This window comes from Rhodococcus sp. A14, from assembly GCF_011603105.1.
GTDB lineage: Bacteria > Actinomycetota > Actinomycetes > Mycobacteriales > Mycobacteriaceae > Rhodococcus_F > Rhodococcus_F opacus.
Map to the genome: position 1 here is coordinate 1 of NZ_JAAOQS010000035.1, position 57671 is coordinate 57671.

50 protein-coding genes and 2 pseudogenes (1 of these 52 running past the window's edge) are annotated in these 57671 nt (G+C 63.4%); 19 read left to right on the forward strand and 33 right to left on the reverse strand.

Annotated elements, in window-relative coordinates; all coding sequences use genetic code 11:
• Positions 1-36: 36 nt before the first annotated feature.
• A complete protein-coding gene (locus G9373_RS19590) occupies positions 37-498 on the forward strand; it encodes a nuclear transport factor 2 family protein (RefSeq protein ID WP_167116296.1) in 462 nt (153 codons plus the stop codon).
• A gap of 13 nt (positions 499-511) precedes the next feature.
• Entirely contained in the window at positions 512-1333 is an 822-nt protein-coding gene (locus G9373_RS19595) for a mycofactocin-coupled SDR family oxidoreductase (protein ID WP_277346595.1), read from the forward strand.
• A 356-nt stretch (positions 1334-1689) separates the two neighbouring features.
• Here the strand turns inward: G9373_RS19595 and G9373_RS19600 are convergent, their stop codons facing one another.
• Positions 1690-2955, reverse strand: coding sequence for an aromatic acid/H+ symport family MFS transporter (locus tag G9373_RS19600; RefSeq protein WP_063819629.1), 1266 nt, complete (start codon positions 2953-2955; stop codon positions 1690-1692).
• 112 nt (positions 2956-3067) lie between these two features.
• On the opposite strand from G9373_RS19600, the gene G9373_RS19605 reads away from it, so the two are divergent.
• From G9373_RS19605 to G9373_RS19615, 3 genes are read left to right on the forward strand one after another with little or no spacing between them, the layout of a single operon-like run.
• The gene (locus G9373_RS19605) at positions 3068-4789 is read left to right on the forward strand and encodes an AMP-binding protein (protein WP_206032389.1); all 1722 of its coding nucleotides are present in this window, start codon (positions 3068-3070) and stop codon (positions 4787-4789) included.
• 13 nt (positions 4790-4802) lie between these two features.
• Positions 4803-6344: an FAD-dependent monooxygenase gene (locus tag G9373_RS19610; protein ID WP_167116302.1), complete on the forward strand. Its 1542-nt coding sequence runs from the start codon at positions 4803-4805 to the stop codon at positions 6342-6344.
• Between the two features lie 56 nt (positions 6345-6400).
• Entirely contained in the window at positions 6401-7141 is a 741-nt protein-coding gene (locus G9373_RS19615) for a TetR/AcrR family transcriptional regulator (RefSeq protein WP_167116305.1), read from the forward strand.
• 145 nt (positions 7142-7286) lie between these two features.
• Here the strand turns inward: G9373_RS19615 and G9373_RS19620 are convergent, their stop codons facing one another.
• The gene (locus G9373_RS19620) at positions 7287-7850 is read right to left on the reverse strand and encodes a hypothetical protein (RefSeq protein ID WP_167116308.1); all 564 of its coding nucleotides are present in this window, start codon (positions 7848-7850) and stop codon (positions 7287-7289) included.
• Between the two features lie 172 nt (positions 7851-8022).
• Between G9373_RS19620 and G9373_RS19625 the strand changes: the two genes are divergently transcribed.
• Entirely contained in the window at positions 8023-8622 is a 600-nt protein-coding gene (locus G9373_RS19625) for a TetR/AcrR family transcriptional regulator (protein ID WP_082764718.1), read from the forward strand.
• Here G9373_RS19625 and G9373_RS48215 read toward each other — a convergent pair.
• The 4 genes from G9373_RS48215 to G9373_RS19645 form a co-directional block, all read right to left on the reverse strand.
• Positions 8516-9826, reverse strand: a complete 1311-nt coding sequence (locus G9373_RS48215) for an FAD-dependent oxidoreductase (protein ID WP_167116310.1) — start codon at positions 9824-9826, stop codon at positions 8516-8518. The two genes, G9373_RS19625 and G9373_RS48215, sit on opposite strands and share 107 nt — an antisense overlap.
• Positions 9819-10019 carry a ferredoxin gene (locus G9373_RS19635; protein WP_061043752.1) on the reverse strand — a complete coding sequence of 67 codons (201 nt, stop codon included), beginning with the start codon at positions 10017-10019 and terminating at the stop codon, positions 9819-9821. The genes G9373_RS48215 and G9373_RS19635 overlap by 8 nt, the downstream gene beginning before the upstream one ends.
• Positions 10020-10051: 32 nt before the next feature.
• Entirely contained in the window at positions 10052-11287 is a 1236-nt protein-coding gene (locus tag G9373_RS19640) for a cytochrome P450 (RefSeq protein ID WP_167116313.1), read from the reverse strand.
• Positions 11288-11414: 127 nt separating this feature from the next.
• Positions 11415-12251 (reverse strand): IclR family transcriptional regulator, encoded by an 837-nt coding sequence (locus G9373_RS19645; protein ID WP_167116316.1) that lies wholly within the window; start codon positions 12249-12251, stop codon positions 11415-11417.
• Positions 12252-12729: 478 nt separating this feature from the next.
• Between G9373_RS19645 and G9373_RS19650 the strand changes: the two genes are divergently transcribed.
• The 6 genes from G9373_RS19650 to G9373_RS19670 are packed head-to-tail and all read left to right on the forward strand — an operon-like array spanning position 12730 to position 20086.
• Entirely contained in the window at positions 12730-14208 is a 1479-nt protein-coding gene (locus G9373_RS19650) for an aldehyde dehydrogenase family protein (RefSeq protein WP_167116319.1), read from the forward strand.
• Positions 14209-14254: 46 nt separating this feature from the next.
• The gene (locus G9373_RS19655; protein ID WP_167116321.1) at positions 14255-16366 is read left to right on the forward strand and encodes a hydantoinase/oxoprolinase family protein; all 2112 of its coding nucleotides are present in this window, start codon (positions 14255-14257) and stop codon (positions 16364-16366) included.
• Between the two features lie 2 nt (positions 16367-16368).
• Positions 16369-18351: a hydantoinase B/oxoprolinase family protein gene (locus G9373_RS19660; protein WP_061043757.1), complete on the forward strand. Its 1983-nt coding sequence runs from the start codon at positions 16369-16371 to the stop codon at positions 18349-18351.
• Between the two features lie 7 nt (positions 18352-18358).
• Positions 18359-18643 (forward strand): hypothetical protein, encoded by a 285-nt coding sequence (locus G9373_RS46560; RefSeq protein WP_240960630.1) that lies wholly within the window; start codon positions 18359-18361, stop codon positions 18641-18643.
• Positions 18640-19383, forward strand: a complete 744-nt coding sequence (locus G9373_RS19665; protein ID WP_167116324.1) for an SDR family oxidoreductase — start codon at positions 18640-18642, stop codon at positions 19381-19383. Before G9373_RS46560 ends, G9373_RS19665 begins: the two co-directional genes overlap by 4 nt.
• Positions 19384-19393: 10 nt before the next feature.
• The gene (locus G9373_RS19670) at positions 19394-20086 is read left to right on the forward strand and encodes a class II aldolase/adducin family protein (RefSeq protein ID WP_167116327.1); all 693 of its coding nucleotides are present in this window, start codon (positions 19394-19396) and stop codon (positions 20084-20086) included.
• Between the two features lie 321 nt (positions 20087-20407).
• On the opposite strand, the gene G9373_RS19675 is transcribed toward G9373_RS19670, so the two are convergent.
• From G9373_RS19675 to G9373_RS19700, 6 genes are all read right to left on the reverse strand, one after another.
• On the reverse strand, positions 20408-21151 hold the full coding sequence (locus G9373_RS19675) for an SDR family oxidoreductase (RefSeq protein ID WP_167116330.1): 744 nt from the start codon (positions 21149-21151) through the stop codon (positions 20408-20410).
• Between the two features lie 70 nt (positions 21152-21221).
• On the reverse strand, positions 21222-22478 hold the full coding sequence (locus G9373_RS19680; RefSeq protein ID WP_167116333.1) for an alpha/beta hydrolase: 1257 nt from the start codon (positions 22476-22478) through the stop codon (positions 21222-21224).
• Positions 22475-22723: a hypothetical protein gene (locus G9373_RS19685; RefSeq protein WP_061043763.1), complete on the reverse strand. Its 249-nt coding sequence runs from the start codon at positions 22721-22723 to the stop codon at positions 22475-22477. Before G9373_RS19685 ends, G9373_RS19680 begins: the two co-directional genes overlap by 4 nt.
• On the reverse strand, positions 22720-23388 hold the full coding sequence (locus G9373_RS19690; protein WP_061043764.1) for a VOC family protein: 669 nt from the start codon (positions 23386-23388) through the stop codon (positions 22720-22722). Before G9373_RS19690 ends, G9373_RS19685 begins: the two co-directional genes overlap by 4 nt.
• Before the next feature lie 33 nt (positions 23389-23421).
• A complete protein-coding gene (locus tag G9373_RS19695; RefSeq protein ID WP_061043765.1) occupies positions 23422-24174 on the reverse strand; it encodes a maleate cis-trans isomerase in 753 nt (250 codons plus the stop codon).
• 81 nt (positions 24175-24255) lie between these two features.
• A complete protein-coding gene (locus tag G9373_RS19700; protein WP_167116336.1) occupies positions 24256-25935 on the reverse strand; it encodes an AMP-binding protein in 1680 nt (559 codons plus the stop codon).
• Between the two features lie 163 nt (positions 25936-26098).
• On the opposite strand from G9373_RS19700, the gene G9373_RS19705 reads away from it, so the two are divergent.
• A complete protein-coding gene (locus G9373_RS19705; RefSeq protein ID WP_061043766.1) occupies positions 26099-26773 on the forward strand; it encodes a TetR/AcrR family transcriptional regulator in 675 nt (224 codons plus the stop codon).
• A gap of 304 nt (positions 26774-27077) precedes the next feature.
• Here G9373_RS19705 and G9373_RS19710 read toward each other — a convergent pair whose 3' ends face one another.
• Complete coding sequence (locus G9373_RS19710) at positions 27078-29138, reverse strand: FAD-dependent oxidoreductase (RefSeq protein WP_167116338.1); 2061 nt, start codon at positions 29136-29138, stop codon at positions 27078-27080.
• A gap of 257 nt (positions 29139-29395) precedes the next feature.
• On the opposite strand from G9373_RS19710, the gene G9373_RS19715 reads away from it, so the two are divergent.
• On the forward strand, positions 29396-29836 hold the full coding sequence (locus G9373_RS19715; RefSeq protein WP_206032390.1) for a nuclear transport factor 2 family protein: 441 nt from the start codon (positions 29396-29398) through the stop codon (positions 29834-29836).
• A gap of 87 nt (positions 29837-29923) precedes the next feature.
• Here G9373_RS19715 and G9373_RS19720 read toward each other — a convergent pair whose 3' ends face one another.
• The 10 genes from G9373_RS19720 to G9373_RS19765 all read right to left on the reverse strand — a co-directional run bounded on the left by G9373_RS19720 (position 29924) and on the right by G9373_RS19765 (position 41381).
• The gene (locus tag G9373_RS19720; RefSeq protein WP_167116341.1) at positions 29924-30772 is read right to left on the reverse strand and encodes a mycofactocin-coupled SDR family oxidoreductase; all 849 of its coding nucleotides are present in this window, start codon (positions 30770-30772) and stop codon (positions 29924-29926) included.
• 168 nt (positions 30773-30940) lie between these two features.
• Positions 30941-32023 (reverse strand): ABC transporter permease, encoded by a 1083-nt coding sequence (locus tag G9373_RS19725; RefSeq protein WP_167116344.1) that lies wholly within the window; start codon positions 32021-32023, stop codon positions 30941-30943.
• Entirely contained in the window at positions 32013-33542 is a 1530-nt protein-coding gene (locus tag G9373_RS19730; protein WP_061043771.1) for a sugar ABC transporter ATP-binding protein, read from the reverse strand. Before G9373_RS19730 ends, G9373_RS19725 begins: the two co-directional genes overlap by 11 nt.
• Complete coding sequence (locus tag G9373_RS19735) at positions 33539-34606, reverse strand: sugar ABC transporter substrate-binding protein (RefSeq protein ID WP_167116347.1); 1068 nt, start codon at positions 34604-34606, stop codon at positions 33539-33541. Before G9373_RS19735 ends, G9373_RS19730 begins: the two co-directional genes overlap by 4 nt.
• A 134-nt stretch (positions 34607-34740) precedes the next feature.
• Positions 34741-35595 carry a mycofactocin-coupled SDR family oxidoreductase gene (locus G9373_RS19740; RefSeq protein ID WP_061043773.1) on the reverse strand — a complete coding sequence of 285 codons (855 nt, stop codon included), beginning with the start codon at positions 35593-35595 and terminating at the stop codon, positions 34741-34743.
• Positions 35596-35694: 99 nt separating this feature from the next.
• Positions 35695-36174, reverse strand: a complete 480-nt coding sequence (locus tag G9373_RS19745; RefSeq protein WP_061043774.1) for a nuclear transport factor 2 family protein — start codon at positions 36172-36174, stop codon at positions 35695-35697.
• 49 nt (positions 36175-36223) lie between these two features.
• Positions 36224-37117: a mycofactocin-coupled SDR family oxidoreductase gene (locus G9373_RS19750; RefSeq protein ID WP_063819632.1), complete on the reverse strand. Its 894-nt coding sequence runs from the start codon at positions 37115-37117 to the stop codon at positions 36224-36226.
• A gap of 273 nt (positions 37118-37390) precedes the next feature.
• Positions 37391-38131 (reverse strand): SDR family oxidoreductase, encoded by a 741-nt coding sequence (locus G9373_RS19755; protein WP_061043775.1) that lies wholly within the window; start codon positions 38129-38131, stop codon positions 37391-37393.
• Positions 38132-38192: 61 nt separating this feature from the next.
• Entirely contained in the window at positions 38193-39872 is a 1680-nt protein-coding gene (locus tag G9373_RS19760) for an FAD-dependent oxidoreductase (protein ID WP_167116353.1), read from the reverse strand.
• Between the two features lie 39 nt (positions 39873-39911).
• Positions 39912-41381, reverse strand: a complete 1470-nt coding sequence (locus G9373_RS19765; RefSeq protein WP_061043777.1) for a benzaldehyde dehydrogenase — start codon at positions 41379-41381, stop codon at positions 39912-39914.
• Between the two features lie 321 nt (positions 41382-41702).
• Here G9373_RS19765 and G9373_RS19770 point away from each other — a divergent pair, with 321 nt between their 5' ends.
• Entirely contained in the window at positions 41703-41960 is a 258-nt protein-coding gene (locus G9373_RS19770) for a hypothetical protein (protein WP_167116358.1), read from the forward strand.
• Between the two features lie 592 nt (positions 41961-42552).
• On the opposite strand, the gene G9373_RS19775 is transcribed toward G9373_RS19770, so the two are convergent.
• Together G9373_RS19775 and G9373_RS19780 are read right to left on the reverse strand one after the other, a co-directional pair.
• Positions 42553-42858, reverse strand: a complete 306-nt coding sequence (locus G9373_RS19775) for a hypothetical protein (protein ID WP_061043779.1) — start codon at positions 42856-42858, stop codon at positions 42553-42555.
• 191 nt (positions 42859-43049) lie between these two features.
• On the reverse strand, positions 43050-43664 hold the full coding sequence (locus G9373_RS19780) for a hypothetical protein (protein WP_167116365.1): 615 nt from the start codon (positions 43662-43664) through the stop codon (positions 43050-43052).
• A gap of 666 nt (positions 43665-44330) precedes the next feature.
• On the opposite strand from G9373_RS19780, the gene G9373_RS19785 reads away from it, so the two are divergent.
• On the forward strand, positions 44331-45857 hold the full coding sequence (locus G9373_RS19785) for a GMC family oxidoreductase N-terminal domain-containing protein (protein WP_167116368.1): 1527 nt from the start codon (positions 44331-44333) through the stop codon (positions 45855-45857).
• A gap of 97 nt (positions 45858-45954) precedes the next feature.
• On the opposite strand, the gene G9373_RS19790 is transcribed toward G9373_RS19785, so the two are convergent.
• Positions 45955-46848 carry a helix-turn-helix transcriptional regulator gene (locus G9373_RS19790; RefSeq protein WP_240960631.1) on the reverse strand — a complete coding sequence of 298 codons (894 nt, stop codon included), beginning with the start codon at positions 46846-46848 and terminating at the stop codon, positions 45955-45957.
• 596 nt (positions 46849-47444) lie between these two features.
• Between G9373_RS19790 and G9373_RS19795 the strand changes: the two genes are divergently transcribed.
• Complete coding sequence (locus tag G9373_RS19795) at positions 47445-50792, forward strand: protein kinase (RefSeq protein WP_167116376.1); 3348 nt, start codon at positions 47445-47447, stop codon at positions 50790-50792.
• Between the two features lie 39 nt (positions 50793-50831).
• Here G9373_RS19795 and G9373_RS19800 read toward each other — a convergent pair whose 3' ends face one another.
• Both G9373_RS19800 and G9373_RS19805 read right to left on the reverse strand, forming a co-directional pair.
• The gene (locus G9373_RS19800) at positions 50832-51689 is read right to left on the reverse strand and encodes a DUF6884 domain-containing protein (protein WP_240960632.1); all 858 of its coding nucleotides are present in this window, start codon (positions 51687-51689) and stop codon (positions 50832-50834) included.
• Positions 51690-51790: 101 nt separating this feature from the next.
• Positions 51791-52999: a hypothetical protein gene (locus tag G9373_RS19805; protein WP_346842839.1), complete on the reverse strand. Its 1209-nt coding sequence runs from the start codon at positions 52997-52999 to the stop codon at positions 51791-51793.
• 701 nt (positions 53000-53700) lie between these two features.
• Between G9373_RS19805 and G9373_RS46565 the strand changes: the two are divergent.
• Positions 53701-54105: pseudogene (locus tag G9373_RS46565) on the forward strand (phosphatidylserine/phosphatidylglycerophosphate/cardiolipin synthase family protein); the annotation flags it as partial.
• A 37-nt stretch (positions 54106-54142) separates the two neighbouring features.
• On the forward strand, positions 54143-54508 hold the full coding sequence (locus G9373_RS19815) for a hypothetical protein (RefSeq protein WP_167116382.1): 366 nt from the start codon (positions 54143-54145) through the stop codon (positions 54506-54508).
• 181 nt (positions 54509-54689) lie between these two features.
• On the opposite strand, the pseudogene G9373_RS19820 reads toward G9373_RS19815, so the two are convergent.
• From G9373_RS19820 to G9373_RS19840, 5 genes and pseudogenes are all read right to left on the reverse strand, one after another.
• A pseudogene (locus tag G9373_RS19820) lies at positions 54690-55091 on the reverse strand (phosphatidylserine/phosphatidylglycerophosphate/cardiolipin synthase family protein); the annotation flags it as partial.
• Positions 55092-55169: 78 nt separating this feature from the next.
• A complete protein-coding gene (locus tag G9373_RS19825) occupies positions 55170-55865 on the reverse strand; it encodes a class I SAM-dependent methyltransferase (protein WP_167116385.1) in 696 nt (231 codons plus the stop codon).
• 227 nt (positions 55866-56092) lie between these two features.
• Entirely contained in the window at positions 56093-56338 is a 246-nt protein-coding gene (locus G9373_RS19830; RefSeq protein WP_167116388.1) for a transcriptional regulator, read from the reverse strand.
• Between the two features lie 187 nt (positions 56339-56525).
• Positions 56526-56873, reverse strand: a complete 348-nt coding sequence (locus G9373_RS19835; RefSeq protein ID WP_167116431.1) for a hypothetical protein — start codon at positions 56871-56873, stop codon at positions 56526-56528.
• A gap of 327 nt (positions 56874-57200) precedes the next feature.
• A protein-coding gene (locus G9373_RS19840) for a lipase family protein (protein WP_167116436.1) crosses the window boundary here: on the reverse strand, positions 57201-57671 show its 3' portion. It continues 663 nt past the right edge of the window; the window shows 471 of its 1134 coding nt (coding positions 664-1134); its start codon lies beyond the right edge, outside the window; it ends in the stop codon at positions 57201-57203.

The following is a 57671-nucleotide window of genomic DNA, read 5'->3' on the forward strand; positions in this document are numbered from 1 at the left end:
CCATCCCACCCTGCACTATCGACCCTGGGAGACCTGATGACCATCGCCACCGCCACTATGACCCGCGAACAACGCAAATCCGTTGCCCTCGAATATTTCACGAGGTTCGATACCGGCGGCAATGTTCTCGAATTGATGGCCGACGACGCCGTCGTCTACTTCCCCAAATGGGGCCTGGCGCGCGGCAAAGACGAGATCGGCCGAATGTTCGGCGACGTCTCCACCCTGTTCACCGACATCTGCCACTACCCCGAATACCTCAAGTTCATCATCGAGGACGACATGGTTGTGGTCGAAGGAATAACCTCCGGCACCGCCGCCGACGGCACCCCTTGGCGGCCGGGGTTCAGCCACGCCGGCCGGTTCACCGACGTCTTCGAAATTCGCGACCACAAGATCCACCGCTGCTTCATCTACCTCGACCCCGACTACGCCGGCGACGACACCCAGCGCTACCCCTGGCTGGCATCTACCGAAACACCGATCCTCAACCACTGAAACGGAGTCCATGATGACCTCATCACTTCAGGGAGAAGTAGCCTTCATCACCGGAGCAGCCCGCGGCCAAGGGCGCGAACACGCCGTCACCCTCGCCCGGCACGGTGCGAACATCATCGCCCTCGACATCTGCAAACCGGTCAGCACGATCCCCTACGATATGTCCACCAGCGACGACCTCGCCGAGACCGTCGCCCAGGTCGAGGCGACCGGGCAGAAGATCTACGCCGCGGAAGCCGACGTCCGCGACTTCGACGCCGTCCAACAAGTCGTCGACAACGGACTCGAACAGTTCGGGCAAATCGACATCGTCCTGGCCAACGCCGGTGTGTACTCCTTCGGGCCTCTCGACAGCGTCGACATCGAGCTCCAACGCTGGCGCGACATCATCGACATCAACCTCACTGGCACCTTCCACACACTCAAAGCCACCATCCCCTCCATGATCGCGGGTGGCGCCGGCGGCTCGATCGTGCTGACCAGCTCCACCGCCGGTATCAAAGGCCTCCGCTCGATGGCCGATTACACCGCCACCAAACACGGCGTCGTCGGACTGATGCGCACCTTCGCCAACGAACTCGCACCCCACAAGATCCGCGTCAACACCGTTCACCCCACCGGAGTCAACACTCACATGGTGACCAACCCCCAGCTGGTCCAGTGGTACAGCGACCACCCCGACATGGCGAACAATGTCTCCGCCAACCTCCTTCCCGTCGAGCTCGTCGACCCCCACGACATCAGCGAAGCGATCCTCTACCTCGCATCCGACGCAGCCCGCTACGTCACCGGACTCGAGCTGAAGATCGATGCCGGCTTCACGGAGCGTGCCTAGCCACACCGCTTCCGTTCCACCGAGGACGGCGGCGGGGTTTGATCGCGGCTCCAGGGTTCGGCGCCACGGACCTCAGCTCGACGGCACAACGACGAGTCCACGCCCCGACAAATCCTTTGCCACGAAATCCCGTTCGACGACAGAGGCGACCAGCGCTGCGATCGCAATTGTCGTTATCTCATTCGTTACTGAACTGTGAACGGGTCGAGGTGTCGCGGCGGGGCCGTCCACGGCGCCGCCACGACACCTCGAGCGCTTGTCCGACGGAAGGTTGCGTGCGGGTCGGTTCTCGTGTCGACACCGGTGCTGCTGCGGTCTCTGCCATTGGATGTTTCGGGAGGTGCACCCGAAATGAGTTACCTGTGCGTCGCGACGTCCGCTGGTTCGCTCTGCGGCGCGGTCGGGAGATCGATGTCGCTACGCGGGACGAGCAGGCAGGTGATTGCGCCGACGAGCGCTACGGCACCGAATACTGTGAAAACCCAACCGAATGGGACGGAGGCGGACAGGAGCACGCCACCGAGTAGAGGGCCGGTGACAGCACCGAGCCGTCCGATTCCTGTGGTGATCCCGAGGGCAGAGGCTCGAACTCGCGCGGGATAGTGCGTGGCTACATAACCGAATAGCACGATCTGTGTACCAATTGATCCTGCGCCGGCAAGGAGGACGACGACATACATCACCCCTGTGGGAGGGGAGATCGCCATCCATCCGATTGCGACCGCGGCGATGAGGAAAGTCGCAGCTGCCACCGGTCGGCTGCCGTAACGGTCTGCAAGTGACGACCCGCTGATGCCGCCGATGATCGCGCCGGCGTTGAGCAGTACCTGGAAGGTGAGGGCGGAGCCGAGGCTGTAACCCGCCTCGCGCATCAGCTCGGGAAGCCAGGTGTTGAGACCAAACACAAGCAAGAAGCCGACGAAGTTCGCCGCGGCAAAGAGCACCAGGGTGATAAGGGCACGTCCGGAAACCAGTTCGCGTAGCGGTGTTGTGGAGACAATCAACTTCTGCCGATCGGATTTTGATGGGGGTGTCGTTTCCGGGATGACTCGCCACGCGATCGGCAGGACTACTACGAGGGCGAGAGCACCCATTGCCCACAGACCACGGAAACCGAGGGAGCCTTGCAGGCTCAGCGCCATGAGCGCCGCGAGCACACCACCCACTGGCAGTCCGGCCAGCATGAGGGCGTTGAGACGATTTCGTTCGCCTTCACGGGCAACTTCCACGACGAGGGCGATCGCCACGGGGGCAATTCCCCCGAAGCCGAGACCGGCGATGAAGCGGAACAAACCCAGCAATTCGGGCGTGGGCGCTGTGGCCACCGCAACCATTGCTGCGGAGTACCAAATCAGGCATCCCAAGAACAGACGCCGACGTCCGAACCTGTCGGTGAGCGTGCCCGCCGCGATGGCCCCGAAGAACATCCCGAGTAATGCGTAGCTACCGATGGCTCCGACTTCGCCGCGTGAGAGCGACCAGGGTTCATAGGCCAAGAGTGCGGGAATGGTGGATCCGTAGATGATGAGGTCGTAACCGTCGAAAATGATCGCGGCAAAACATACAGCCACGACGGCGTATCGACCGCCGCGCGACGGCAAAACTGTTGTGGCAGAGGCCATGGGGACTCCCTGGAGTGAAGTGGATTACCTCATTGTCCACGATGCGACACTTATGTCAATACTTCGACGGTTCCATTGACAACCAGACGCTACTGTTGATATTTTGACACTCATGTTGGATAGTAACCACGTCACCGAACCGGCGGCTACACCGGCCGATCCAGGGTTAACGCCGTTTCCACAGCACGCGATTGATCAATATCGGCGTCTCGGGCTCTGGGGCGGCCGGTCCTTGCCCAGCGAACTGTTCGCTGCGGCGCGTGTGCATGGGGACCGAGTCGCATTGGTGACCCCCGAGGTGCGTTGGACTTACCGAGAACTCTTCGAGCGGGCAGCAGATTTCGGCGCCGGATTGCTCGCAGTCACCACCTTGCGCGCCGGCGATGCCGTGTTGTTTCAGATGGGCAACGTAGCCGAAACCGTGGTGGCATACCTCGGCTGCCTGGCAGCCGGAGTTAGGCCGGTGTGCACGTTGCCTCAGCACGGTGAACGGGAAGTCAGCCTTCTCGCCGCCCACGTGGGCGCTAGGGGTTTGCTCATTCAAGCGGACTTCGGAAAGGGCGAACCGCTGACCAACGCGCAATCGCTCCTTGAGCGGGAATTGATCGACGTCGTGATAGTCGCCCGCGGTGAACCGATGGCGGGAGCGGTGTCTTTTCAAACGATCCTCAGCGGCGGGTCCATGTTGCCGGCACCCGACGACGTGAATCCGGACGAGATCGTGGTCTTCCAGCTATCCGGCGGGACGACGGGGCTACCCAAGGTCGCGCCGCGCCTACATGAGGAGTACGTCTACAACTCCAGAGCATGGGCCGAGGCATTGAGGTGGTCACCGGCCACGAAAGTACTTTATCCGCTCCCGCTTCTGCACAACGCTGGCATCGCGCTTGCCCTGCAGCCCGCCCTGCTGTCCGGTGCGTCGATCGTCCTGGCGCCAAGTGCCCGAATCGACGTCCTACTCGACCTCATCGAGGCTGAGCGTCCGACGACACTTCCGCTGGTTCCCCCCGCTCTGGCTATCCGTCTGCTCGAGGACCCGCGTAGCCGCACCCTGGACCTGTCCTGTATCGAGGACTACATCGTCGGCGGTCAGCGACTGCCGGTGGAGATCGCCGAACGGTTGCGCGACGAGCTCGGCATCTCTGTGCGGCAGATGTTCGGCATGGCCGAAGGGATGTTCCTGGTCACTCCCGCGGATTCCAGCGAGGAACTCCGGTTTCACACTGTCGGGCAACCTATCTCGACGGCCGACGAGGTACGTATCCTCGAGATCGACGGAACCGCTGAGGTACCGTTCGGGGAGATCGGTGAATTCTGCGTCCGAGGGCCGTACACGATCCGCGGCTACTACCGCGCCGCCGAACACAACGCGGACACCTTCACCGATGACGGTTTCTACCGCACCGGCGACCTCGCACGCGCGCACCACCTCGACGACACGACCGTGTACTCCATCGAGGGCCGGATCAAGGACGTCATCAACCGGGGTGTCGAGAAAATCCACGCCGAAGAGGTCGAGGAACTGATCCTGCGTCACCCCGACGTGACCAACGCCGCCCTAGTCGCCATGCCCGACGAGGTGCTCGGAGAGCGCGCCTGCGTCTACCTGATCCTCGAGGAAAACGCCCCACACCTGGCCGTGTCCACGCTCGGGGAATTCCTCCTCGGGCAGGGCCTGGCGAAGTACAAGCTGCCCGAGCGGGTCGAGATCGTGGACCAGTTCCCGCTCTCCAACGTCGGCAAGGTATCCAAGAAGACACTGCGAGAAACGATTACGAATGTGCTCCTGGCCGAGCGCGAACACCACGATTCGCCCGCAACCGGCGCACGCTAGAGGGAGGCACACCATGGCCCATCGCACCATCGACGTCATCGGAGGCGGACCGGCCGGCCTGGCCGCCGCCCGCTTGATCAAGCTCGCCGACCCCTCGGCCCGCGTGACCGTGCACGAGCGATCCGACTCGAGCACCTCGACGTTCGGATTCGGCGTGAGCCTGACCGAGTCGACGATGCGCAATCTCGCGGCGGTCGACCCCCGAACCGCTGAACAGATCCGCCAAGTCAGCTACGCCGGTCATTCGCTGACCCTGCGCGCCACGGATCGGGACGTGCAGCTACACGGCGCACGAAACCTCGCGATCGGCCGGGCCGCGCTGCTGCAGGTGCTCACCGATGCCGCCACCGCCGTCGGCGTCGACATCCGCATGGGATCACGCGTCGATATCTCCGACACCGACGCCGACGTGGTGGTCGCCGCCGATGGTGCCCGCAGCGCCGTACGGGACAAGCTCTCCGCCGAATTGGGCGTCCACATCTCCCACGGCAGCCTGCACTACATGTGGTGCGGGGCCGACTTCGCCGTCGACACCGCCTACTTCGCGGCGCGATCGCTCGACGACTCCTTGTTCGTCACCCACGCCTACCCGTACGCGCAGGACCGCAGCACGTTTCTCATCGAGGCCGACGAGCAGACCTGGGCCTCGGCGGGCCTGGCACACAACGAAGACGGGCTGGCACCCGGAGAGACCGACGAAGCCAGCGTGCGGTTGCTCGAGCAGGCCTTCGCCGTAGACCTCCGCGGCCGGAAACTGCTGACCAACCGGACGCGGTGGGCACGGTTCCCCACTGTCAGCCTGGACCGATGGTCGTACCGCAATGTCGTCGTGCTCGGCGACGCCGCACACACCGCCCACTACACCATCGGCTCCGGGACCAAACTCGCCCTCGAAGACGCGATCGCCCTGTCCGCCGCCCTCGCCGAGACCCCTGATGTAACCGACGCATTCACACGATACGAGGCCGCCCGACGACCGGGAGTGGACAGGTTCAAACACCTCGCGGCTCGCAGCCAGGGTTGGTGGTCAAGCTACCGTTCCCGCCACGTGCAGGCACCCGAACTGGTCGCGCTGTCCTACATGACCCGCGCCGGCAACCTCACGGTCGCTGACTACGCCGTCGATCATCCCGACGTCGTCCGGTCCGCCCTGCTTCACCTCGGTGATGCACCGGTGTCCGAGCCCGATTCGCTCGACGACTGGATCTTGTCCCGCCCCCTTGCGCATGCTTCCCTCGCCCGCCCGGGCCGGGAACTCGCGTCCGCAGACATTCCCGTCGGCGTGGGCGTGCGTCACCTCACCTGGGGCGGCGACGAAGTATGGGGCGAACAAGCGGACGAGCTGGTGGGCCGCCTCCAAGCCGATCCCGCCACGGCGGTCGTGGTGCTGGAAGGACCAGACGATGCAGTGGCCGTCGGCGCTCGAATCGATCTGGCGGAACGGTTCGGATGGCACACCGCATGCGCAGTCCTGGTCGCACTCCCAGTCACTGCCCGCCCCTCGGGCGCAGCAGCAGTGGCCTCGAACCGCTGCCATGCGATTGTCCTCCGATGAGTAAGAATGCAGCTCGCCCCGAGCCGGCAACCGGTGCGCGTCGATACACTTCAGACGTGTCGTCGAAGCAGAGAACCACCAGAGCACAAAGCACAAGACGCCGCGAGTTGCTCGTCGGTGAGTTGCTCGATCGAGCGACCGAATTGTTTGCCGTCAAAGGCTACGAGGCGACGAGCCTGCAGGATATCGCCGATGCCATGGGAATCTCACGGCCGGCACTGTACCACTACCTGCGCAGCAAGGAAGACCTACTCGAAATGCTGGTCGAACAAGTCTCGCGCAGCATGGCGGAAGTCCTCGAAGAACTCCGAACCCGACCGGATCTCACTCCCCTTGCAAAAGTCCGAACGCTGACCGAGTTACTGGTTCGCCAACGCGCTGAGCATCCCAGTCAGTTCCGTATCCTGGACCGTTCGGAAACGGTATTACCAGAACCTGCTGGCACCGAACATCTCGAAGCGAAGCGTCGTATCGTTCGCGAATTGGTCAACATCATCGATGAAGGAGTGAACACAGGCCAGTTTCGGTCGATTGATTCACGTACGGCGGCGTTGAGTCTGCTCGGGATGTGCAACTGGGTTGCATGGTGGTTCCGACCGCAGGATCAGCCCAACATCGAGTCGATAGTGGCGACGATTACCCAATTCGCCGAAGACATGCTGGGCGGACCGAGGCAGGACACCGCCGCCGGGCCGAAAGGACTGATCCACGAGATTCGCGGCCTGCTGGAGAGACTCGAGCCGCAAGTCCTACCGAAGCCCGCGTCGGACTCACGCCGTTCTGAGCCGACTCGATAGACCGCATCGGGCGCGGACACCTGCGGCCGACGGGCGTCCCCTTGCCCCCGACACCTGGGTTGCAGGACTAGCCGGTCGGCGAGATTCGTAAGACTTGGCCCTGCCCACCACGTGACAACGGACGCAAACCACCATTTTCAGGTACCTATTCCGGTAGCGATCTGAAATGGACAACGACGAAGCCTCTCACTCCCGGCCATTCGCGCATCGGATATCCAGGCTCGGCCACGTACAGCTCCTCCGTTCCCGGCTCCAGGACAACTCGGGTCTCCGTCGGATCCAGGCCAACGAGCTCGTGAGCCTGGACAATCTCCACCGATGCCTCCACCGAATTTCGTCGTGAAACCACGACCAGCGCCTTCGATTTGTCCTGGCAATGGGCCGTCGGCCCCCATTCGCCGGGAAAGGCAACCGTTCCCCAGCCGGGTGCGGTCCGACATTCATGCCGGATCCGGCCAATCCGGCGCCTTCTCTGCGCGCGAATTTCGACGGGAACGCAAGGTCCCGAAAATTCAACCGAGGTCTGCCCGAGTGGAGTGACACTGACGTCGTAACCCGGCAGCGTCGGAAGGTGGGTCTCGTCTGTCAGCGTCGTAATAGCAATTTGCCAAGCACTTGACTCGGCGATCTTCCGATCGCATCCAAAGCTCGTGGGCTGGTGACCTGCTGGTGTCGAGACTGCGTTCAACTCACTAATTCCTGAGGTCATGCACCCTCCTCAATTCTTAGGTTGCCACGCTCGCGGCGAGCTGCATGGCCGGTGGAAGTCACCTCCGCGCGAACGGTGCGAGACTTGCACGCGGAGTTACGGTTCCGAGAACCATGTGGGGTTCTTCGAGAGCGCGATCACGATCGTCGCTCCTTCGCGATAGTGTTAGTGCATGGGCACACGGAACGGTGGCGGGGTACGGATGAAAATTGGCCAGCCCACCGAGCGGGTACGCCGGGCGGTCTTCGACAGCGCCCGCGAGATCATCGACACCAAAGGGTTTTCCGCCTTCACGATCGACGAACTCGTCGCGCGGTCCGGGGTGAGCAAGACGACGATTTACCGCTGGTGGAACAACAGGGCTGATGTGACGATGGATCTGCTGCTCGACGCCGCAGGACCGAACGAGCCGATCATTCATCCGGGTTCCGCCCTCGATAATTTGCGCTCGCACATCCGGATCGCGGGCGAATTCATCGGAGGTCCGTCCGGGCACCTGTTGGCCGGCATCGTCGCCGACGCTCAACACGACAGTGCGCTGTCCGAGGCCTTCCGGCAGCGTTATCTCGCCCGCCGCCGCAAGATGACCATCGAGCTACTGACAATGGCGATCGACGAGGGAAGCTTACGACCTGACCTCGACCCGGAACTTGTGGTCGACGTGCTCATCGGGCCGCTCTATTATCGGCTGCTGCTCCAGCACCTGCCCCCAGGGCCGGAAGCTGCGCAGGCGGTGTTGGAGATGGTCCTGACCGGCCTCGCGGCTGGGTAGTCAGCACTCGACGCCAATCGCGGAGCACGTCGGCTCCATCTTCCGAGCGAAGTAGCGCCTTGCGTAGCTGCAACATCTGCGTGGGACAGTTCATTGTGGTTGCGCCGGTCACCAGTCCGTCTTTCATGCTCACGAATAGGTGCTTGTCGCGGCCAAGTTCCTCGTGCACCACCTCCTCCCCCACCATTCCCACGTGCTGGATACGCATGTCGTATTGATCCGACCAGATGTAGGGGACCGCTGAATACGCCTTGAGACGCGCCGCCGCGCCAACCGTGAGGTTCCACGCGACAGCGGAGGCCTGTTCTCGGGCACTGGTCCAGTGCTGCATCCGCATCCGGCGGGCGTACCTGCCGTTGAACCAGCTCGCGATGTCACCCACCGCCCACACCAGCGGGCTTCGCGTTCGCAGAAACTGGTCGCATACGATGCCGTCCTCCAGATCGAGTCCGGAACCGGTCAGCCAGTCGGTGTTGGGATAGGTACCGACCCCGACGACGACCAGATCGGCGGGGACGAAGGTACCGTCCGCGAGGTTCACACCGTTGACTCTCCCGTCCAGCGACGATGCCGACATGATCTGAACGTTGTTGAGAATCTTCACCCCATGTCGTTCATGGAGCTGCGCGACTTCCGTGGCGGCGGCGGTCGGTAGTACACGGTCGAGAATAGCGGGGGCTGCGTCCAGAATCGTCACCTCGAGTCCCAGAGTCTTCGCTGTCGCGGCCACCTCGGTACCGATGAATCCACCTCCGACTACCAAAAGCCGCCGTCCTGGTGCCAGTTCCGTACGCAGTACGCGGGAGTCGGTCAGCGTGCGCAGGTAGTGGACACCCCGTAAGCCGTCAAGGCACGATATGGTCCGACTCTTGCAGCCCGTCGCAATGACGAGGTGTTCGAACCTTACAGTGCTGCCAGTGTCCAAGTGGACTTCGCGGGCGGTGACATCGAGTGCGGTTGCGCTCGTGGAGGTATGCAATGAGATCTCGGCGTCGCGCAGCGTTCGGGAGGTGTCGAGAATGACGGCGTCATCAGATTCGCTTGCAGTCAGGTAACCCTTCGACAACGCCGGTTTGTCGTGCGGTGCATCGGCTCCGGCCTCGAGCACCGCAATAGGTCCGGTCCACCCGCGTTCGCGTGCACCGCGGGCAACACGAATTCCGGCAACGGACGCGCCGACGACGACGAGCTGGCCGTCAGTCACGGTCGTCTACCACCGTCAGTGCGCGCACAGGGCAGTCTGCGGCCGCCTCGATGAGGGCGGCACGGTCACTGTCCGTCACTGCTCGTACTAATTCGACGATATTGGTTTCCGGGTTCAGGTCGAGGACGTCAGGCGCGGCGAATACGCAGTTTCCGTATCCGTTGCACCCGTCCCGGTCGATTCGAAGCTCCATGTCGTTTGTCCTACCTAACATGATCGATTTGATTATTCGAAGGCGAGCGGTAAGTAGTTCGGCCCGAAGTGAATACCACCCGCGAGAGATCCGAATTCCGCGTTGCCGGCCAGTGTGAATGGCGGCAGGTCACTGAGCGTCTGCAAGAGGATGAGCAGTTCGGAACGCGCCAGCGCTGATCCGAGGCATTGGTGCACGCCCCATCCGAATGCCAGGTGGCCAACTCGTCCCCGGTCGGGGTCGAATCGTTGGGGATCCGCGAACTGTCGAGCATCCCGGTTGGCGGCTCCGTAGGCGAGGAGCACGTGTTCTCCCCGCGGAATTGACACACCAGCCAGTTCGATCTCCGTCGTGGTGGTCCGGCCGAACATCTGCGCCGGGGCCCGGTGCCGCAAGATTTCCTCCACGAACGCCGCCGCTTGGGATACGTCCGACCGGAGTGTCTGCTGCAAGCCGGGGTCTGTTGCGAGTGTGTATATAAGATTGCTGGACGCGTTGGCTGTGGTCTCGTGACCTGCGATGGCGAGGGTGAGCAAGATGCGAGCGATCTCGTCGTCCGCCAAATTCCGATCGTCGACCTCGGCGCCGAGCAGCCAGGTCAGATAGTCGTCGGGCCTGTCGACGCGATGCCGGGCGATTTCCTCGTCCATCAGCGCCCGCAGGTCCCGACGTGCCTCGTCGAGAGAGACGTCGGAGATGACCTTCCATTGTTGCTCGGTCAACACGTGCAGCCTGTCGACGGTCTCTGCGGAGAACCCCACTACCTGGGTCAACACACGCAGTGGGAGTGGTAGCGCAACCTCGGCAACGAAGTCACCGCCGCCGGCGGCGACCATCCGACCGAGTAGGTCCGCGATGAGCTCACGCAGGTACGGTTGCATTTCTCGCACCTTTTGCGGGGTGATCGCCCGCGTCATCACTTGGCGATACATGGCGTGGAGAGGTCCATCGAAGTCGATCGGTATCGATCGACCCTCCCCCACTGTCGGTACCCTGATTCCGGCGGCAGAGGAGAAGGTCTCGGGGTCTCGCAACGCGGTCCGCACTTCGTCGAAGCCTGTTATGACCCAGTAACCGCCGTGCGCGTTCGTGTGGCTGACCGGACATCCGGAACTCATCTCGGCGTACCGGTCCCAGATCGCGGGCTCGGTCAGTTCCGGTGAGTGATGGTCGAAGTCGGCGCCGGCGGTCTGATCGCGAACGGGGGCCCGGTCATCGTCGGAGATTCCCGTATTGCCTGTCGATCCGCGGAAGTCGGGTGACGCCATCTGTGTGTTCCTCACCTAGTGCGTTCGAACTATGTGATCCACAGCATAGGGACTACAGTACGTATCGTACAGTTTGTTCCTCATGGCAGAACGGCGCAGTTCAGGCAGGTGACCGAGAGTGGATCCGCTACGCGCTGCCAGGCAGCTCATCCGGCTCGCCGGCGCGGGACAGCGGCTCGAGCACCCCCGTCGCCTCGTTGACGCGATGGGTCCGCGCGATGGCGCAGAGTTCGATCCCGATGCGCTCCGCGTTTCGGCGACCGAGTCGCGCCGTCGGAGCGGCGACCGACAATGCGGCGACCGGAACCTCGCGGACATTACGCAGGACGACGCCGACTGCGGTGAGGCCGACTTCGGACTCCCCGACGTTCAGTGCGAACCCGCGGCGACGAATTGTCCCGAGCGACTGCATCATTGCGTCCCATTTGTCCTGTGGCAGATCATGTTCAGAGTCGAGGCTTGCACCGCCCGATTCATCTTTGACGTGGTAGAGGCGGGACAACTGTTCGTCCGACAGCTCCGCGAGAAGGGCCTTGCCACCGGAGGTGGTGCGGGCCGGCATTGTCGTGCCCCGACGATCCCCGACTCGCAGGTATTGGTCGCACTCGACGCTGGCAATGAACCTGACCCACCGACCGTTGCGAACTACGAGATGAACGGTCTCCTTGAAACGGTCCCGCAGGCTCGTCATGAGCGGCCGCAACAGCATATTGAGCTCACCCGTGCCCTGATGGCCGACAGCGGACATCACGAGCGAAGGGCCCGGGCGATACTCCCGGGCGTCGTCCTGAACTGCGAAGTCTCGATAGACGAGCATTGCGAGCAGCCGGTGGGCCGTCGAGCGGCCGATTCCGAGCAGTTCGGCCGCTTCACTGACGGTCAGGCGGCCCTGGTCCCGCAGAATGTGGAGCAGGAGCAGGGCGTTGTCGACAGAACTCAGTGGATATGGTGGAGGATTCTTCATATCAGAACTATAGGTCGATATGATTCAAGTCACGCTATGTTCATCTGCGTTCCCAGATCACAGAACGTGGAGGCCCACCACGAAACTCTCACACCACATCTTCCGTTAGCGTTCCTTCCTGGAACGACTGCAGCACAGCCTCTTTCACCCGACGGCCGAGCCGGACGCCAAGCTCCCCAGCTTTCCGCTCAGTGTGGCCCGCGGCCTTCCCGGCCACGGCAACGTGCCTCCACAGCCGCCGTCCAGTCCCAGAAGCTACGGCTCACCGGACCTAGAACTTTCCGACCGCCGAGTCTGCTGAGGTCCCCTCCCCCGACGGGAACACCCCAGTCACGCAGCAGATCCAACCGGTTACTGCCCACAAGGGATACGCGACCCTCACAGGCCGCCGAGACCGACTCTGGTTCCGCCAGCGCCACCTCACACGTCGAAGGCGGATCACATCCGGGTCCGTACTTCTCAAGGAGTGAATTCATACATGACGACAAGTATCGACGCGGTAATCCCGGACCGGTTCGCGAAGTACCTCGACCGCGACTTCAAAATGCTGATCGGAGGCGCCCTGGTCGGGGCGACCTCAGGGCGCACGTTCGCCACGACCTCGCCCGTCACCGAGACGGTGATCGCCCATGTACCGGACGGGGGTGAGGATGACGTTGCCGCCGCGGTGGTGGCAGCGGACCAGGCGCGCAAGGGGTGGGCGGCGACCACCGCAACGGATCGAGCTGCGGTTGTGCGCCGAATCGCCGACGTGATCGAAGCGCACACAGAGGAACTCGCCGCGCTCGATACCCTGGACGCAGGTTCCCCCATCAGCAATGCTCGTGCCGATGTCGCCATGGCCGTCGAGCACTTGCGGATGTTCGCCAATCTCGCACTCGAGATCAAGGGAACCACCATTCCGGCGAGCAGCAACATCCACATGACCGTGCGCGAACCGATCGGAATCACTGCCCGCATCGTTCCGTTCAACCATCCCCTGATGTTCGCCTGCAAGTTCGCGGCCCCGCTGGTTGCCGGCAATTGTGTGCTGGTCAAGCCGCCGGAGGTGGCGCCACTGTCGGCCCTTCGGTTGGGCGAACTCCTCGCTCCCGTCGTCCCCGCCGGCGTGTTGTCCTTCCTCGTCGGTGACGGACCCGCGGTGCCGCGGGCGATTGTTCGGCACCCGAAGGTTCGGCGGATCGGATTCATTGGCAGCGAGGCCACCGGCAGGGCGATTCAACGCGACGCCGCGGAGACCGGCGTCAAGGACGTCACCCTCGAGCTCGGTGGCAAGAACGCGATGGTCGTCTTTCCCGACGCCGACCTCGACAAAGCTGCAGCAGGTGCCGTATTCGGGATGAACTTCACCTGGTCCGGACAGTCATGTGGGTCCAACTCGCGGCTCCTGGTCCACGAGAGTATCGCTGATCAGCTCACCGCGAAGGTGGTCTCCGAAGTCGAGGCTCGGACGATAGGAAGCCCCTTCGACGACAACTGCGAACAGGGAACGATGGTCTCCCAGCGCCAGTACGATCGGGCGCTCGAGTACATCGAGATCGCCAAGGCCGAGGGCGCGACCGTACTTACCGGTGGCGGCCGACCGGATGGTTTCGATCACGGATTCTACGTTCGCCCCACCGTTCTCGGTGGCGTGCAGCCGGAATCGAGGATCGCCCAGGAGGAGGTGTTCGGTCCGGTCCTGTCGATCATCACCTTCAGCGACGAGGACGAGGCCATCGCGATCGCCAACAGCGTCGAGTACGGGCTCACCGCGAGCGTCTGGACCCAGAACATTACCCGCGCGCACCGGGTGATCGGCCAACTCGAGGCCGGCTACACATGGATAAACGGATCCTCACGCCACTTCCCGAACGTGCCCTTCGGGGGGTACAAGGCATCCGGAGTCGGGCGCGAGGAGAGCATCGAAGAACTCCTCAGTTACACCGAGCTCAAGGCCATCAACATCATGCTTTGAGTACTCCGAAACCCCTCTCGCCCAACCACTACGAAGGACACACCTCATGGCTTACGTCATCGGCATCGACACCGGCGGCACGTTCACCGACGCGTTCGTCGCCGACCAGAACAATCGTCTGGCCGCCGCGAAAACCCCCTCCACACCCCCGGACTTCTCACTCGGGTTCCTCAATGCCGTCGACGACTTGGCGTTGGAACTGGACCTGACGACCGCGCAGTTGCTCGCCGACACCGACTACATCGTGCACGGCACCACCTCGACCCTCAACGCACTCGTCACCGGCGACGTCGCGAAGGTCGGGTTCTTGACCACGAAGGGGCACGCCGACTCGATCTCGATCATGAACTTGGAGGGCCGCTACGCGGGTCTGGGCACCGATCAGGTGCAGCAGATGGCCCGCACAGCCAAGCCCGCCGGTCTGGTACCCCGCGAGTTGGTGTTCGAGGTCGACGAACGCATCGACTACAAGGGTGCCGTGATCGTGCCCCTGGACGAGCAAGGGGTGCGTGAGTCGGTCCGCGAGATGCTGTCGGTCGGGGTCGAATCGATTGCGGTGTCGCTGCTGTGGTCGTTCCGCAACCCCCAGCACGAATTGCGCATTCGCGAGATCATCAAGGAAGAAAGCGCCGACATGTACGTCGCGCTGTCCAGTGAGGTCAGTCCCCGCATCCGCGAGTATCCGCGCAATGTCACAACCATCATGAACACCCAGGTCGGTCCCCGGCTCGCGGCCTACCTGCGGCCCCTCGAGGAGGAGCTGAAGAACCGCGGCTTCACCGGCACCCTGCTGGTGATGCAGGGATCCGGTGGCTGCGTCTCGTCCCAGGACGCCCCCAAGCACGCCGTCACCACCATCGGTTCGGTACTGACCGGCGGTGTAGTCGGTTGCATCAACCTGGCCAACGCACTTGGGCACCGGAATGTGATCTCGACCGACATGGGCGGCACCACCTTCCTCGTGGGCCTGGTCTCTGACGGTAAACCGGTGACCACCACCTCGACCGTGCTCAACCAGTACACCATCAGTACACCCATGGTCGACGTCCACACGATCGGCTCCGGTGGCGGAGCCATCGCATGGGTCGACGCGGGCGGCAACCTGCGGGTGGGACCTCGCAGCGCCGGGGCCCGTCCCGGCCCCGCCTGTTACGGCGAGGGCGGCACCGAGCCCACCGTGACCGACGCCGATGTCGTACTGGGGATCGTCAACCCGGCCAACTTTCTGGGTGGCAAGAAGTCCCTGTCCAAGGCACTCGCCGTCGAAGCGATCCGCAGCCATATCGCCGAGCCGCTCGGTCTGTCGGTCACCGATGCCGCGCAGGCGATCTACGCCATCCAGAATGCTCAGACCGCCGACCTGGTGCGCAAGGTCGTCGTCAACTCCGGGCAGGACCCTCGCGACTTCATCCTCTATTCGTTCGGTGGCGCCGGCCCGGTCCACGCCGCCAGCTACTCCGCGGACCTGGGTGTCGAGGCGGTCGTCGTGCCCATCGGCTCGACCGCTGCGGTGTTCTCCGCGTATGGCCTGGCGTCGTCGGACATTGTGCTCACCGCGGAACGGTCACAGCCACATAACTTCCCGCCCGAACCGGACGTGGTGAACACCACGTTCGAGGTCCTCGAGGATGAACTTCGTCAGCGGCTCATCGAGCAGGGGCTCGAGTTCGACACCATCGCGTTCGAGCGGGAAGCGGACATCAGGTACACGATGCAGATGACCGAGGTATCCACACCGGTGGCCACCGGCAAACTGGATGTCCACGATATCGACGCCATCGGAAAGGAATTCGAGCGACTCTACGAAAACATCTACGGCAAGGGATCGGGCTTCAGTGAAGCCGGCCTGCAGATCATCACCTACCGTGTCCGCGCGATCGGCCAACTCCACATTCGTCCGGTACTGCCCGAACACCAACTCGTCGACGAACCGGCCCAGCCGAGCGGGACTCGGGAAGTGTTCCTCGACGTAGTGCACGGAGTCGAACCCACCACGATCTACGACTACACCCAGTTGGGTTCCGGTCACCGAATCGAAGGACCCGCCGTCGTCGAGGCACCCACGACGACCGTCGCGCTCCCCCGCGGCACCACCACGACGGTCGACCGTCTCGGCAACCTCGTCATCCGCTACGACTCCGCACGCAAGGAGAACTGATCATGCCCACAGTACCGATCTCGGGTTCCGAGCGCTTCGCCTCCCAGCCTCCACCGATCGCCCCCGGACAGAGCCGAATCGGCAAGGTCGGGCTGCATATCGTCGGCGAGGACGCCATCGACGGGCTCGATCCGTTGACCTATGAAGTCGTCCGACACCGCCTCGCCGCGATCACCGAGGAGATGGGTGATGCGATCAAACGGATGAGTGGTTCGGTTGTCGTGACCGACTGCAACGACTTCGGCGCCGCGATCATGGACGAGGCCGGCGACACCGTCCAGGTCGGGCTCTACAACATGCAACTCGCCGCGTCCCTCGACATGGCCGCGAAGTGGACTCTGGCCAATCGCAGCACAACTCCCGGGATCGAACCCGGCGACATGTTCCTGTGTAATGACCCCTGGGTCGGTGGCGGCCTGCACCAGAACGACGTCACGATCCTCGCCCCGCTGTTCCATGACGGCGAGTTGTTCGCCTGGACCGGGGCGGTCGCCCACCAGGTCGACCTCGGCGGTGTCTCCCCCGGAAGCTGGTCCGTCGACGGGATGGACGTGTTCTGGGAATCGATCCCCGTGCCACCGGTCAAGCTGGTGGAAGGCGGCGAACTCCGTCCGGACATCGAGGACCTGTACCTGAGGCGGTCACGGGTACCCAAGCTCGTCGCCCTTGACCTCCGCGCCAAGATCGGCGCCAACAATGTCGCGCACGACCGGCTGACCGCCCTGATCACCAAGTACGGTCCCACCACCGTCAAGGCCGTGATGAAGCGGATGATGAACGATGCCGAAGCACGGGTGCGGGCAAAGCTCGCTGATCTGCCCGATGGCACCTGGGGCGCGGTCGCGCACCAGGACGGCGGCCGCGCCGGCGACCGCGACATTCACAAGATCGTGCTGAACATGACCAAGACGGCCGACAAACTGATCTTCGACTTCACCGGCACCGACCCACAGGTCGACGGCATCATCAACTGCACCCTCGCCGGCCTCCGCGGCGGCATCATGCCGATTCTGCTGACCATGCTCTGCCCCGACATCCCTTGGGCCCCTGGCGGTATCTACCGCGCCGTGGAAGTCATCAGCGAACCCGGCACGATCAACAACTGCACCTTCCCCGCCGGCGTCGGCAAGGCCTCGGTCGGTTCGGCTTGGGCCACCCAAAACGCCGTTTCGGAGACGGTGGCGTCGATGCTCGCCACCCACCCGGTGCACTCCAAGCAGTTGATGAGCGTGTGCTGCGGGTCATGGGACCTGACCATCCTCGCCGGTGTCGACCAGCGCGGCAGCGGATTCGTCACCATGCTCTGCGACGCGATGGCCGGTGGCCTCGGAGCAAAGGTCGACGGTGACGGAGTCGACACCGGGGGCGAAAATTGCATCCCGATGGGCAGGGTCGCCGATGTCGAAATCAACGAATTCAGTTTCCCGATCCTGTACCTGTGGAGGCGCGAGGAAGCTGACTCCGGTGGAGCCGGTCGGTACCGAGGCGGTGTAGGCGCATCGAGCTGCTTCGTGCCGCACGACTCCCCCGTCGGCGACGTGCACCTGGTCATCTCCGCACCGGGCAAGGCCGTTCCCCAGGCCCCCGGCCTCTCCGGCGGCTACCCGGCAGCCACACAGTACGACGTTCTGGTGCGCAACTCCTCTGTCCGGGATCAGTTGGCGTCCGGAGTTCTTCCGACATCCCTCGAAGACATGGGTGGCGAGCTGCAAACAGTTCCCCCGCATCTGGAGACCGAACTGGGTACGGCCGACGTCTACTACACGCACTGGCAGGGTGGCGGCGGCATGGGTGATCCTTTCCTGCGCCAGCCGGAGTTGGTCGCCGCCGATGTCCGCAATCGCAAGGTGTCCCACCGGGCCGCCATCGAAATCTACGGTGTCGTCCTCGATGCGCACGGTGAGGTCGACCCCGCGGAAACCACTCGCCATCGCAGTGCGGCCCGCGCGGCCCGCGCTGGATTGCCCATCGCGGCATCGAAGTAGGAGCACCATGATGAAGATCGACGACAACCTCGAGACCACCGACGACGGCCGGGTGGTGTGCTCGCATTGCGGCGCCGAGTTGGGCAAGTCCGTGCATGAACCGCTATCCGCTGCCCTTCGCCACGAGTCGGCGTCGACAAACGCCGGTCCGGGAATCAAGGCGGACCCCGCACTGTTCACCGACCGGCCGATTGTGCTGCGGCAGCAGTTCTGTCCAGGGTGCCTGGTATTGCTGTCCACCGAAGTGACGCCGGGAGATGAACCCGAGTACCGGAAGTGGACTTTCGCATGACCTACTCCGGACTCGACAGCAAGGTCGTCGTCGTCACCGGCGCCGCGCAAGGTATCGGCCTGGGCTACGCACAGCGGCTGGCAAAGGAAGGGGCAACCGTCGCACTCGTCGACCGCTCCGAGCGCATTCACGACGCGGCTGAGGGAATCGGCTCCGCCCACGTCGTCGACGTCTCGGATCCGGACAGCTGCGCGGCGCTGGCCGCGGCCCTCGACAGTCGTTACGGGCGGATCGACGGACTTCTCAACAATGCGGCCATCTTCTCCACCCTCGAGATGAAGCCGTTCTGGGAGATCACCGTGGAGGAATGGGACCTGCTGATGGCGGTGAATCTTCGGGGACCGTGGTTGGTCACCTCGTCGATGCTGCCTTTGCTCCGCAAATCGGCGGCCGCGAGCGTGGTAAACGTGGGCGCCGACGCGGTGAACATGGGTCGGCCCGGCTATCTCCACTATGTAGCCAGTAAGGGTGGGGTCACGGGCATGACGTTCTCGATGTCCCATGAACTCGGGGAGTTCGGGATCCGGGTGAACACCCTCTCGCACGGCCCGATCTACACCGAAGTGGCCCGGGAAACGGTCAGCCCCGCCCAGAAGGAAGCGATGATCGCCCGCCAGGCGCTCCACCGCACCGGGGGCCCCGACGACCTGACCTCCCTTGCTGCCTTCTTGCTCTCCGACGACAGCAGCTATCTCACCGGACAAACAATCTCGGTCAACGGTGGACTGATCCACAGATAAGGAACCACTAGTGTCACAAGATATTCGGGAGCTCGTCTCCCTGTCGAGCCGCATCCTGGCCGACGACGGTCAGGGCGACTTCATCTGGGGTCACAGCTCGGCACGCGACCCGGAGGGGCGGGGCATCTGGATCAAACCCAGCGGCCTCGGCCTCGAGGAAATCACGCCTGAAACCGTGCAGTTGGTTGGCCATGACGGGACGCTCCTCGAGGGCTCCGGCGCGGTGCAGTTCGAATACCCCATTCACACCGAAATCATGGCGGCCCGCCCGGAGGTCGGCGGGGTGGTACACACTCACGCGCCGAACGCCGTCGCGCTCGCCGCTGCCGGCGTCGACCTCCTCCCGGTCAGCCACGCGGCGAACTATTTTGTCCCACCACAGGTCCCCCGGTATACCGACACCGCAGACCTCATCATGACCCAAGAACTCGGTATCGATGTCGCGAAATGCCTGGACTCTGCGCAAGCGCTGTTCCTCGTCAACCACGGCATCGTCACCGTCGGACCCGACCTTCAGACTGCCACCATGGCGGCGCTCCTGCTCGAGCAGGCCGCAGCGCAACAACTGCGCACACTGAGTTTCGGGGGGACGCCCTCCTACTCCGACGAAGCTGAATCCTTGTCCAAGCGCGACCACATTTACAACGAGATCGCCCTCGCCAAGGCTTGGGACTACCTCGTACGGAAAGTCACCACTCGATGAGCCCGCTCACGGGCGTCAGCTGCGGCTGATATCCCAGCAAGTTGGCTGGATGGCCCTCGCGTAGGGCCATCCAGCCAACTATTGCCGCCGGCGCAACCCCGGGTTTCGGCGAGACCTGCCACATTGCATGCACCGCGAGTAGCCGCGTCGAGGCGCGTGGTCGCGAACCGGCCACGACGTGTCCTCGCGGCCGGTCGACGATCCCGGTCGATGTCGGGCGGTAATTGCGCCCGAAGTCCACTCGGCCCTAGCATCTCAAAAGGCGACTGGGCCCGGCAGCTGGTGCCGGGCCCAGTCGCTGTAGGCCGATAACGTATAGCTCTAACTGATCGAATCGAGCGCCTGGCTGCCGGCGAGTTCGCCGCCGTCGGCGATGAACTCGCTTCCGGTGGAGAAACTCGAGGCATCACTGGCGAGGTACACGATCAGGCTCGCAATCTCGTCAACTTCCCCGAAACGCTTCATCGGGTTGAGTTGCTCCGAGTTGAGTCCGTCAGTCATCGCAGTTCGCACCGAACCTGGATGCACGGAGTTCACCCGGATCTGCTTCGGCGCGAGTTCGAGGGCCAGCGACTTCGTCAGTCCGCGCACGCCGAACTTCGACGCCGCATAGCCGTGCAGGCCGGCGAAACCTTTGAAACCGGCCGTCGACGACACATTGACGATCGATGCAGGAGCGGAAGCCTCCAGATACGGTAGCGCCGCTTTGACCCCGAGAAACTGACCAGTCAAGTTGATCCCGATGATCCGGTTCCAATCCTCTGCCGAGGTGTCGTCGACCGAACCCATGGTCAATATCCCTGCATTGTTGATCAGAGTAGTGAGCTTGCCGAACGTTTCGACTGCCACCCTGACGATTTCAGCCCAGTCGTCGGTACTGGTCACGTCCAGATGCACGAACTCTGCCCGGTTTCCAAGTTCCTGCGCGAGATCCTTGCCTTCGTTGTCGAGAACGTCACCGATGATGACGCTGCCGCCTTCGCGGACGATGGCGCGGGCGTATGCCGCCCCCATTCCCCGCGCGCCGCCGGAGACGATCGCGACCTTGCCGGTCAGTTGAGTCATGAATTGCCTTCCGAAGGGCTAGGCCAGTGCTGGTTTCACTGGCGTGGAATAGATGCGTTAGGGCGATCTGTCACATCGACACCACCGCTATCGTGGGAAACCGCAGACCCAGCCACTTGGCCATGGATTCGCCGGCCAGGGTGGCACCTGAGGTCCGCCCCTCGACCAGTGCGGCTCCGAAGTGCTTTCCGGCGACCCGGACGTGGGCCTTGTCGTCACTGCCGAAAGCCTCGATCATTGCCCTGGCGTCGGCCGGGAAGCATGCCTGATCGCCGGTCAGCTCGACAAGCAGCACGGGGACGCGCACTCCGCCCGCACAACGGATCAAGTTCGCTCGACTCGATAGTGCCGACCAGGTCGACAGCCATGCCTCGGGCGTAGTGACCCGGCCGAATCCGACGATTCCGTAGTTGGTGAGGTCTGGTCGAGATCCGAACAGCGACCCGTAGGGCCGCTCGTTGCGGTCGATCGACAGATCGACCGAACGCAGATCCGCATCGGTACGGTGAACCACGATGACCCCCGAGGCGAGGGCCTCCCGCCGATCGACGGCATCGTGTGTGGACGAATAGCGTGACCGCGCACGGGCCGATTCGGCGACTCGTTCACGCGCTCGCTCATCTATTTGTTGAATGCGGTCGCGCTGTGCTCGGCGATACTCGTGCACGAACTCCGCCGTGTAATGGGACGAGTTCGGGGGCGCCTGGAAACCGTTCGCGGGATTGTAGGGATCGAGCATGGGGTCGACAGACAACGGATCGTCTTCGTCCGTGACGGACGGGTCGATGACCCGTTCCAGTAGTTTTCCCTGTCCAACGTGTGGCGCCATCAATAGCAGCCCGTCGGGAACCGGCATCGTCGCGTCCTGCAGCGGGACCGGCTTCCCTCCTGGGGTGGTGTGGTCGCGCAACCCAGGTTCGAGCGATGCTTGTTCGATGTAGTAGGTGGCCAATGCCGCACCGCCCGAATGCCCGACGGATACGACATGATCAAAACCGTACTCGCGCAGAAAGAGATGGCCTGCTGCCATGTCGAGAAGTGCTTGCTCGTGGAGCAATGTCATGTCGTTGAGACCCGTGCGAGTGTTCTGGGTCCATACGGCGTAGCCGTGGCGCAGCAGTTCGGGCACGAGCACGTGATGGGAGAAATCCTGCCGCGGGTGCATCAGCACCGCCACCGTCGTCGCGCCGGGAACTGTACGGAGTAGGCCGGCAACGGTGGCACCGTCGTGGGTGGTCAGTTCGTGTGCGCTGACCACCGTGCTGTGCGGGACGTCATTCGCGGTGATGTACCGCCCGGCGCCCAGGTTCGCGCCTGGGCGGCTCATCTCCGCGTCACCCGTAGCGCGTCCTTGTCCTGCTGGACGATGATCGAATCCTCGAGACCCGCAATCGCGCTGTACCACACCGCGTGCCGACAGCCAGTGGCACGACGGTCGATAATCAGCTCGTCGTCGGCGGTGATCCGAAAGTATGGTCCCACCTTGTCGATCGTCACCTGGGAGTCGCGCGCCGCGACGTCCACAACGCCCTCGTTCTCGGGCACTTCGAGCACGTAGATCCGTGCGGTCATGACTGCACCAACTTGCTGTCGGCGACGCTCTCGTTCAGCTGGGCAAGCTCCCATGCGGCGGCGCGTTGGACAATCAGTTCGGCCTTACGCGTGAGCAGTTTGTCCATCGACGGCGCTTCTCCCTGCGCCACTTCACACAGGGCGTCGATGGTCAGGGCTGCGTCCAGGTCCTCTTGTGGTGTGACCGGTCGCAGCGCACGAGTCAGTTCGATCATGTAGCCGTTCGGATCGTGTGTATAGATCGACTCGATCGTTTCGTGCATGACCTGCATCTCGACGGGCCAGTCGGACTCATCCAGCCGTCGGCGGTACTCGAGCAAATCTTCCTCGTCCTCCACGTGGATCGCGAGATGACGGGAGTTGAGGAAGAACTCGGGAACGTCCGGTGTGAACTGCGCCCACGCGTCGCCTGGTGCGCCGGCGTCGCGGTACGGCTCGAGCCCGAAGTAGTAGAAGAACGCGATCCGGTCGTCATTACCGATGTCGAAAAAGAAGTGGATGAAGTCGGGGTGCTTCTGCGGCCCCCACCCGGCGGCGCAGATCGAGTGCACGACAGGGAATTTCAGAACGTCACGATAGAACTTGACCGTCCCGGCCGGGTCGAATGTAGGAAAGGCCGTGTGATCGACTCCTTGGACGCGGTGCACACTCTTAGCGGTGGCCATCGCTCCTCCTTACTGTTTGGTCTTGATCCGGTATTAGCTCGCGGGCACTGGCGCGTCGATCCGCAACAGCGATCCGGCGTTCGGAATATCGACGGGGATGTCGAGGCTGCGCAGGATCTTGTAGGCGCCGGCGGTCGCCGCGGAGATGACGGGCACTCCCAGTTCTTTCTCGGCGGCGTCGACCAGATCGAGGGAGGGCATCTGCACGCAGGCGGAGATGACGACGACGTCGACGCCCTCGAGGTCGAGGCTGCGGGCAGCGTCCATCACCCGTTCGCCGGGAATGCATCCGACGTCACTGTTGTCGGCGACTTCGAGTGCACGCCAGTCCGCGACCGTGATTCCCTCGGCCTCGATGTACTCGACCACCTTCTCTGCCAGGGGCTTCATATAGGGCATGACGAGTGCGACTCGGCGGGCGCCCATGTCCTCGAGTGTGGAGACGAGGCAGCCGGCGCTCGAGAGCACCTTCGTGCTGGATCCGCCGGTTGCGAGTTGTTCGGCGACCGCCAGTTCGACGTTGCGATGCTCACCGGTTCCGGTGGCCATGATCGCGACGAGACAGGCGTAGAGCACCGCGTCGACACCGGCATCCCCGATTTCCAGGACGCACCGCTCGCGTTGGGCGTTCATGGCGCGGATTTCCTCGGGGGTTACTGCGTGCATCCGCATGCGGCTGGCGTGGAAGCTGAAGTCCACTCCTTCGACGCGGGACAGCAGGCGGGGCATCTCAGTTTCGACTGTCACGTTCGAACTCGGCACGATCAGGCCAATTCGCTTCACCATGGGCGGTGCACTCCGATCAATTTCGACGAATACGACAACTATCCGACGCTTCCGTCAATTTGTCAATGGTTGGGGATACTGCTACTGGTCGACTGCGGACTCCGCCGCCAGTTTCCGGGCGACATCCTCGCGGAGGTCCTTCTTGGAGACCTTGCCGATGTTGGTGAGCGGGAGGGAGGTCACGATCTCCACCCGCTCCGGAAGCTTGTACTTCGCCAGACCCTCGCCGAGCAGGAATGCCGCCAGCGCAGGAACATCGAGCGAATCGGCGTCCTCTTCCAGGATCAGGTAGGCGCAGACTTTCTCGCCTAGCACCCGATCGGGCATGGCGACGAGGGCGGCGTTGGCAACGTGGGGGTGGCGGAGGATCAACTCCTCGACTTCTTCCGCGTGAATCTTCTCGACGCCGCGGTTGATGACGTCCTTGATCCGCCCCTCGATCGAGTAGACGGTCGTGCCGTCGATGACGTGCGCACGCGCCAGATCGCCGGTGCGGTAGAACCCGTCCGACGTGAACGAGGCGGCGTTGTGATGCTCGGCCCGGTAATAGCCACGGATCGTGTAGGGGCCTCGGGCGCAGAACTCCCCGACCTCGCCGAGAGGTACGGGTCGGTCCGTTCCCGGCTCGACGATACGAATCTCGTCTGACTCGGAGATCGGCCGCCCCACGGTGTGGTGGCGTACGTCCTCGGAGGCGCCGGGAGGGGTGACCAGGAACATTCCCTCCGCCATTCCGAACTTCTGACGGATCGCGATCCCGAGGTCGTCGCGCAGCCGCTCGGCAAATTCAGGGGGGAACTTCTGGCCACCGACAACGAAGTCGGAAAGAGACGAGAAGTCGACTGCTTGACTGCGGGGATCCTCCAGGATCCGAATCGCAACGGCGGGGGGAACCAGCGGCATCGAGTCTGGCCGCTCGGCACCGATCAAGTCGAGGATGACCCCGGTGTCAGCGGAGGGCGCCAGAACCAACGTCGCACCACTCAACAGCGCCGGCTGTAACCCGAGCGCGATTCCCGCATTGTGCATGATGGGAAGCGGATAGAGCACCACGGCGCCGGGGCCCCAGTTCAGAAGTTCCGCCCAAGCCCGGGCGTTGTATGCGTATTCTTCGTGCAGTCGTGGAGCGACTTTCGGCAGACCGGTGGTACCACCGGAAAGCTGGAATACAGCAATCTGCTCGGGATCGACCTGATTGAAAGCCAGCTGCGAAACGGTGGCCCCGGCGCCGGCCGTGAGGATCTCCTCGAAACCGATAGCACCTGTGAATGGAGCACCCCGGCTGACGACGACTTCGGTGATCGCACCGTTCGCGAGCAACGATCGGGCCTGCTCCGGCAGTTGCCCGCGTCCGAAGTCCGACTGGACGTACAGGCCTCGGGCGCCGATGTGTTCAGCGAGCAAACGGATCTCGCGTTCACCGTGCTGGGGCAGTGTGCACACCGGCCGAAGGCCCGCCAGCAGGCTTCCCACGTATGCCACCACCGTCTCGGCGACGTTGCCCATCTGGAACATCACCGCATCGCCGGGTTCCAGCGTGGTTGCCGCCGACAGGCCACTGGCGAAGGCGCTCGCCTTGCCCAATAGCTCTCCGTACGACCAGCGAACGTCCGGGGTGACGAGGGCGATGCGCTCTCGATGCGTCTCGGCGGACTCGACCAGTTCGGCGGGAAGTGTGCGGCCACTCCACAACCCTTTGGCCCGGTACTCCTCGCGGAGATGTTCGGGGTACGGCACCAATCCGGGATCTTCGACGCTCATGTCCCGAGGGTACGAGCCAGCGATATTCGACATATTCGTCAATATATAGACGGTTACGTCACAAGTCAATAACTTCTTGCCATGCTTCTCGGGAGGCTCCGCAGGCCGCGGGCATAATCGGCGTATGCCGAAGCCGACGACCAAGAGCCCCGCCCGCCACGAAATGGTGATGGACAAGTTGATGCAAGCCGCGGAACGCTTGTTCGCACAGCAGGGTGTTGCGGGCACCTCGCTGCAAGAACTTGCCGATGCGGTGGGGCTTACACGCACCGGCATTTACCACTACGTCAAGAACAAGGACGAGATGCTCGAAGCCCTGGTCAAGGGTTTCACCCTCGAGACCGCTGAGGAGCTGCAACGACTCGCCGAGGACTCGACCGCCCCAGCGCTGGATCGTTTGCGCGAGGGCGTGACCGCCATGGCAGCCAAGGTCGCCGAGCATCCACAGCGATTCCGACTCCTGCTCACCAGCGAGGAAGCCTTTCCGGAACCGATCGCATCTCAGCATCGGGCGGCTCGTCGAGACACGCTCCAGGCGTTGACCGACATGGTCGCCCAGGCGATCACCGAAGACTCCTGCCGTCCGGTGGACCCCGAATTGGCCGCCTTTTCCCTTGCGGGCGTGGCGAACTGGGTCGCCTTCTGGTACCCGCGGAAGGAGGGGGCCGCGTCGGGTGCGCCCCGAGACATCGCAGCCGCCCTTACCGATATCGCACTCGGCGGACTGCTCAGCACTCGTGAAACAGATGGTGCCCAGGGAGTTCCCGCCGCGCTTGCACTGCTGAAGGAAGATGTCGATCGCCTGACGCACCTGCTGTCGGAGACGTCCACATCCTGAGCAGGACCGGAATCCGGGGGCGAGTTAACGTCTTCGCCCCCGGACCCACTCTCGGCGCGACTGATCAGCAACCGGCACCGGCGATGACTTCTGATCTCGGCACTCGACCTCCGATCGATCATGCCGTTACTGCCGTCCTGTCTCCTCGGGCGTGCCGCAGATCTTCGAGTGAGAGCGCTCGGGCACCGCGTGGAGTGGAACCGCCCTTTGTCGCTAGCTAGCGCACCCCACCCGACACTCGGGTACCACGCGCTGCCGTCGACCACGAGCCGAGCGTTGCTCGCAATCCCGTCCGACCCCGAACCTAGACGTCGGAATGCACCAGATGCACCTCAGGGACAGGGTTCGTTTGGACCTCGCGTGCGCTCAACGCTCCTTCGTAAATTGCTTCGTCGACGTCCCGGGGCGCGTAAGCATCGCCGATCAGTTCGACCGGAAGCCCAGCAGCGACGAAGTCCGCGTGCAATGCGTCCTCGGGGGTGCGGGTCTGACACAGGATTATCGAGTCGACGTCGTGGCTTGTCCTCGTCCACGCACCGACGGTGTGCGCGAGTTCGACGGTGGACCCGTCGATCCGTTCGATCGTGGTTTCGGCTGAGCACCGCACCCCGGCCTTGATCAGGCGTGGGTACATCGTCGGCAGGTCGACACTGCCTCGAAGGCCGGTGTCGTGACCGATCTGTCCGTGCATGGTGACCAGCTCGACCTCGCGCCCGTCCGCAGCGAGCAGTTCGGCGAGGCCGAGGGCGAGATGAGCTCCATGATCGTCGACGATGATGGTCTTTCGCCCGCACGAATCGGGTTCGGCGACGGCCGATTCCGGATCGAGCACCGTCGTCGTCTCCAGACCCGGGATCGTCCATCGATCGGGCCGCAGGATCGAGAATCCGTCGGTCGTGTATCGCGATCCTGTGGCCAACACGGTCAGGTCCGCGCCGAAGTCACGCGCGATGTCGACCGATGCCGGGGTATCCAATCGCACCTCCACGCCGAGGTTGTCGAGGGAGGTGCGGAAGTGGCTGACAAGCTTCAACCACGAGGTGCGGCCCGGCAGGCGGCCCGCCGACCGGAGCTGTCCGCCGAGCGAGTCGCTCCGTTCGACGAGAAGCACCTGATGTCCGCGGCGAGCAGCCGATTCCGCAGCCTTCAGCCCGGCCGGGCCGCCGCCGACGACGAGAACCCTCCCCGGCTGTTGTGCACGGTCGAACATGCCCTGCCATTCGAGCTCTCGACCGGCTTCGGGATTGACCGTGCATGTGACCTGTCCGCCTCGGCCCATTCGGCGCCAGCATCCTTGGTTAGCGCCGACGCAGGGGCGGATCTCCGCGAGATGCCCGGCTTGCGCCTTGGTGACCAGATCGGGGTCTGCCAGCTGCGGTCGAACCATCCCGACCATGTCAACTTTTCCGGAGGCCACGATCTCGGCCGCCTGCGTCACCGTACGTACCCCGCAGGTTGCCAGCACAGGCACAGTGCCCACGACCTCCCGCACGAGTGGCCCGTACTCGGCCATGTGGCCGGTCAGGTCACTCTCGGCGGTGGGGACGAGGTGCTGCAGGGAGTGGTATCCGGAGCCGCTCAGGCTCACGTAGTCGATAGTCGTCGCATCATGGATGATCTGCAGCATCTCGCTAGCGGACTCCGGGGTGATACCGAGCGGGCCGACCATTTCGTCGTACCCGTACTTCAGGCCCACGGTGAAATCGTTGCCGACGCGTTCACGCACCGCCTGGATGGTCTCGACGACGATCCGGGCTCGGTTCTCCGCGCTGCCGCCGTACTCATCCGTGCGCCGGTTCGTCAGGGGTGACAGAAACGAGAACAGAAGATAGCCGTGCGCTGCATGGATCTCGACCCCGTCCATCCCTCCGTCGCGGGCGATCTCGGCGGACCGGGCGAAATAGTCGACGATCTCGGCGATCTCCCCACGACGAAGTTGGTGGCCGAAGTGACCCCACATCGGCGAGGACATTCCCGCGGACGGGGACAGGACATCGGACATCATCGCGAAAGTCTGCGCCGGCATGCCTTGCAGACCCATGTGGTGCAACTGCGGAATCAAGATACTGCCGTGCTCGTGGACCGCGTCGGACCATTGCCGGTAGGCCTTCGCAGTGTCCGGCTCCCAGGCATTGATCCACTGGTTGTGGGAGGACGGATGCACACACATGGCACCGGTAAAGATGGTTCCCGCTCCTCCGCGGGCACGCGCACCGAGATATCCGGCGTACCGCTCGGGCTCATGCCATGTCGCATGAGCCGAGAACATGATGCGGTTGCGTGACTCAGCCGTTCCCAGTCGCAGCGGTTGCCACAACGATTCCAGGGTAGGGGTGTGATCCGCTGCGATGGCCGTGGTGCTCATTGCACTGCTCCTGGTGAGTTCCGCCGCCACTCTGGACGACTGTGACGTATGTTTGACGGTACCGTCGATGTTAGCTGAGTCATGTTGGCTTACAGAAGGGAATTCCCGAAGGGATTTGCCGAAACGAGCGCATTGACAGCGCACGCGCGATCGCCGCATGCTTTCCGCACTCAGATCGGCGGCAAGTCACGATCGCATCCTCACCGGCGGCGGACACTCGAATCATGCTCATGCCGAGCACAGCGAAAGGACGACCCATGACCATCACAACCAGTGTGATGACCGACGAACAGCGCATCTCCGTGGCGCGCGAGTTCCTTCTCCGCCTGGATACGGGCGGAGACACGTTGGAACTGTTCGACGACGACGCGTTGTACTACTTCCCCAAGCGTGGATTCATGCGGGGAAAGAAGGAGATTGCGGAATTCTTCACTCAACTGGGGGCCATCATCGCCACCATTGAGCACCACGCCGCGTACTTCAACTTCGTTGTGCAAAACGACCTTGTCGTCGTCGAGGGGACGAGCCACGGTACGACTGTCGATGGAGTCGAGTGGCGCGCCGGCCAGACCCACGCCGGCAATTGGTGCGACGTGTTCGAGATCAGAGACTTCAAGATTCATCGTCTGAGTACCTATCTCGATCCCGACTACGCGGGCGCCGATACCGCTCGCTATCCCTGGCTCAGTCAGGACTGAGCGGAGTTGCTCTTCGGCGTTGCCCACACGAGTCGCCCGCGAGGACGGTTCCGCATGTCGGTGGGCAACGCCACCATTCGCCTGGCGCTACGCACCCGAATACTTCTGAGACATCCCCAGGTCCACGGGCAACGCAATTCCAGTGATGTACCGAGCCATCTCCGACGCGAGGAACAACACCGCATTGCTCACATCGACTGACTCGATCCAGGGCACATCCCACATGTTGATCTTGGTCAACACTTCCTGGGCGTCGTCAAATGTCGGTGACTGCAGATCGGGACGGTAAACGGCTGGGGTGACATCGTTGTCGATCATGATCGTTCGGACATTGGTCGGATGGATCGTGTTGACACGGATTCGGTGGAGTGCCAATTCATTAGCGAGCGTTCGAGCCAGGCCGACCACACCATGCTTGGCCGCGTTGTAGTGCGCGACATTGGGTATCCCACGCAGTCCAGCCGTCGAGCTGATCAAGATCATCGACCCACCCCTGCCTCGATCGACAAGATGCGGGACCGCTACCGACGTCGTGTGCCACACACCGGTGAGATTGACATCGAGCATCGTCTGCCACTGGTCCACTCCGAGTTGCCAGGAGGGCGCGATCTCGTTGAGGATCCCCGCGTTGGCGACGACGACATCGAGTCCACCCAGTTCCGCCACTCCTTCGTCGACGGCATCTCGGAGTGCAGCACGGTCACGGACGTCGACCTGTCGGGTCACGACACGGCTTCCGGCCTCCTTCACCAGCCTCCCGGTTTCGGCGAGATCAGCCGGCGTGGCAGCCGGATAGCGGACTCCCTCGACCGAGTCGTTGATATCGACAGCAATGATGTCTGCTCCGGCCCGCGCGAGGGTCACCGCATGAGACCGTCCCTGGCTGCGGGCGGCGCCCGTAATCAGCGCAACTTTTCCCGACAGATCGATTTGCATGGCACTGCCTCCCGAGAGTCTTAGGTTGGAGCAAGGGTGGATGCGCGGTGGCGCCCGTCGGCGCCACCGCGTGAAGGAGATGGGCGACCCACAGTGGTGGTCGGATCGACCGAGACGATCCGACCACCACGCCGAACTCTGCCGCTCGTCAACCTGAGCCGTTTGGGGTCAGGCTTTGGCGGACCGCCGGTCGACGATGAAGGAGTTCGCGGCGACGGCGACGATGATCAGAAGTCCGGTGGTGGTGGGCAGGTAGGCGGAATCGACGCCGATCAGATTGAATGCGTTGTTGATCAGCGCAATGAAGAGGACTCCGATCACGGTGCGCCACAGCGCACCTTCACCGCCCTTGATGCTGGTTCCACCGATCACCACAGCCGCGATCGCGTCGAGAGGCAATGATTGCGTGCCACCGGGATTGGCTTGGCCAGCGCCGGCCAATGAGGCGCCGATGATCCCTGCGAGCGCGGCGCACAGTCCGCCCACGACGAGAGTAGCGGTGATGATCCACCCGACGCGGATCCCGGACAAGCGAGCGGCCTCCGGATTGCCGCCGGCAGCGTAGATGTACCGTCCGAAGCGAGTCCGCGCCAGCACAAATGCAAGAACTGCGGCGACGACGACGAAGACGGTGACGGGGTTGGGGATGCCGAATAGGGAGGCCCCCTGTCCGATCCACGTGAACGCCGCTTCCTTGTCCGCCGGAATGCTGATCTGGAAGCCGTCGGTGATGGCGAGCGCTATTCCGGAGAGCACCAGACTTGTGGCGAGGGTCGCCAGGAATGAGTGGATGCGGACGACGTTCACCAGAACGGCGTTGGTCAGCCCGATTCCGACACCCACCACGAGGACCGCAACAATGAGTCCGGCGATGGGGCTGCCGATGTTGACGGTGAGCCACGCGCCGAGAATTCCTGCAAGTGCATATGTGGTGCCGACGGAGAGGTCGAAGTTTCCGCCGATCATCACCAACGTGGTTCCACAGGCCACGATGCCGATGTAGGCGTTGCTGTTGAGCACATTGAGCAGGTTCTGAGCCGTGAGAAAGTTCGGTGCCGCGAACGACAGGACCGCGAAAAGCACGACGAAGATGCCCAGAATCCCGTAGTCGCGGATGAGCTTGCGGGTGTCACGTTTGTTGGTGTGGCGCACGAAGTCCGACCCCGGACTTGGGGCGTCGGTTCCTGCTCCGACACGGGCGGTGTCCACGTCGAGGGTGGGTAGCACCGCGTGCGGCTGCTCAGTTGCCATTGTCTTCGATCCTTTTCGTGTCCGAGTAGCCGAACGCTGCTCGCATGATTTCTTCACCGTCGATTTGGTGTGTGTCGAACCGGGCGGCGACCCTTCCGTCGTGCAGCACGACGACGCGGTCGGACAATTCGGTGATCTCTTCCAGCTCGGAGGAGATCAGCAGGACACCCATCTTCTGTTCGTCTGCTAGTTTCGCGATGAGGTGATAGATCGACGACTTCGCGCCGATGTCGACACCCCGCGTGGGTTCGTCGAGAATGAGCACGCGGGGACGGCCCAACAGCCACTTCGCAAGCAGCACCTTCTGCTGATTGCCGCCGGAGAGCGTCGCGGGTTTGGTCGCGAGCCGCAGGGGGGTCACGCCGCTTTCCGTTGCCATCTCGTGGGTTCTTGCTCGGACCGCTTGTTTGAGGACGACACCGCCGCGCGACAACGCCTTCAGGTGGGGAAGGGCGATATTTGCTTCCTGTGACAGGTTCTGCAGCAGCCCCTGCGTGATTCGGTCTTCGGGGACGAGGGCGACACCGGACTTGATGGCGGCGGCCGCCGAATGCTTGGGCAGCGCTGTGCCCGCGACCTCGACCTGTCCGGTGTCGTATCGATCGATTCCGAAGATCGCGCGAGCCAACTCCGTGCGCCCGGAGCCGACCAGGCCGGCGAGGCCGACGATCTCCCCTTCCCTGATGTCGAGGTCAATTCCGCTCAGGGTGTGCTTCTGGCTCAGGCCGCGGACGGTGAGCGCACGCGGGGCGTGTTCTTTGTTGCCACGCTCGCGCTGGGGGAAGACGGTATCCAGGCGCTGACCGAGCATTGAACGCAGGAGCTGGTCGGGTGTCGTGTCCGCTGCCGGAACGTGCCCGACGATCTGGCCACCTCGCAGAATGCTGATGTCGTCCGCGAGGGCGATGACATCGTCGAGGAAATGGGACACGTAGATGATGGTCATCCCGTCGTCCCGAAGTTCGCTGAAGACCTTGTGGAGTTTCCTCAGTTCTTCGCGGTGCTGCGACGAGGTCGGCTCGTCCATGATCAGAATCTTGGCCCCACGGGCGAGGGCCCGAAGTATCTGGACGCGCTGCTGTTCGGAGATGCTCAGCGAGTCCACCCGCGCGCGGGGGGACGGATGGAAGCCGACACGTTGGGTCAGTTCCTCGTAGATATCCTCGCGCGATCGTCCGGCGTCCTTCCTCCCCAGTCGACGCTCCGCTCCGAGGAATACGTTCTCGATGACGGACATGGCAGGGACGAGCGAGATTTCCTGCGCCATGACGGCAATTCCGTCATCAATTGCATCTCGGGGTGAGGTGTAGTGAACGCGACGTCCGTTGACCTCGAGCGTGCCGTGATCAGGGCGAACGATGCCACCGATCACCTTGCCCATGGTCGATTTTCCGGCACCGTTCTCACCGACCAGTCCGTGGATCGCTCCTGCCCGCACCGACAGTGAGACATTGTGCAGTGCGGTCGTAGCGCCGTAGGTTTTCGTCACACCGTCCAGAGCAAGCGCAACCGCACTCATTTGTCCCACTCCCCGAGGTACTCGGGGTGCGCAGCCAGGGACTCAGCTGTGGCGATACGTCCGATCGGGCTCATGGCTGTCTGGGTGGTGATCAACGGCGGCGTCTGCGGGTCGCGCACCGACTTGATCAGGTGCTCGGCTGCGGCAGCCCCGAAGGTCTCGGGGATCAGGGCAATACTGGACGGCCAATTTCCGGCCAGGATCTCCTGCACGCCGTCGCGGGATCCGCCCCATCCCAGGCACGCGATCTTCCCACCGCCCGGTTGGGTTTGCGCGGCGAATTCCTTGCCTGCCGACTTGACGGCACGCTCGGCGCCGAAGCAGTTCTGGTCACCGGTGGTCACGATCAGGTTCAGGTCCGGATTCGCCTGCAGTACGTCGCGCGTGGTCCGTTCCACCTTCGCCTCTTCGAAGCCGTCCGCAGCCTCCGTGACGATCTGGATATTCGGGTTCTGCGCCAACACCTTCTTGATCTCGGTGAGTTTGATGACGTCGAACTCGCTCGACTTCGAACCGATCTCGATCATCACCTTGCAGGGCGAGATGCCCTGGCACAGCGCCGCGGCCTGCTCGCCCTGCGCCTTGCCGCCTTCGGCCATATTGTCGGCGATCTGGACCGTGATGCCTTCGACGCCGGGGCGGTCGACGGCGGTCGGGTCGGTGCCGATCAGATAGTCGATTGCGGCGACCTTCATTCCCTTGGCGAGAGCTTCCTGGACGACCGGCACCATCTGCGCCGAGTTGTTCGGCAGGATTTCAAGTGCTTGGTACTGCCCGGACGCGATAGCGTCTCGCGCCTGCGCGAGCTGGGTGGCGCCGTCGAACTTGCCGTCGAAGAAGGTGACCTTCCCTCCCAGCTTCTCGGCAGCAGCCTTCGCCGCCTCGTAGCTGTTCTTGGTGTACCCGTTCGCGGCGGAGTAGCCGAGAAATGCTATCTTGACTTGTGTTCCGTCGCCGGCGCCCTGGGCTGCTCCGCAGCCGGTGACCACTCCGCTCAGGAGCAGGGCAGCGGCGCCGATGGCGAGGCCGGCCCGATATCGTGCGGACGGGTTGATGATCGACATGGTTGTTCTCTCTTCTTAGAGCTCGAGTACCGAGATCGCGCCGAATCGGCGCAGCACGCAGTGCACCGCGCATGGCGCGGAGCCAGAAACGATATGGGAGATATGCAGTTCTCGGTCGCCGCGAAGGTGCAGGACTACTTCACGGGATCGTGGTTGAAACCGGGAAGAATCATGTGCCCGGCGTCGACGGGGATGGTCACACCGGTGACCGCGGCCGCCAGGTCCGAATTCAGATAAAGGGCGGTGTTCGCGATAACCTCCGGGGGCAGGAAGCTGGTGCCCTTGAGGGCGTTGAAGTGGTATCCGCCCGCCATCAGGTCCTCTTCGGTTCCATGGTCGTGGCCGGCGAACATGTTCCACCCATTGGTCTGGTTGGTCATGGGGGTCTTGATCACCCCGGGATTGACGGCGTTACAGCGAATTCCATGCGGTGCCAGTTCCAGTGCGATGCTCTGCATGAGCCCGACGACACCAGTTTTCGCGGCAACGTAATGCGCGAAGTTACGTGCGGGCTCGAGCCCGTTCACCGAGGACGTGATCACGATCGACCCGGTCTGACGCTCGATCATGTGCGGGGCGACAGCCTTCGCCGACTTCCACACGCCCGTGAGGTTGATGTCGATCATGTCGTCCCAGGTGTCTTCGGACAGACTCCAGAAGTCGCCGACCGTCCAGATTCCGGCGTTGGCGATCAGGACGTCTATCTTGCCGAATTCGTTGATAGTGCGCGCAACTGCGTCGTCGAGCTGTGTCTGCGATCGCACGTCGGCGGAGATCGACAGCGCCCGCCGGCCGTGTGCTTCGACCTGGCGTGCGGTTTCGGCGAGGTCCTCCTTGCGCGCCGTGGGGTAGGAGACGCTGTCCACCTGCTTTTCGATATCGATGATGGCGATGTCGGCGCCCTCACGCGCTGAGACGACGGCGTGTGCACGGCCCTGCCCGCGTGCGCCACCGGTAATGAGGACAACTTTTCCGTCGAGCAAGCCCATGTCGGTTCCTTTGAGTCGGATTCGGATGAGAGCGCGGACGGGCGGAGGGTCGTGCGTGGCTTGCCCTCCGCCTGTCCGCGAATCGATGGATCTGCTGAATCAGGCGGTGGTTGACTGCAACGCTTCGCTTCCGTCCTGCGGAACCCAGTTCGCGATGGGGGTCCAGTAGTGCAGCTCGAATGAGCGGTCGACGATGCCCCACTTACCATTACGTCGCTCGAACCGGTCACGGTAGAGGCCGCCGACCTGCGTCGGACCTGATTCGGAGTCGGTCACGAAGCAATCGAGGGCAGTCGCCGCCGTCGCGGTGTCGCCGTCGATGTCGATCAGGGGATTCGACATCCAGTGGTGCATGTGGGGGGTCTTGCTCCAGAGTTCGTCGGCGCCGGAGAGGATGGCGTCGATGCCCTCGTACTGGCCGATATCACCGAGCGACAGCTTGGCGCCGTCGTGCCAGATCTCAGCGAGCAGTTCGCGATCGTGTCCGTCGAAAGCCTGAGCGTAGGTGTAGACCAGACGCTCGAGGGCGACACGGCTCTCGAGCTGGTCGAGGCGTTCGAGGATGGCGTTGTCTGACATTAGGGTTCCCCTTCTTCGTATGAATGTTGCATGAATTCAGTTGGTGTGGTCAGGAACTTTGGGTAGTGCGCAATTGGTACTGCAGTTCACCGAGGCGTTCCGCCGCAATCTGCGGAATGCCGGCGGGCTGTGCGAGAGTGCCTCCATCGACCGGTAGTGCGACACCGGTGATGTATCGCGCATCGTCGGAGGCGAGGAACAGGAGCGCCTTTGACAGGTCTTCCGGCTGCAACCACGGAATCGGGAGCAGCATCGTCGCCTGTGACGGAAACTCCATGTCGTCGAGCGTTCCGCCCGGCCCGCCCGTGAACATGTCGATGACGGCCTGGTTGTGGAGCATCGGGGTGGCGGTGTTGCCCGGCAGGATTGCATTGACGCGGATCCAGTGCTGGGCCAGTTCGGTGGCAAGCGAGCGCATCAGGCCGAGAACGCCGGTCTTGGCGGCGCTGTACGCCGACAGGGAGGGATAAGTCGTCATCGCCGCGGTGGAGGCGGTGAAGACGATGGAGCCGCCGCCGTTGGCGATCATGTGCGGAATCACCGGCCTGACCGCACGCCAGGGGGCCGAGAGGTTCGATTCGACAACGGTGTCCCACATGGCGTCGGTTTGCTTATCCCACGGCAAGTTGAGCGCCACACCGTGGTTGACAGATAGAACGTCGATGCGGCCGAACTCGGCAATGACCTGGTCGACCACGGCCTGCATCTGCTCACTGTCGCGTGCGTCTGCCTTCAAACCAATGCAGCGGCGGTCGAGTTTGCTTACCAGCCTCACGGTTTCGTCGAGATCTTCGCTTGTTGCCGTCTGATAGGGCAGAACTTCGGGTACCGGCTCGCAGATGTCGGTGACCACGATGTCGGCGCCTTCTTCGGCCAACGTCAACGCGTGCGAGCGCCCTTGGCCACGCGCGCCCCCGGTGATCAGTACTACTTTCCCGTCCATACGTCCCATATGAAGTCCCCTAGGTCGAAGTTGAGATGTTGCGGCTGTCCCTGGATCACCGGCGATTGGGTGGTTCAGTCACCAGGCACGGTGATCAGGGCTGCGAGCAACAGGAATGGCGTGCGGTTCGGGCGCCGATGCGGTGCAGTGGGCACCCGTAAGGTGTGCATCCGATTTCATGAGAAAGGTGGTGGTGCGTGCAGCGCGACCGGCTCAGGTGGTCACGGTCGCGCTGCACGAGTCGTGCAGCAGCCAGGTGGGCTGCTGGTCCGATTACAGGCGGACGAGACCGCCGTCGGCCATGATCGTCTGACCGGTAACGAAAGCGCTGTCGTCACCGGAGAGGAACAGTACGGTTCCGACGATGTCCTCAGCGGTTCCCGGGCGCTTGATCGCCTGGGTCTGTGCGAGTTCCTCGATGTGTGCACGTTCGATGTTGCTGACCCCGCCCGGGGTCAGCGAGGCGGTCGGTCCCACGGCATTGACGGTGATTCCGTGTTCGGCGACGTCGTTGGCAAGACCACGCGTGAAGCCGATAACGCCGGCCTTGCTGGACATGTAGTGCGCGAGACCAGGAATCGGTAGGGCGATGGAGTTCGAGGTCACATTGACGATCCGGCCCCATTTGCCGGCGATCATCAGCGGCAGGACCGCCTTGACCATCAGGAACTGGGAGTCGAGGTTGATCGCGTGCACCTTGCGCCAAAGGTCGAAGTCGACCTCCGCGAACGGCACGTTGGGATAGATTCCTGCGTTGTTGACCAGGATGTCGCATCGTCCGAACTCGTCGCGCAGTGCCGCCTCGAGCTTGGTTGCGGTCTGAGGGTCGGAGACGTCCCCTACTACGCTGATGCCTCGACCACCCGCCTTCTCGACGTCGAGAAGGGTGTCCTTGGCTTCGGTGAGGTCGACCGCGACGATGTCTGTGCCTCGGGCGGCTAGTCCGGCGCTGATTGCGCGCCCGAATCCCTGTGATGCACCGGTCACCACCGCGACTCTTCGTGAGTTCGTCACTGTTTGGTCCTTTCGTTGTTTCTGCCCGCAAGGCGAGCCGTTGTCGGGAGGGCCGTGCTGGTCAGAAGGTGGCCGCGGCGGGTTCTTCCACTCGCGTTGAGGTCGCCGCAGCATGGCGGCCGGCGAGGTAGGCCGAGGTGATGATGGGCCCGAGCGTGGCGCCGCCGGCCCAATAGCTGCCACCGGACATGGCGCCAGCGCAGTTGCCCACCGCGTACAGGCCGGTGATCACCTCTCCCGATCGGTCAAGAACCTGCCCGTCAGGGTTTGTGCGGGGCCCACCCTTTGTGTCGAGGGTCGCCGGAGCGAGCAGGGTGGCGTAGTACGGTCCGCTGTCGGACACCGGCCACATCGTTTCGTTCTTGTCGTTCCCCGGGCGCCCACCCATGTTGAAGTACAGCTCAATCGGCGCCTCGCCGCGGTGAAAGTCCTCGTCGATCCCGGTGGACGCAAAATCGTTGTACCGCTCGATCGTCGACTTCAGAGTCGACACGAAGTCCGGATCAAGGTTCCACCCACCGATTCGATCGGCATACTCTGCGAGCCGTTCCTGGACGGCGTCTGCCAGTGCTTCGAGGGTGTCGCCCCGTACGATATGCGCCTGGTCTCCCCCGTCGGGAATCATCGGGTTTCCGTACTTGTCACCGGAGTGGTGCTGCTTGCACGATTCGTCCCAGATCATCACCAGCGCGAGATTGGGGTACTCAGCCTTCTGCGATTCCCACGCCCAGAAAGTGGGAACCACATCTTGATAGGGTGCCTTTTCGTTGACGACCCGCTTGCCGTAGCGGTTTACCCAGAGCATGCTGTCGCCGGGAATGCTGAACGAGCACACCTGGTCCGGCCGGTTGGCGATCGCGCGGTCGAGGACCATCGGAGCGAGCCAAGCCCCATTCATATTGACCAGGTCGGCGCCGAGCGCCTGTGCAATCGGGACGAAGTCGCCGGTATTGGTGCTTGCGGCGCACCCGCTGAGGATGGGTCCCGGCAGGGAGCTCGTCCGGAGATCCACGTTATGGGTGAAGCCGCCCGACGCGAAGATGACGGCCTGACGCGCCTTGACCGCGATCTCGCCGGCATCGGTGGTTGCAATTACCCCGACCACGCGATCCTGGTCGTCGACAACGGCCTTGCTGACGGCGTGTCCTAGGCGAAGGTCCACCCCGGCCTCGCCCGCGATCTTCGCGAACACCGCGATCATATCGGTTCCGTCACCGACCTCGTCCGGCGCGCCTCCGAAACGGTGCGGATAGATGATGCGGCCGAAGGGCGCCTTGTTTTCTTCCATCTGAGCGTAGTAGTCGGGCTGGATGTCCCACGGGATCGGTTCGAGTGCCCCCCATTTCGTGAGTTGTTCGACGGCCGGTCCGGCGTTGTCATAGAACGCCTCGGTCATCACGAACTCCCACTCGGTCAAGCCCAGGTGCGGCTTGTCGGGGTCGTAGTGCTGCGGGCGTGTCAGGCGAGCCATGTGACGGAGAGCATCGTCCTTCGGGTCAGCCCAGCCCTTCTCGCGCATGAAGTGGTTGTTGGGTACCCAGTAGGCGGCGGCGGCCTTCTTTGTTGTGCCGCCAATCTCGGTGGCCTTCTCGAGTTGGATGACTGAGGCGCCGTGTTTTGCTGCGGTGATCGCGGAGGTAAAGGCTCCGGCTCCGGAACCGACGACGATGACATCGGTTTCGGCGACAAAATCGACCTCGCGGTCGCGGCGCAACTCTTGGCCGAACAGGGTGTGTGTCATGAGATGTTTCTCCATGAGATGTTCGAGGGAACAGGCGGGTCAGAACGGGTAGCGCGGTACTTCGGTTCGCGTGGTGACCCACTGCCACTCGGTGAACTGGTCGGCGTTGGTGAGGGTGCTGTGGTTGAAGCCGTTCCCGGAGACACCGACCCCGCCGATCGGTCCGTACACCTCATGCAACACGGGTTGGTCGTTGATGTGCACGATGCCCACGTGCAGGTGATCGGCGATGTGCTGGGCGCGTGTCAGGTCTGCCGAGATCACCGAGGCGACCAGCCCGTAGGCGGTGTCGTTCGCGAGTCGGATGGCTTCCTCGTCGTCGCCGAAGGTGGTGATTGCCGCGACGGGTCCGAAGATCTCCTCATCGAAGGCGGCCATGCCGGGACGGACGCCGGTGATCACCGTCGGCTCGTAGAACAGGCCGCGTCGTGATCCACCAGTGACGAGGGTGGCGCCGGCGTCCAGCGTCTCGGCAACGATGCGATCGACATTGGTTGCCTGCCGCTCGTTGACGATCGGACCCAGGTGGACCTCGCCCGCGTGAGGGTTGCCCACCACCAAAGCACGGGCACGGGTCGCCAGGGCTTCCGCGTACTGGTCGGCGATGCTTTCGTGAACCAGGTGCCGTCCCGCCGTCAGGCAGATCTGGCCCTGGTGGAAGAAGGAGCCCCACGCTCCTGCGCTCGACGCGGTGTCGAGGTCTGCGTCTTCTCGAACGATGAAGGGGTTGTTTCCACCTAGCTCGAGGGAGACCCGCTTGAGCATCCCGCCGGCGACAGCCCCGATCTGCCGACCTGCCCGGGTCGAGCCGGTGAAGCTGATCATGTCCGTCAGAGGATCCTTGACCAGCGCTTCACCCGTCTCCACCCCACCGGGAAGGACGTGGAAGAGCCCGTCGGGCAGGCCTGCTTCCTCCAATAGGCGTGCAAAGATCGCGCCTCCACAGATCGGCGTCTGCGGGTCGGGCTTCAGGAGCACCGCGTTCCCCATCACCAGCGCAGGCGCAATTGCGCGTGCGCCGAGCAGGAACGGGGAGTTCCACGGTGTGATGATCCCGACCACGCCGATCGGAATCCGGCGGGCGACGCTCTGACGACCCACTTCCGCGCTCGCCGCGAGAATTCCGGCGGGCTGGCTACCCAATGCCGCAGCCTCGAGTACTTCACGAGAGGTCATATGAACTTCCCACTGCCCCTTCGGGGCGATGGAACCCGTCTCGCGGACGATCCGCTCGGCGATCTCGTCCGCGTGTTCGAGCACGAGTTGCGAGAACTTCCGCAAGACGTCACCACGCACAGGGCCGGGTGTTGCAGCCCAATCGATCTGAGCCTCTCGCGCAGCCGCCGCCGCGCGTGCCACGTCCTCCGCCGACGCAATCCCGACGTCATCGAGACGTTCACCGGTCGCTTTCTCGATGACCTCGTCGGTCCCCGCCCCGGGCTCGCGCCACCCCGAGCTGTAGATCTTGCCGGTCCACACGTCAGCCGATACGAGCGACGTCTCTGTCATCTTCAATCCTCACTAGAAGGTGTTGCATACCGACCTCGACGAGGCGTACCGAAGAGGTGTGACCCAGATCATTCCGCTACGACGCCGTCTAGTCAATAGGCACCGTCAAATTTTTGACGGAACCGTGAGCCTATAGGCCTGGGGCGCAACCAGAGGGGGCGGTCCCGTTAGCGCAGCCGAGCCCGCGCTCATACCGAGATTGACTTTTCGTCACGCAAGTCGAATAATTGACGATACCGTCCAGGTTCGGGTTGGCACCCTGGTGCACACATATGTCATAACCATGAGTCGGGCGGTCACCAGCGCGGTTAGGAGTAGGTCATGCCGAACGAATTTGGGCCGTGGAGGCTGTGGACGGGCATCCTCGCGCCTGGCATCGGCATACTGATCCACGCCTTGGGTTTGGCGCTGTTGGGATGGCACGTTGTCGACCCCGCCGGCCCTCCTACAGAACCCGCGTGGTGGTACCCGCTCACACTTGTCGGCCTCACGATCATCGCCGTCCGGATCATCGTGCTCGCCTCGGTAATCATGAGTTCCGTCGGTCACCGACATCGGTCACACCACTCGCTGAAGTAACGTGAGCAAGTCCCGTACCTGCAGCGAAGCCCGATCAATGTTCGCGAACAGAATGCACCCTGGTTAGGTCTCCAGCCTCGATGAGTTGCTCACCTACGCCTCGCGGCCGCTTCAGGTTCCATGCCCCTACCCACCTCACGCGGTCCAGGGTCGTCATCACCGGCTTCTCCCCCACTCACCTGGCGCCGAAACCGTGACACTGCCGACGCTCGAATCTCTGACCGCCCGCTGGCATTACACTGGAACGGACCGGGTTGTCCGTTCAGCATGCGGAACGGCTACACGCGTACGTCCACAGACTTTGTTGGACCGAATTCCAAATGGTCACAGCAGACTTCAACCAATCTGGGCTCTGTCGGCTACATAAATTGCCGCGTTGGCACCACCGCTGCTCAATCAATACCGACCTGCTGATCGCCATTCGAACGACCATCGCCTCCACCAACATCGCGTGCGGGTCGGTGGGGAATCGGGAAGGCGGGAGAAGCTGCCATCGCCACGGACACGTTCTAATCCCAGCATGGGACGGCCCCTAAGTACGCTGCGCAAATAGTTTGACGGTCAAAATGACGCGCAACACTAGAAGATCCGGTCACGTCCAATGATGTTCGGTCGTCGACTCGGCGGGGTGCGGATAAACGCTCGCTAAAATGCGTATCTCGTCTTGGCCACACTTCGACTCAGGGATGACCTGCCACAATCGCTCGATGAATCGGCGCAATGGCATTCCGAAGTGCACAAGGATCTCCTCCTCGCTTGCGCCCCCGAATGGCGCCCACTTGCTGGCAAACTCAATAAGGCTCTCCGCCTCGGTGTCAGGATGCTTGCGGTTGCCGTTGGCTTCGATCCAAGCCGCGCGACGCCTGTGACGCCGCTGGCGGTACTCACGAGAGTTCATGGGAATTCACACATCCAACAGTCGGGACAGCCGAAGCCTTGGAAGTTGGGGACCCTTGCCGCAGCGAGGGTGACACGCAGATTTTTAGTCGCCCTCGACTGCCACGTTCCTCATGCCACGCCGCACTAGATGGCGCATCGATACCGGCCGGAACTCGTTCGATTCCCGGGCGCCCATCAAGACGAAAGCATTTATGACCGGCTATCGAAGGTGCTCTCGTCATCGTCGTCGAGTGGGTTGTAGATCAAGCCGAGGTGCAGTCCATACAACCAGTGGAAAAGTAGGACACTCAGCACATACTTCCAGCCGGCATGGAAGGCGACGAGCGGGTCGTGAATTCCTCGCGCAGGCCCAAAGACGAACGGCGCCGTGACGAACAGTGCCAGCAGCGCCAGGACAGTACCGAAGATCAGTGCTTTCGCAAGGTTACCCACAGCAGTCGCTCGCAACGGTAGCCGCGGCGAGATCGCGATCGCGAAGACAACAGCAAAGAACACACCGTCTACATAGTGGCTGAGACCACCGACCAGGAACTGTTGGACGGGTGACGCGTCCGGTAGATAGACCATTCCGTTCGCGGTGTTGTAATCCAATCGAGTAAGGCCGAAGCCGCCGAACCAAAATCCGAGAAGCGTTGTGACATGGACTGCAACCGCCCCACCGAGTATCGCCGCCAGAACACGATGGCGAGTCGCCCATCGCCGCCAGGCGTAGACCGTGCCAACCCGAGCCGCATGCGAGCGCCTCGACCGAGTTACGGTTGCTGCTTCGATGTTGGAGGAAGTCACTGTGCCGGTAATTGTCATTATCGTCCTTGCTCCAAACGTAGATAGAAAACACCACAGGTCAAGGGCTTTGACTGCCTGCATTGGCCGGAGTACGCCACCGGCGCGCGCTGCCATTACACGGTGCACGGCCCTCAATCAGTCCTTGACCGTTTGAGGGCTGCGCACGATGACGCGACAAGCGTGTTCGGAACACCCACCCGCGGTCAGCGACCGTTTGTCCTGCACGAGTTGACTTTAGGTCGGACTGTGACACAGATCATGCGCCTCGGGCTCGCCGATGTCAACCGGAAGCGTCGAATTTTCCACACAGATGTGAATAGTCGGGAAATGTGCGCGCTTGATTTCCAGATTCGGTCGACGCCAGTGCGTGTCGGCGCCCTCGGCGGCCGAGCGAATCAACATGTTGCCGATCCAGCGGTGGGGCGTCGGGCTTGCCGCAACGTGCAACCCACTCCTCCCCCCATCCTTCTCGAGGGCCAGGACCTCCGAGATCAATGACCATTGGTTCGATCAGCTACTTCGCCAGCAGCTGTCGGCACTTGCGTCCAGGGTGGCACTGCCCGTCCTAGGCAGAAGGGTGCGTGCTCCAGCGCAATAAGTCACGGCAAGAGCTGCGTTGAACCAGCAGACGCGCCAATCGGAACACTTCGCTCCAGCGTCGTCGTGAGAGAAAGGGCAGCAGTGATGAAGAACAGCGCAAAGTCGGGTTTGTTCGACACGGTAATCGTCGGAGGAGGTTCCGCCGGAGCTGTTTTGGCAAACCGGCTCTCGTTGGATCCGTCCAGGGAGGTGTTGCTGCTGGAGGCGGGAACGGCATATGCGCCCGATGACAACCCCGCGGTGCTCCTTGACCCCGACCTGGTAGGCGGAGACCAGACGAACGATTGGGGCTACACAGCCAAGGGCGGTCCCCTGTCCCCCGAGATCCCCGTGCCGCGCGGAAAGGCCCTTGGCGGAAGTTCGGCAATCAACGCAACCGTTGCGCTTCGCGCCCGCCGCGACGACATCGCGAAATGGGCGGCGGCGGGCATCGAAGGATGGTCCTACCCTGAGGTCCTCGAAACCTTCAAGATGCTGGAGAACACCCCGGACGGGGACGATCGATATCGCGGCCGGACCGGTCTCCTGCCCGTCCGTCAACGTTCCTATGGAGAACTCACACCGGCACTTCGAGCATTCATCGACGCTTCGGTGCACCAGGGATTCGCCAAGATCGGTGACCCCAACGGAGTCGACCAGGATGGAGTTTTCCCCTATCCGCTCACCACACTCGACAACGTCCGGCAGAGCACTGCCCTCACCTATCTCAGCGCGGAGGTGCGTCGGCGACCGAATCTGACGATCCGGGGAAACACGGAGATCGACCGGGTGATCTTCAACGGCACGACCGCACGAGGGGTCGTCACGACCGACGGGACGACCTACAACGCCACCGACGAAGTCATCCTCTCCGCAGGAGCCTTCGGAAGTCCGGCGATTCTGCTGCGGTCGGGGATCGGACCAGCTGCGAATCTCACCGCACTGGGCATCGATGTGGTCGCTGACCTGCCCGTGGGCCAGCGTCTGCAAGACCACCCGTTCTACTACAACGCCTATGCACTCAAGGCGGGGGCGCTTGACATGTCCCCCGCAGTGGGCGCTCTCCTGTGGACCGCCTCGCAGGAGGCCGAGGACGACGAACTTGACCTGCACGTCACGGCCACCCACCTCATCGATCCCGCGTACAGCCCGACCGGCGGGGCGATCGTCCTCGCGATCGCTGTGGTTCAGCCCGAATCCCGCGGAACGTTGTCGCTGCGCAGCAAGAATCCCCAGGATCCGCCGGTCATCGATTTCAACTTCCTCGGCACAGCGCGTGACCGGCGGAGAATGCTGGAGGGAGTCAAACTCAGCCGCCGCATTGCCCGCGACAGCATCTTCGCGGAGTTGTCGGCCGCAGAGATGATGCCGGGCGAAGACGTCCAGGACGATGAAGAGTTGCAGACCGTCATCGACCAGCAACTCGCATCGTATGCACACCCCACATCGACTGCCCCGATGGGGAATATCGACGATGAATGGGCCGTCGTCGACGAGTGGGGAGTCGTTCGCGGAGTCACGAATCTTCGGGTGGTCGACGCGTCAATCTTCCCCCAGGTCCCGTCGACCGCCACCAACCTGTCGACAATCATGCTTGCAGAGCACATCTACAAGAAGGCTCTGGCGGACTGAGTGAGCGTGCTCAGGACACCCTGGGCACGCTCACCTATTGGCGGCCCTGCCGGCCACGGTTGTCGTGCGTAGCCGGCAGGTGCATTGCCCCCCACAGTCATTCTCGTGGGTCATGAGGCCGTCCAAGGCCAGCTCGTAGTCTTAAACCATCCGTAGACCACATTGCAAGCATCTTTAACGCTTCCTCCGACGGTGATCCCTCCGCCGCCGAGTATGTGAAGATCCGTTGGTCAGGTGTTCCCGGGAGATCCAGCCCCTCATAGTCGAGATGAAGGGGACCAACGACCGGATGCCGGAACTCCTTTGTCCCATGGGTGCATTCGTAGACGCGGTGTGCGGACCAGATACGCCGGAAGTCGGCGCTTTCCATCATCAGCTCTGCCACGAGGGTGCCCAGCGTCTTGTCCGTCGAGTTAGCTCCGCAGTCAGCGCGAAGAACTGCCGCCATCTCGCACGCGGTGGACTCCCAGTCGACATACCGTTCCTTGGCTTCGGGGTTGAGGAATACCCACCGTGCGAGGTTGCGCTCGTCGACAGGCACCGCGTCGATGTCGAACATGAGGGCGCGAGCGAGTTGATTCATCGCGAGTACGCTCGTCCCTTTGCCCAATACGAAGGCTGGTGTGTCTGAGAACGCCGACAGAACGCGGTGAACACTGGGGCGCAGCCGATGGCAATTTGGGGCGGCCTCATTTTGCTTCCGCCTCGGCGTCACAAGGGCATTGAAGTACTGGCGCTCGGTGTCGTTCATCCGTAGCGCATCGGCGACCGCCGCCAGCACGGGTTCGGAAACGTGCCGCGCGCGCCCCTGCTCGAGGCGCGCGTAGTAGTCGACACTCACCATCGCCAGCTGCGCGACCTCCTCCCGCCTGAGACCGGGTACGCGCCGGATCACGCCTGCAACGCTCGGCCGCTCCGGCAGGCCGACCTCCGAAGGTCGAATCCGTGCCCGGAGGGTCCGGAGGAAGCTGCGCAATTCTGGATTGCTCATCAAAAGCGGGGCTTCTGTTGTATGGATTCGGCAATGTCGAGCACCAAAGGTGTGAAGGATCCGGCGGCCTTTGGTCGTGCCGGGCGCCTCGTCCCCGATTCGGTTCGATCCTCGGAGGTGCGGGCGAGCAGGACTACACCTTGTCCGGCGAGCCCCCCCACTACCGCACGGTCCGATCTGGGCGGGCTGCCTGCGACAAAGACAGGCACTTGGCGGCCCCGTCGCTGAGCGGGGTGTGGTCGCTCGCCCGTCGGGGCCGCAGACACGGGTCGCGTGTCATTCATCGTCACTCCTTACCGGAAGTGACGCTTGTGAGGCCACGACCGACGCGATACGGGAGGCGGGTGCAGACCATCCGTCTGCACCCGCACGCAGCATATCAAACCTTCCGTCTATTTTTCGACGGTTGCGTCACTTTTGCGATTCGAGGCTGCCCCCATCGCGCGGCAGAGGTATCCCTCATCGCCTCTTCACGCTCGTCACGTGGTGTTGGTTCCAGCCCCTGCCGGACATGATTCGCGTAGGGTGGCAATCCAACGATAATGTACCTACGCTGGGGAAACTCACGCAGGCTGTTCAGGGATCGATGAGTGTCGATGGGAGAACCACGCTCGCCCGCAACACCACACGGCGTGCCGCCCACGGTAGCCGCGGAATTGGCAGCGGCCGGATTCGAAGATGCGTGTGAGATCGGTCGCGGTGGATTTGGAGTCGTGTACCGCTGTCGCCAACAGTCACTGGACCGCTTCGTCGCCGTGAAAGTTCTCACCGCGGTATTCGATCGGGAGAACCTCGAGCGATTCCTTCGCGAACAGCGAGCTATGGGAAGGCTGTCGGGGCATCCGAACATCGTCACGGTACTTCAGGCCGGCACCACCGATGGCGGTGTGCCCTACATCGTGATGCAGTATCACTCGAGGGATTCCTTGGATGCGTTGATCCGCCGAGAAGGACCGCTCGGGTGGGAGGACACGCTCCGGCTGGGCATCAAGATGGCCGGCGCCCTGGAAACCGCGCACCGGTTCGACATCCTTCATCGCGACGTCAAACCGGCGAATATTTTGCTGACCGAGTACGGCGACCCGCAGCTGGCTGATTTCGGTATCGCCCATCTGGCCGGCGCCTTGGAAACCACGGCCGGAACAATCACCGGGTCACCAGCCTTTACCGCGCCCGAGGTTCTCTCCGGCGATCGGCCCAGCCCTGCTTCTGATATCTACAGTTTGGGCGCTACCCTGTTCTGTGCTCTCACAGGGCACGCCCCGTTCGAACGCCGGGAAGGCGAGCATGTAGTCGCGCAGTTCCTGCGGATCACCAACGAAACGATCCCTGACCTGCTAGATCGGTCGGACATCCCTGGCGACGTCAGTACCGTCATCGCGACCGCGATGTCACGCGATGCGAAAGCCCGCCCGGCCACCGCATCCGAATTCGGCCAACACCTGCTCGACGCTGCGCGTCGACACGCTCTCCCGGTCGACGAACTGCCGACACCCCCCACCATCAGCTCTGCGTCGCTCGATATAGAGCTCACTACCGCGGGGATTCCGACAGAGACATCGCAGCCAGCGCCCATACCTGAACCGACTCTGCCGCGAACAATGTCACATCCTTCACCATCGCCTGAGCCAATCGCGCGCGGAATAGCAGGCAAAGCCGGCAACCTTCCTCTGGAACTTACGAGTTTCATCGGGCGCAGGCGAGAACTGACTACAGCTAAGAAGTTGTTGTCATCGTCTCGTTTGGTCACCTTCACCGGTATCGGCGGAGTGGGCAAAACTCGTCTCGCTCTTCGTCTCGCCGACAGCTCACGACGGACGTTCAGCAACGGCGTATGGCTGATCGAGTTGGGCGAGGTTCGCGACCCCATGCTGGTGGTTGGCACCGTATCCACCACTCTCGGCCTCCGTAAACAAACCGCGGATCCCCCTCTCGAAGTGCTCACTAACTACCTCGCCACCAAACAACTCCTCCTGGTGCTCGACAATTGTGAACACTTGGTGGAATCTGTTGCTGACCTTGCGGAAACACTCCTTCAGTGGTGCCCCGACCTGAAAATCCTTGCCACTAGCCGTGAACCACTGGGTACCCACGGTGAAGTAATAATGCGGGTGCCGCCACTGACGATGCCGAGTGAAGAACGCCCATCGTCGATTCACGGTCTTCCCACCTACGAGTCAGTCAGTCTGTTTGTCGAGCGGGCCACCTCCGCCGTGCCCGATTTCCAGCTGACCGAACAGAACGAAGCCGCGGTGGCGGAGATATGTCGGCACCTCGATGGCCTGCCGCTGGCAATCGAGCTCGCGGCAGTCCGGCTACGAGCAATGTCCGTCCAACAGATCCTCGACCGCCTCGCCGACCGTTACCAACTCCTCACTGCCGGCAGCCGTGTAACTCCGACGCGACAGCAGACCTTGAGGTGGTGCATCGACTGGAGCTACGAGTTGTGCACCCGAGAAGAAAAGAACTTATGGGCCCTGCTCTCGGTGTTCTCGGGAGGCTTCGAGCTCGATGCAGTCGAAGGTATCTGCGGAGACGACATCGAAGCGGCCGAATTGTTCAACCTGGTGGCCTCGCTCGTCGACAAGTCCATCCTCATCCGGGAAGAACCGGGCCCGATTGTTCGATATCGACTCCTCGAGACCATCCGCGACTACGGCCAGGAGAAAGCGCGCGAAACTGGAGAATTCGCCGAACACCGACTACGCCACCGAGACTGGTACCAGCAGTTAGTCACACGCGCCGAAATCGACTGGGTCGGGCCCCGCCAACTGGAATGGATAACCCGCCTGGAGCGCGAACACGCCAACCTACGCGAAGCGCTCACCTTCAGCCTTGACGAGCAACACGAAAAGGACTCCGGGGTAAGGATGGCTGCAGCTCTATTTCCATACTGGCTCTCGCGGGGCCACCTGAGTGAAGGCAGGCTGTGGCTCGATCGGGCACTAGCTCGTCATAGCAAGAACCTCGCTACCGTGAAAGCGCTGTATTCCGACAGCGTGCTCGCCGGGACACAAGGGGATACTCACCACGCAGCCGCCCTGTTGGCCGCGGGCGACGAGATCGTCGCCGAGCAGGGACGGCCCCCCTGGGCGACCGTGTTCTCCGGCTACGCCGCTGGATGTCTGCTACTCGCGGAAGGTGATCCACGACATGCGGTCGGTCATTACGAGAACGCACTCCTGCTAGCCGAAGGAAACGGCTTCCTCTCGCGCCAAATTGGCTGCCTCTTCGGCCTCGGGCTCTCGTACGTGATGATGGATGACTCAGCACGAGCACTGATTCACTTCGAGAAGATTCTCGCCGTCACCGAACGACATCACGAGGTCGTATACCGCGGGAGGTCGTCAATGACCGGAGGCTGGGCGTTGTGGAGACAAGGCCACACTGACCGAGCTATTGCAGTGCTCACCGAGGGATTGCGGCTCACCCGCACCGCGGACGACCCCGCCGGCACCGCCCGATGCCTCCAAACTCTGGCATGGATCGAAGCAGACCAAGGTCGCAGCGAACGTGCGACAGTACTGATGGGTGCCGCCGAAGGCATATTTCAGGACATGGGCGGGCCGATGTTCAGGTTCCTCGACCAGCTCGAGTATCAAGGACGGTGCGAACGCCGAGCTCGAGGCTCCCTCAATGCCCGCGAATACGACAAGCACTACCAACGCGGGCTGCAGCTAGGAATACCAGCTGCTGTCGCGTACGCCGTCCAACAAACCCTTGAGCAACCTGCTCGCGCCACCGACACGCGGACGAGCCTCACCCGCCGGGAACAACAGGTCGCGGACCTAGTTGCCGAGGGGCTCACCAATCGGGCGATCGCCACCAAGCTCGTCATTTCGCCGCGCACCGCACAAGGCCACGTGGAGCACATTCTCACCAAATTGGGTTTTACCTCGCGGGCTCAAATATCCGCGTGGGTCGTCGAACAACGGACAACCTGACCCGATCGGGATCTATCGCGAGCCACCCACATGCTGCGGTCACGCCGACTTCGGATGCGACTCTGCCGCATCGAGTGCGGCCACGCCGATGGCGGCGATTCGCGCGAGCCGCTGCTGCTGTTCCCCGATCCCGCGGCTGCCCGTGAGCGGGGTCCGAGCGTGCGGCCACACGGAGGTGAGGATGCGGCTGTAGTCGCGGCCGGCGAGGACGGCCACGTCCTCCGCATCGAGCAAGCCCTGTGCGGCGGCCTGCTCGTGGACGGTGTCGGCGATGTCCGAACCCGGTTCTCCGAACCGCATCTCGTACGGGGCGATGACGGTGTCGAGGTCCAGCAACCCGTGCAATCCGGAGAGGATGCGGATGTTGTCGAGCGGGGCGAGCCGGCGAGCGGCCTGCTGACAGAGCCGATGGTAGGTACCGAGGTAGTGGGCACCGGCCGGTGTCGGGTCGACCGTCTTTCGTGCCCCACAAGGCACGATCACCAACGGGGCTGACTCCCCCGCTGTCACCGGGGTGACACCGTGTGCGGGCGCTGCCGCCGTGGCCGCGTGGTGGTCGTGGGTGACGTGGTCGGCAAGTGTCCAGTCGAGCCATTCCCAGCCCGGCCGGTGGCGGAGGTCGACGACGCCGTGGCGGTGACCGGCGATCAGGAACGGGGTGTGCCAGAGCAGCAGATCTGTGTTCGGCAGGCGCATCTCGATGCCGTCGTGACGGCGAAACCGTGTGGTGGTGGGGCCGACCGAGAGCGGGATGCCGCCGTGCTGGCCGCCGCCCTTCGGGTCGATGCCGGGACGGGAGAACACCAGACCCACCTCCATGACCAGGGCGGCGCCGGGGGTCGGAGGTGTCAGGGTCGGGTCGGTGTAGCGGTAGGTCGGGCGAATCAGCGCAGGCATGGCGGGTCCTTTGTCGGTGACAGGAGGTGGGCGCGCGGGATCGGCGGCCGTCGGGGTCATCTCGCCGAGGCCGGTCGCGCGGTATGGGGTTTTGCCGTGTGTCAGGCGGAAGTATCGAGGATGTCGAGCTTGGCGTGGGTGACCACGGTCTGGTCCTGGTCGCGGTAGGTGTCGTGGTCTTTGACGGTGGCGCGGCGGATCTTCACGCGCTGGCCGGGCTCGTAGTAGCGGATCCCGGTAGCGAACCACTTGATCAGCTGGTTTCCGTCGGTGCGGAGCACCAGCAGGGTCTTGGCGCCGTAGGGACCGTCGACGATCCGGCACACGGTGACGGTGGCGTCGAGGTCGGTAATCTTGGTGCCCTTCGGGGCGAGGAAACCGGGGACGAGAGTGGCGCATTCGGCGAGCAGTTGCTGCTGGCGGGCATAGACCGCGACCAGGGACGCGGCGATCCCGACCGACTTCGCGGACACGTACTCCCCGGCCAGCAGGGTGCGCAGGTTCATCCCGTAATCACTCGTCTCGTCGATGGTCTCGACGGAGGCCAGGACGGCGTCGATCAGCTCGGGCTGCTCGGTGCGGATCCGCTTCGCTTCAGTCACCCCGCCTTCGAGTTCGCGGCGCACCGCCGCGTCGCGGATGGCCGCAAGTCCCCACACGGCGGCTGCGATGGTGTCTGCGGTCGCGGGGATCTCACGGTCGCGGGCCCGGGTGCGGGAGATGTAGCCGCGGCCGCCCTCGGAGAACGCCAGCGCGAGGGCGATGGTGTCGAGCGTGTGCAGCGACCTGTCCCAGCCGGCTACCGGTTCACCCCACTCGTCGCCGCCGAGGTCGGGCAGGTGCTCGTCGAGGTCGTATTCGAGGGTCCACAGTCCGGCGACCTTCACCCCGAGGAACAGGGTGATGCAGGAGGCTCCGACCTGTGCGATCTCACCGGTATCGTTGTGGCGCAGGATGTACAGCTTGGCGCGGCGGCGGAACTTGCCGCAGTAGTCGCAGTGCGGGGTATCCGGGCGACTCCAGCCGTCGAGGTTCTGGCCCGGTGCGCAGAAGGTGACGTATCCGGCTTCTTCCTCCTCGAGTCGGGCGACGAACACCCAGCCGCCGAACCCGATCCGCGGGGCGGACAGGGTCAGGCGCACCCGGTCCTGTGCGGTGGTGAGGCCGAGGGCGTTGGTCTCCTCGTGGGTGTAGGGGTCGAGTTCGTAGGTGAACCGTTCGGCAATGTTGGTGCGCGCCAGTCGGGTGTTGGCCTTGTCGATCTGTACCAGCGCGGCCGGCAGGTTGGTCATCGGCAGGTCGTACGTCACGGCTCCCCCATTCGTCGGACTCTCACTTCCATCATAACCTTACAAGGTGATCTTGTTATGTTGCTACACGGAGTGCGAACCGACTACCGATTGGCGCCGACATCGGCGCGGACACACATGACAGACCCAGAGGCTCCGGGCCGTGTTATCGAAAAGAGCTCCCCACCAATCAATACGGACCTCAACGCTCCTGGTTGTCTTACAGGTAGTCGATCTCCCCTTAGAGGCCGTGCGACCGGTTCCCAGCCATTGCTATGTGCACGCGGTACGACGGCGCCGATTTCGCCGTGCGAGGGTCTGCATGTGCCATGCTCCGCATAGAAGAGCGAAGGGAGAGTCCATGCACTGGACCAGATTGAGCGCACTCAGCAAATTGCAATTAGTCATGTTGCCGACCGCCGCGGCATCGCTCACCCACTCCGCGACGCTGCCAATTCCTGGGTCCTGACGATGTGGGCGTTTCTCATGGCCGGCCTCGGCGCGCACGTGTGGTACCGAGCAGCCGAACCGAATCCGAACGAGGACCGTCGCCCATGACAGCAACCGCTTCACACCAGTAACGGACTACGCGAGTCAATTCCTGGAGGAAGGGGGCGTGTCATCTTCGCAATTTAATGGGTTGAATCCGGGCACTATCCGCGAGACTGCCGGTAGTACCCGGATCCAGCCAACCGGGTGTTCGCACCCGCTACGGTTTGACTATGGGGACCACCTTCCACGGGCCGAGTCCGTGGCCGCACATCACCCGCGCGATCCGCACGCGCGGTCCCCGGCATGCCGCGATCGCCCATCTCGGCCAGGACGCGCCCACCCTGCCGCTGCGTGCCGGGGATGTTCTCGTCGTCAACGCCTCCCGCGCCGCGGTGCGCGCCCACGCGACCTCCCCGGTCGCGCTCGCCTACTACGTCGACGCCGGGGTGCGGGTGCTGTCGTCACCGAACCTGCACGCCAATGTCATCGCCACCGACCGGCGGGCGGTCATCGGCTCCGCCAACGCCTCCCACAGCTCCACCCTCGCCGAGGAGGCCGTCGTCGTTACCGACGACCCCCAGGTTGTCGCCTCCGTGCGGAGGTTCATCGACGGCATCGAGGAGATCACCGAGGTGCCACCAGCTCGGCCAGATCCTCACCCGCGCAGCAGGTGTGGACCAGGTAGATCTCACCGATCCGCAGTCGATCGACCGGGCGCTGCGGATCGCGGTCGCCGATCCCGCGGTGCTGGCCGAGCTGGACGCATGGTGGCAGATGGCCGAAACCCGCAGGGCCGGCAACGGCACCCGCAACCCGGGTCTGGGTCTGGATCAGTCGATTCGGTACCTCACCGACCGGCTCGACGCCGACACCGTCACACCGGAGGCGCTCGGCGAGTGCCGCCGGCAGGTCGCCGCGGTCGATCAGACGATCATCAGCGCGAAGGACCTTCCCGAACTCGCGCACCCGGACGCCGAGACGCTCGATCTTCTCGGCCGCTACCTGGAGGCACGTTCCCGAGTTCTCGCCCTGGCATGACCCCACCCGGGTGAGCCGACGCCAAGGCGCGAGCCACAGGGGTGGACGGCGAACCGCCACCCGCGGACGCGACCTGCCGGCATTGCCAGTATTGCGTGCATTGCCAGGCGGTGATGGCGATTCGGTGACTCGTGGGGACGAGTCATTTCCGCCGGTCATGCCGCGTATTTGCCGCGGTGGTTCAGAGGTTCCAGAGTTGGAGCAGAGCAGCCCGCAGGCTGGGGGAGGCGATCCGGTGGTCGGCTCGTAGCCGGGGGTTGGGGTGCCCGAGGTCGGCGAGGGTCTGCTCGGCGTCCGGCACCGGGATGGGGGAGAGGTCCAATCGGCTGCGCAGGAGGTGACCGACGGCGCCGCGGGCGTGGAGGATCACGATCGCCTCGGAATCGACGACCGCTGGGGGGCGAATCCACTCGTTGTCGGCGGTGACGAAAATCAGGACGTCACCGCGCTCGAGGCGGCTGTCGGACTTGTCGTGGTGAAACCATTCGAGCTGGTACTTCGCTGCCGGCCCGGCAGGGCCGCGATGCCGGCGCGCCTGAGCGGCCCACGTGTGCTGCTCGGTAGGACCGGGCGTGAAGTCGACGGCCGTCACATCCCCAGTCCCCCTCGACCCGTCCCGTCCCGTCCGCATCAATGCCTGGACGAGGAGGTTGTGAGCGTCCTACGGTGTCGGTGTGTGTCGCGGTCGGTGCGCAGCGAACACCGCCACTGTTCCGACGACGGTGATGTCGACGGTCTCGAATGCTGCCGACAGTGCGGTGCGCAGGCCGTCCAGATCGTCGGCCCGGTTGTCGAAGGCCTTGATCGGCCCGTTGTAGAGGGCGCAGAGGGCGCGGCCGAAGAGGTTGTGCGTCACACCCGTGCCGAGGATGGTGGAGCCGAAGAACACCCCGTCGGCGGCGACGACTTGGGCGATGTGCCCGAATGCTTCCCCCTTCTGCTCCCAGGTTCCGGGTACGCAGTGGAACACGAAGTTCGCTGCGACGGAATCGAATACCCCCACGGTGGGGTCGATGGGGGCGAGGATGCTTCCGGTGTGGACGGCGGGGGTGATGTTCCGGTCGGCGAGCCGGCTGGTGGTCATCGCCATGGTGTGGGTATTGAGGTCCATCAGCGTGATCTCGGGAGCCGCGCTCGGGTAGGTGGCCCGGTGGAGGTACCAGCCGGTGCCGGGGCCGATGTCGAGGTGCCGGCCGCCCAGGTGGGTGTTGTAGTGGGTGAGGAGCCGTTCGCGGGGGCAGCGCCAGGCGTAGGTGTTGCTCCACTTCAGAACGAAGGTGTCGTACGCCGCGAGGACGGCCCGGCTGTACTTGTTGGCTCCGTCCTTCTCCGCCTGAGTGACCTCACCGGCTGTCATGTGTGTGCGCTCCCCCTGATAATCGTTGATCTGTCGTTGTATGCGAAGCCGATCCCCCGCAGGCCGGGGACGATCCTAACGGCCTTGAGAACGTTCCGTTGCGGTGCACCACGTTCACGCACGTCATTCCCCCATCCGACACGTACACACACTGCGGCCGGAACCTGATGGGGAACACAGCGTTTCGCCAGCTCGGACACCTCCACAGGTCGCGCGAACGACGGTGATTATTCGGTTCGCCGCCGGCGTGATGCGCGGAGGTCGGTGCGCGCGCCCTGGCCAGGTCGGTTGTGGGCCCACGCGGTGATCTCTGAACGTTTGAACAGCGGGGTCCGGCCGATCCACTCCACCGGTGCCGGTGCTTGCCCACGGGAGACGTATCCGCGGAACGTCGAGGCGGACAGCTCGTTACCGGTTTCCTCCTCGATCAACTCGAGGGCCTGAGCTGTGGTCAGTCGATGCGGGTTGGCCATCGGTGAGCCCTTTCTGTTCACCGCCCTTTTTCGGCGATGCCGGCGGGGGTCCGGTTCGGTCGGTGCTGCCCCACGATACAGCGATACATTGCAAGGTGCGAGCCGCACGGGAGTTCCTGCGGAGCACGCTCCGGCGGAACGTCACCAGGGGCCCACACGCTGTCCCCGCCCGTGCAAAAGACAGTCTTCATGCGCGGCCGAAGAGCTGCCGCACGCCACCGTCCTCATCGACCGCATACAGGGCCATCCCCAACAGATCCAGAATCCGCTGAGGTGCCCGCCCCGCCGCCTCCACCGATCGCGGCTCGTCACGAACGACCAACGCAAACGACACCGACTGATCCGCCTCGCTCGGCATCCGCCGCACCAGCTGCCCGATAGCGGTATCGACGTCCAAACCCGGCGCGGTCGTCGCACCCTTGACCTCGACGTAGAGCCGGCGCCCGTCCTTCTCTGCAACAATGTCGACGACATCCTCGTCGGTACGCACCGTCCACCCCTGAGACGACAACCACCCCGCGAAGTCCCGGGCCACGCGAGCCTCCTCACCTCTCATACCGCCACGGTAAGCCAGAAACGTCAGTTCAAACCGTCTCATCCAAGCGACACGGACCCCACGGTGCGCGATACTTCAGGCGCCGAACACGGCACAACTCGAGCCTGCCCGAAAGATCCCGTGCGGCGAGACGGTCGTCTACGACGCTCCCTCCCGGACCCAATCCGTGCTAATCACGTAATCACCTGGCTACTAACGAGATTCGTGCCAACGACGCCTGACGCCACCCAGAGCTGACTGTGCAGGCGACGAGCCGGGAACCGGGGCGTCATGCACCTTCCAGTTCGGCGTGGCCTGGGCCGGCGGTTAGCACCGTGTCGTGGCGGGCTCGCCCCGGAAACGTGCCGCGATGAACTCGTACGCATCCGGAAAACCCACCACCGCGGTGGTCATGTGCTCGGAGATGTCGTAGGGCACGAACGTCAGCCTCGCCCCGCCCGCGCAGTACCGGCGCGCCACCTCCGCCACCGAATCAAACGGCGTGAGCCCATCAAGCGTGCCGTGCCACATATACACCGGCGCCGACGGCACCCCCTCGAAATACCGGAGACTGTTCTCCCGCAACACCTGCCGCGCCGCCGAACTCGCCATCAGACTGGTCGACGCCGCCAACTGCCCGGCGTTGCGGAACGCACCATGGAACAGCAGGAACCGTCGGCACTCGTTGCTCATCCATTCCCGCAACCACAGACCGGTCTCATTGAGCTGCGAAGACACCGGCAACCGGGTCGGGTACTCCCGCTCGAGACCGATCGCCGCCGCGAAGGCCAGCCCGAA

Coding starts and splice junctions, on each gene's coding strand:
- G9373_RS19640 (WP_167116313.1), bottom strand. CDS start 11,287: ATGGCGTCACCCGACTTCCGCGGATCGACAGGCAATACGGGAATCTCC.
- G9373_RS19770 (WP_167116358.1), top strand. CDS start 41,703: ATGCCGAACGAATTTGGGCCGTGGAGGCTGTGGACGGGCATCCTCGCG.
- G9373_RS19710 (WP_167116338.1), bottom strand. CDS start 29,138: ATGAGCACCACGGCCATCGCAGCGGATCACACCCCTACCCTGGAATCG.
- G9373_RS19720 (WP_167116341.1), bottom strand. CDS start 30,772: ATGCAAATCGATCTGTCGGGAAAAGTTGCGCTGATTACGGGCGCCGCC.
- G9373_RS19660 (WP_061043757.1), top strand. CDS start 16,369: ATGCCCACAGTACCGATCTCGGGTTCCGAGCGCTTCGCCTCCCAGCCT.
- G9373_RS19590 (WP_167116296.1), top strand. CDS start 37: ATGACCATCGCCACCGCCACTATGACCCGCGAACAACGCAAATCCGTT.
- G9373_RS19650 (WP_167116319.1), top strand. CDS start 12,730: ATGACGACAAGTATCGACGCGGTAATCCCGGACCGGTTCGCGAAGTAC.
- G9373_RS19675 (WP_167116330.1), bottom strand. CDS start 21,151: ATGACTCAACTGACCGGCAAGGTCGCGATCGTCTCCGGCGGCGCGCGG.
- G9373_RS19750 (WP_063819632.1), bottom strand. CDS start 37,117: ATGGACGGGAAAGTAGTACTGATCACCGGGGGCGCGCGTGGCCAAGGG.
- G9373_RS19705 (WP_061043766.1), top strand. CDS start 26,099: ATGGTGATGGACAAGTTGATGCAAGCCGCGGAACGCTTGTTCGCACAG.
- G9373_RS19690 (WP_061043764.1), bottom strand. CDS start 23,388: ATGGCCACCGCTAAGAGTGTGCACCGCGTCCAAGGAGTCGATCACACG.
- G9373_RS19760 (WP_167116353.1), bottom strand. CDS start 39,872: ATGACACACACCCTGTTCGGCCAAGAGTTGCGCCGCGACCGCGAGGTC.
- G9373_RS19600 (WP_063819629.1), bottom strand. CDS start 2,955: ATGGCCTCTGCCACAACAGTTTTGCCGTCGCGCGGCGGTCGATACGCC.
- G9373_RS19765 (WP_061043777.1), bottom strand. CDS start 41,381: ATGACAGAGACGTCGCTCGTATCGGCTGACGTGTGGACCGGCAAGATC.
- G9373_RS19790 (WP_240960631.1), bottom strand. CDS start 46,848: ATGAGCAATCCAGAATTGCGCAGCTTCCTCCGGACCCTCCGGGCACGG.
- G9373_RS19825 (WP_167116385.1), bottom strand. CDS start 55,865: ATGACAGCCGGTGAGGTCACTCAGGCGGAGAAGGACGGAGCCAACAAG.
- G9373_RS19700 (WP_167116336.1), bottom strand. CDS start 25,935: ATGAGCGTCGAAGATCCCGGATTGGTGCCGTACCCCGAACATCTCCGC.
- G9373_RS46560 (WP_240960630.1), top strand. CDS start 18,359: ATGATGAAGATCGACGACAACCTCGAGACCACCGACGACGGCCGGGTG.
- G9373_RS19735 (WP_167116347.1), bottom strand. CDS start 34,606: ATGTCGATCATCAACCCGTCCGCACGATATCGGGCCGGCCTCGCCATC.
- G9373_RS19725 (WP_167116344.1), bottom strand. CDS start 32,023: ATGGCAACTGAGCAGCCGCACGCGGTGCTACCCACCCTCGACGTGGAC.
- G9373_RS19635 (WP_061043752.1), bottom strand. CDS start 10,019: ATGGAGCTTCGAATCGACCGGGACGGGTGCAACGGATACGGAAACTGC.
- G9373_RS19740 (WP_061043773.1), bottom strand. CDS start 35,595: ATGGGCTTGCTCGACGGAAAAGTTGTCCTCATTACCGGTGGCGCACGC.
- G9373_RS19795 (WP_167116376.1), top strand. CDS start 47,445: ATGGGAGAACCACGCTCGCCCGCAACACCACACGGCGTGCCGCCCACG.
- G9373_RS19655 (WP_167116321.1), top strand. CDS start 14,255: ATGGCTTACGTCATCGGCATCGACACCGGCGGCACGTTCACCGACGCG.
- G9373_RS19610 (WP_167116302.1), top strand. CDS start 4,803: ATGGCCCATCGCACCATCGACGTCATCGGAGGCGGACCGGCCGGCCTG.
- G9373_RS19620 (WP_167116308.1), bottom strand. CDS start 7,850: ATGACCTCAGGAATTAGTGAGTTGAACGCAGTCTCGACACCAGCAGGT.
- G9373_RS19715 (WP_206032390.1), top strand. CDS start 29,396: ATGACCATCACAACCAGTGTGATGACCGACGAACAGCGCATCTCCGTG.
- G9373_RS19775 (WP_061043779.1), bottom strand. CDS start 42,858: ATGAACTCTCGTGAGTACCGCCAGCGGCGTCACAGGCGTCGCGCGGCT.
- G9373_RS19665 (WP_167116324.1), top strand. CDS start 18,640: ATGACCTACTCCGGACTCGACAGCAAGGTCGTCGTCGTCACCGGCGCC.
- G9373_RS19745 (WP_061043774.1), bottom strand. CDS start 36,174: ATGTCAGACAACGCCATCCTCGAACGCCTCGACCAGCTCGAGAGCCGT.
- G9373_RS19625 (WP_082764718.1), top strand. CDS start 8,023: ATGGGCACACGGAACGGTGGCGGGGTACGGATGAAAATTGGCCAGCCC.
- G9373_RS19780 (WP_167116365.1), bottom strand. CDS start 43,664: ATGACAATTACCGGCACAGTGACTTCCTCCAACATCGAAGCAGCAACC.
- G9373_RS19830 (WP_167116388.1), bottom strand. CDS start 56,338: ATGGCCAACCCGCATCGACTGACCACAGCTCAGGCCCTCGAGTTGATC.
- G9373_RS19730 (WP_061043771.1), bottom strand. CDS start 33,542: ATGAGTGCGGTTGCGCTTGCTCTGGACGGTGTGACGAAAACCTACGGC.
- G9373_RS19605 (WP_206032389.1), top strand. CDS start 3,068: ATGTTGGATAGTAACCACGTCACCGAACCGGCGGCTACACCGGCCGAT.
- G9373_RS19680 (WP_167116333.1), bottom strand. CDS start 22,478: ATGAGCCGCCCAGGCGCGAACCTGGGCGCCGGGCGGTACATCACCGCG.
- G9373_RS19595 (WP_277346595.1), top strand. CDS start 512: ATGACCTCATCACTTCAGGGAGAAGTAGCCTTCATCACCGGAGCAGCC.
- G9373_RS19645 (WP_167116316.1), bottom strand. CDS start 12,251: ATGAAGAATCCTCCACCATATCCACTGAGTTCTGTCGACAACGCCCTG.
- G9373_RS19800 (WP_240960632.1), bottom strand. CDS start 51,689: ATGCCTGCGCTGATTCGCCCGACCTACCGCTACACCGACCCGACCCTG.
- G9373_RS19685 (WP_061043763.1), bottom strand. CDS start 22,723: ATGACCGCACGGATCTACGTGCTCGAAGTGCCCGAGAACGAGGGCGTT.
- G9373_RS19695 (WP_061043765.1), bottom strand. CDS start 24,174: ATGGTGAAGCGAATTGGCCTGATCGTGCCGAGTTCGAACGTGACAGTC.
- G9373_RS19785 (WP_167116368.1), top strand. CDS start 44,331: ATGAAGAACAGCGCAAAGTCGGGTTTGTTCGACACGGTAATCGTCGGA.